The sequence below is a fragment of the Pedobacter sp. Bi126 genome (genome assembly GCF_918698245.1).
GTDB lineage: Bacteria > Bacteroidota > Bacteroidia > Sphingobacteriales > Sphingobacteriaceae > Pedobacter.
In genome coordinates this window covers 346029-403699 of sequence record NZ_CAKKMS010000001.1, presented here as the reverse complement: position 1 = coordinate 403699, position 57671 = coordinate 346029, and the positions used below count along the sequence as shown (strand labels likewise).

General features: G+C 38.3%; 54 protein-coding genes and 1 pseudogene (2 of these 55 cut by a window edge). 35 read left to right on the top strand and 20 right to left on the bottom strand.

What is annotated here, in order from left to right:
* Positions 1 to 390: the 3' portion of a response regulator transcription factor gene (locus LQ201_RS01475; RefSeq protein WP_230144018.1), read on the top strand. 234 nt of this gene lie to the left of the window's left edge; the window shows 390 of its 624 coding nt (coding positions 235-624); its start codon lies beyond the left edge, outside the window; its stop codon occupies positions 388 to 390.
* 70 nt (positions 391 to 460) lie between these two features.
* On the opposite strand, the gene LQ201_RS01470 is transcribed toward LQ201_RS01475, so the two are convergent.
* Complete coding sequence (locus LQ201_RS01470; protein ID WP_230144019.1) at positions 461 to 2452, bottom strand: sensor histidine kinase; 1992 nt, start codon at positions 2450 to 2452, stop codon at positions 461 to 463.
* Positions 2453 to 2885: 433 nt separating this feature from the next.
* Here LQ201_RS01470 and LQ201_RS01465 point away from each other — a divergent pair, with 433 nt between their 5' ends.
* The 5 genes from LQ201_RS01465 (at position 2886) to LQ201_RS01445 (ending at position 11188) form a co-directional block, all read left to right on the top strand.
* Positions 2886 to 3494: a hypothetical protein gene (locus tag LQ201_RS01465; RefSeq protein WP_230144020.1), complete on the top strand. Its 609-nt coding sequence runs from the start codon at positions 2886 to 2888 to the stop codon at positions 3492 to 3494.
* Positions 3495 to 3507: 13 nt separating this feature from the next.
* A complete protein-coding gene (locus LQ201_RS01460) occupies positions 3508 to 4269 on the top strand; it encodes a leucine-rich repeat domain-containing protein (RefSeq protein WP_230144021.1) in 762 nt (253 codons plus the stop codon).
* Positions 4270 to 4663: 394 nt separating this feature from the next.
* The gene (locus LQ201_RS01455; RefSeq protein WP_230144022.1) at positions 4664 to 6193 is read left to right on the top strand and encodes a reverse transcriptase family protein; all 1530 of its coding nucleotides are present in this window, start codon (positions 4664 to 4666) and stop codon (positions 6191 to 6193) included.
* 11 nt (positions 6194 to 6204) lie between these two features.
* Complete coding sequence (locus LQ201_RS01450; RefSeq protein ID WP_230144023.1) at positions 6205 to 9546, top strand: hypothetical protein; 3342 nt, start codon at positions 6205 to 6207, stop codon at positions 9544 to 9546.
* Positions 9530 to 11188: a hypothetical protein gene (locus LQ201_RS01445; protein ID WP_230144024.1), complete on the top strand. Its 1659-nt coding sequence runs from the start codon at positions 9530 to 9532 to the stop codon at positions 11186 to 11188. Before LQ201_RS01450 ends, LQ201_RS01445 begins: the two co-directional genes overlap by 17 nt.
* Before the next feature lie 212 nt (positions 11189 to 11400).
* Here the strand turns inward: LQ201_RS01445 and LQ201_RS01440 are convergent, their stop codons facing one another.
* Complete coding sequence (locus LQ201_RS01440; RefSeq protein WP_230144025.1) at positions 11401 to 12303, bottom strand: DMT family transporter; 903 nt, start codon at positions 12301 to 12303, stop codon at positions 11401 to 11403.
* Complete coding sequence (locus LQ201_RS01435; RefSeq protein WP_230144026.1) at positions 12303 to 12848, bottom strand: GNAT family N-acetyltransferase; 546 nt, start codon at positions 12846 to 12848, stop codon at positions 12303 to 12305. Before LQ201_RS01435 ends, LQ201_RS01440 begins: the two co-directional genes overlap by 1 nt.
* Before the next feature lie 72 nt (positions 12849 to 12920).
* On the opposite strand from LQ201_RS01435, the gene LQ201_RS01430 reads away from it, so the two are divergent.
* The 9 genes from LQ201_RS01430 to LQ201_RS01390 all read left to right on the top strand — a co-directional run bounded on the left by LQ201_RS01430 (position 12921) and on the right by LQ201_RS01390 (position 21783).
* The gene (locus LQ201_RS01430; RefSeq protein WP_230144027.1) at positions 12921 to 13781 is read left to right on the top strand and encodes a LysR family transcriptional regulator; all 861 of its coding nucleotides are present in this window, start codon (positions 12921 to 12923) and stop codon (positions 13779 to 13781) included.
* A gap of 376 nt (positions 13782 to 14157) precedes the next feature.
* The gene (locus LQ201_RS01425; protein ID WP_230144028.1) at positions 14158 to 14691 is read left to right on the top strand and encodes a hypothetical protein; all 534 of its coding nucleotides are present in this window, start codon (positions 14158 to 14160) and stop codon (positions 14689 to 14691) included.
* Positions 14692 to 14867: 176 nt separating this feature from the next.
* Positions 14868 to 15248 carry a transmembrane 220 family protein gene (locus tag LQ201_RS01420; RefSeq protein WP_230144029.1) on the top strand — a complete coding sequence of 127 codons (381 nt, stop codon included), beginning with the start codon at positions 14868 to 14870 and terminating at the stop codon, positions 15246 to 15248.
* Between the two features lie 16 nt (positions 15249 to 15264).
* Positions 15265 to 16122, top strand: coding sequence for an EboA domain-containing protein (locus LQ201_RS01415; RefSeq protein WP_230144030.1), 858 nt, complete (start codon positions 15265 to 15267; stop codon positions 16120 to 16122).
* A 26-nt stretch (positions 16123 to 16148) separates the two neighbouring features.
* Positions 16149 to 17135, top strand: a complete 987-nt coding sequence (locus LQ201_RS01410; protein ID WP_230144031.1) for a TatD family hydrolase — start codon at positions 16149 to 16151, stop codon at positions 17133 to 17135.
* Between the two features lie 4 nt (positions 17136 to 17139).
* Positions 17140 to 18024 carry a UbiA-like protein EboC gene (eboC, locus tag LQ201_RS01405; protein WP_230144032.1) on the top strand — a complete coding sequence of 295 codons (885 nt, stop codon included), beginning with the start codon at positions 17140 to 17142 and terminating at the stop codon, positions 18022 to 18024.
* 27 nt (positions 18025 to 18051) lie between these two features.
* A complete protein-coding gene (locus LQ201_RS01400) occupies positions 18052 to 19215 on the top strand; it encodes a 3-dehydroquinate synthase (protein ID WP_230144033.1) in 1164 nt (387 codons plus the stop codon).
* A 3-nt stretch (positions 19216 to 19218) separates the two neighbouring features.
* Entirely contained in the window at positions 19219 to 20430 is a 1212-nt protein-coding gene (eboE, locus tag LQ201_RS01395; RefSeq protein WP_230144034.1) for a metabolite traffic protein EboE, read from the top strand.
* Between the two features lie 3 nt (positions 20431 to 20433).
* Entirely contained in the window at positions 20434 to 21783 is a 1350-nt protein-coding gene (locus LQ201_RS01390) for an alkaline phosphatase family protein (RefSeq protein ID WP_230144035.1), read from the top strand.
* A 120-nt stretch (positions 21784 to 21903) separates the two neighbouring features.
* Here LQ201_RS01390 and LQ201_RS01385 read toward each other — a convergent pair whose 3' ends face one another.
* The 6 genes from LQ201_RS01385 to fucP all read right to left on the bottom strand — a co-directional run bounded on the left by LQ201_RS01385 (position 21904) and on the right by fucP (position 28266).
* Complete coding sequence (locus tag LQ201_RS01385) at positions 21904 to 22302, bottom strand: hypothetical protein (RefSeq protein ID WP_230144036.1); 399 nt, start codon at positions 22300 to 22302, stop codon at positions 21904 to 21906.
* 64 nt (positions 22303 to 22366) lie between these two features.
* A complete protein-coding gene (locus LQ201_RS01380; RefSeq protein WP_230144037.1) occupies positions 22367 to 23290 on the bottom strand; it encodes an AraC family transcriptional regulator in 924 nt (307 codons plus the stop codon).
* A 66-nt stretch (positions 23291 to 23356) separates the two neighbouring features.
* Positions 23357 to 24217 (bottom strand): SDR family NAD(P)-dependent oxidoreductase, encoded by an 861-nt coding sequence (locus tag LQ201_RS01375; protein ID WP_230144038.1) that lies wholly within the window; start codon positions 24215 to 24217, stop codon positions 23357 to 23359.
* A gap of 155 nt (positions 24218 to 24372) precedes the next feature.
* Entirely contained in the window at positions 24373 to 25155 is a 783-nt protein-coding gene (locus tag LQ201_RS01370) for an SDR family oxidoreductase (RefSeq protein WP_230144039.1), read from the bottom strand.
* A 154-nt stretch (positions 25156 to 25309) separates the two neighbouring features.
* Entirely contained in the window at positions 25310 to 26947 is a 1638-nt protein-coding gene (locus tag LQ201_RS01365) for a UxaA family hydrolase (RefSeq protein ID WP_230144040.1), read from the bottom strand.
* An 8-nt stretch (positions 26948 to 26955) separates the two neighbouring features.
* Positions 26956 to 28266, bottom strand: a complete 1311-nt coding sequence (gene fucP, locus LQ201_RS01360; RefSeq protein ID WP_230144041.1) for an L-fucose:H+ symporter permease — start codon at positions 28264 to 28266, stop codon at positions 26956 to 26958.
* Positions 28267 to 28442: 176 nt separating this feature from the next.
* Between fucP and LQ201_RS01355 the strand changes: the two genes are divergently transcribed.
* Both LQ201_RS01355 and LQ201_RS01350 read left to right on the top strand, forming a co-directional pair.
* Positions 28443 to 29312 (top strand): AraC family transcriptional regulator, encoded by an 870-nt coding sequence (locus LQ201_RS01355; protein WP_230144042.1) that lies wholly within the window; start codon positions 28443 to 28445, stop codon positions 29310 to 29312.
* A gap of 220 nt (positions 29313 to 29532) precedes the next feature.
* Positions 29533 to 29745 (top strand): hypothetical protein, encoded by a 213-nt coding sequence (locus tag LQ201_RS01350; protein ID WP_230144043.1) that lies wholly within the window; start codon positions 29533 to 29535, stop codon positions 29743 to 29745.
* A 393-nt stretch (positions 29746 to 30138) separates the two neighbouring features.
* Here the strand turns inward: LQ201_RS01350 and LQ201_RS01345 are convergent, their stop codons facing one another.
* Positions 30139 to 31098 (bottom strand): GlxA family transcriptional regulator, encoded by a 960-nt coding sequence (locus tag LQ201_RS01345; RefSeq protein ID WP_230144044.1) that lies wholly within the window; start codon positions 31096 to 31098, stop codon positions 30139 to 30141.
* Positions 31099 to 31232: 134 nt separating this feature from the next.
* Between LQ201_RS01345 and LQ201_RS01340 the strand changes: the two genes are divergently transcribed.
* The 14 genes from LQ201_RS01340 (at position 31233) to LQ201_RS01275 (ending at position 41207) form a co-directional block, all read left to right on the top strand.
* A complete protein-coding gene (locus tag LQ201_RS01340; RefSeq protein WP_230144045.1) occupies positions 31233 to 31727 on the top strand; it encodes a DinB family protein in 495 nt (164 codons plus the stop codon).
* A gap of 3 nt (positions 31728 to 31730) precedes the next feature.
* The gene (locus LQ201_RS01335; protein ID WP_230144046.1) at positions 31731 to 32237 is read left to right on the top strand and encodes a DinB family protein; all 507 of its coding nucleotides are present in this window, start codon (positions 31731 to 31733) and stop codon (positions 32235 to 32237) included.
* Positions 32238 to 32252: 15 nt separating this feature from the next.
* Positions 32253 to 32672: a hypothetical protein gene (locus LQ201_RS01330; RefSeq protein ID WP_230144047.1), complete on the top strand. Its 420-nt coding sequence runs from the start codon at positions 32253 to 32255 to the stop codon at positions 32670 to 32672.
* Positions 32662 to 33051, top strand: coding sequence for a DUF1801 domain-containing protein (locus LQ201_RS01325; RefSeq protein ID WP_230144048.1), 390 nt, complete (start codon positions 32662 to 32664; stop codon positions 33049 to 33051). The genes LQ201_RS01330 and LQ201_RS01325 overlap by 11 nt, the downstream gene beginning before the upstream one ends.
* A gap of 347 nt (positions 33052 to 33398) precedes the next feature.
* Positions 33399 to 33779, top strand: a complete 381-nt coding sequence (locus tag LQ201_RS01320; RefSeq protein WP_230144049.1) for a DoxX family membrane protein — start codon at positions 33399 to 33401, stop codon at positions 33777 to 33779.
* A 100-nt stretch (positions 33780 to 33879) separates the two neighbouring features.
* Complete coding sequence (locus LQ201_RS01315) at positions 33880 to 34311, top strand: DUF2147 domain-containing protein (RefSeq protein WP_230144050.1); 432 nt, start codon at positions 33880 to 33882, stop codon at positions 34309 to 34311.
* Between the two features lie 7 nt (positions 34312 to 34318).
* Positions 34319 to 35338, top strand: coding sequence for a YCF48-related protein (locus LQ201_RS01310; protein WP_230144051.1), 1020 nt, complete (start codon positions 34319 to 34321; stop codon positions 35336 to 35338).
* A gap of 153 nt (positions 35339 to 35491) precedes the next feature.
* On the top strand, positions 35492 to 36310 hold the full coding sequence (locus LQ201_RS01305) for a DUF475 domain-containing protein (RefSeq protein ID WP_230144052.1): 819 nt from the start codon (positions 35492 to 35494) through the stop codon (positions 36308 to 36310).
* Positions 36311 to 36413: 103 nt separating this feature from the next.
* Positions 36414 to 37118: an HAD family hydrolase gene (locus LQ201_RS01300; RefSeq protein ID WP_230144053.1), complete on the top strand. Its 705-nt coding sequence runs from the start codon at positions 36414 to 36416 to the stop codon at positions 37116 to 37118.
* Positions 37105 to 37941 carry a phosphoribosyltransferase family protein gene (locus LQ201_RS01295; protein ID WP_230144054.1) on the top strand — a complete coding sequence of 279 codons (837 nt, stop codon included), beginning with the start codon at positions 37105 to 37107 and terminating at the stop codon, positions 37939 to 37941. The genes LQ201_RS01300 and LQ201_RS01295 overlap by 14 nt, the downstream gene beginning before the upstream one ends.
* Positions 37942 to 37943: 2 nt before the next feature.
* A complete protein-coding gene (locus tag LQ201_RS01290; RefSeq protein ID WP_131531209.1) occupies positions 37944 to 38498 on the top strand; it encodes a TerD family protein in 555 nt (184 codons plus the stop codon).
* 4 nt (positions 38499 to 38502) lie between these two features.
* Positions 38503 to 39117, top strand: coding sequence for a TerD family protein (locus tag LQ201_RS01285; RefSeq protein ID WP_230144055.1), 615 nt, complete (start codon positions 38503 to 38505; stop codon positions 39115 to 39117).
* A gap of 22 nt (positions 39118 to 39139) precedes the next feature.
* Entirely contained in the window at positions 39140 to 40237 is a 1098-nt protein-coding gene (locus tag LQ201_RS01280; protein ID WP_230144056.1) for a toxic anion resistance protein, read from the top strand.
* A gap of 7 nt (positions 40238 to 40244) precedes the next feature.
* A complete protein-coding gene (locus LQ201_RS01275; protein ID WP_230144057.1) occupies positions 40245 to 41207 on the top strand; it encodes a hypothetical protein in 963 nt (320 codons plus the stop codon).
* 522 nt (positions 41208 to 41729) lie between these two features.
* Here LQ201_RS01275 and LQ201_RS01270 read toward each other — a convergent pair.
* Complete coding sequence (locus tag LQ201_RS01270; protein WP_230144058.1) at positions 41730 to 42593, bottom strand: dienelactone hydrolase family protein; 864 nt, start codon at positions 42591 to 42593, stop codon at positions 41730 to 41732.
* A 62-nt stretch (positions 42594 to 42655) separates the two neighbouring features.
* Positions 42656 to 43660, bottom strand: coding sequence for a phosphotransferase enzyme family protein (locus tag LQ201_RS01265; RefSeq protein ID WP_230144059.1), 1005 nt, complete (start codon positions 43658 to 43660; stop codon positions 42656 to 42658).
* Positions 43661 to 43769: 109 nt separating this feature from the next.
* On the opposite strand from LQ201_RS01265, the gene LQ201_RS01260 reads away from it, so the two are divergent.
* Together LQ201_RS01260 and LQ201_RS01255 are read left to right on the top strand one after the other, a co-directional pair.
* Positions 43770 to 44081: a hypothetical protein gene (locus LQ201_RS01260; protein WP_230144060.1), complete on the top strand. Its 312-nt coding sequence runs from the start codon at positions 43770 to 43772 to the stop codon at positions 44079 to 44081.
* Positions 44082 to 44099: 18 nt separating this feature from the next.
* A pseudogene (locus LQ201_RS01255) lies at positions 44100 to 44363 on the top strand (2OG-Fe(II) oxygenase); the annotation flags it as partial.
* 414 nt (positions 44364 to 44777) lie between these two features.
* On the opposite strand, the gene LQ201_RS01250 reads toward LQ201_RS01255, so the two are convergent.
* The 7 genes from LQ201_RS01250 to LQ201_RS01220 all read right to left on the bottom strand — a co-directional run bounded on the left by LQ201_RS01250 (position 44778) and on the right by LQ201_RS01220 (position 54888).
* Complete coding sequence (locus tag LQ201_RS01250) at positions 44778 to 45719, bottom strand: AraC family transcriptional regulator (protein ID WP_215131852.1); 942 nt, start codon at positions 45717 to 45719, stop codon at positions 44778 to 44780.
* Between the two features lie 26 nt (positions 45720 to 45745).
* Positions 45746 to 46846 carry an efflux RND transporter periplasmic adaptor subunit gene (locus tag LQ201_RS01245; RefSeq protein ID WP_230144061.1) on the bottom strand — a complete coding sequence of 367 codons (1101 nt, stop codon included), beginning with the start codon at positions 46844 to 46846 and terminating at the stop codon, positions 45746 to 45748.
* 13 nt (positions 46847 to 46859) lie between these two features.
* Positions 46860 to 50144 carry an efflux RND transporter permease subunit gene (locus LQ201_RS01240; protein ID WP_230144062.1) on the bottom strand — a complete coding sequence of 1095 codons (3285 nt, stop codon included), beginning with the start codon at positions 50142 to 50144 and terminating at the stop codon, positions 46860 to 46862.
* 13 nt (positions 50145 to 50157) lie between these two features.
* Complete coding sequence (locus LQ201_RS01235) at positions 50158 to 51549, bottom strand: TolC family protein (protein WP_230144063.1); 1392 nt, start codon at positions 51547 to 51549, stop codon at positions 50158 to 50160.
* A 673-nt stretch (positions 51550 to 52222) separates the two neighbouring features.
* Positions 52223 to 52642, bottom strand: coding sequence for an SRPBCC family protein (locus LQ201_RS01230; protein WP_230144064.1), 420 nt, complete (start codon positions 52640 to 52642; stop codon positions 52223 to 52225).
* Positions 52643 to 52899: 257 nt separating this feature from the next.
* Positions 52900 to 53418 (bottom strand): protease, encoded by a 519-nt coding sequence (locus tag LQ201_RS01225; RefSeq protein ID WP_230144065.1) that lies wholly within the window; start codon positions 53416 to 53418, stop codon positions 52900 to 52902.
* 276 nt (positions 53419 to 53694) lie between these two features.
* Positions 53695 to 54888: an SGNH/GDSL hydrolase family protein gene (locus LQ201_RS01220; protein WP_230144066.1), complete on the bottom strand. Its 1194-nt coding sequence runs from the start codon at positions 54886 to 54888 to the stop codon at positions 53695 to 53697.
* A 145-nt stretch (positions 54889 to 55033) separates the two neighbouring features.
* On the opposite strand from LQ201_RS01220, the gene LQ201_RS01215 reads away from it, so the two are divergent.
* The gene (locus LQ201_RS01215; RefSeq protein ID WP_230144067.1) at positions 55034 to 55264 is read left to right on the top strand and encodes a hypothetical protein; all 231 of its coding nucleotides are present in this window, start codon (positions 55034 to 55036) and stop codon (positions 55262 to 55264) included.
* A gap of 498 nt (positions 55265 to 55762) precedes the next feature.
* Here the strand turns inward: LQ201_RS01215 and LQ201_RS01210 are convergent, their stop codons facing one another.
* The gene (locus tag LQ201_RS01210) at positions 55763 to 56857 is read right to left on the bottom strand and encodes an AI-2E family transporter (RefSeq protein ID WP_230144068.1); all 1095 of its coding nucleotides are present in this window, start codon (positions 56855 to 56857) and stop codon (positions 55763 to 55765) included.
* Between the two features lie 184 nt (positions 56858 to 57041).
* On the opposite strand from LQ201_RS01210, the gene LQ201_RS01205 reads away from it, so the two are divergent.
* On the top strand, positions 57042 to 57671 hold the 5' portion of the coding sequence (locus tag LQ201_RS01205; protein WP_230144069.1) for an alpha/beta hydrolase family protein. 189 nt of this gene lie beyond the right edge of the window; the window shows 630 of its 819 coding nt (coding positions 1-630); its start codon is at positions 57042 to 57044; its stop codon lies beyond the right edge, outside the window.

Sequence of the window (57671 nt, the reverse complement as noted above, 5' to 3'; positions counted from 1 at the left end):
ATTGCGCTGAGTATGCATAACGAACGGCCTGTAATTAAAAGCGTTTTACAAAGTGGTGCAAATGGTTATGTTCTTAAAAATTCTGTAGGTCAAGAGATCATATTGGCCATTCAGACCATTTTAAGTGGCCAGAAATACCTGTGCGCCAAATCGAAAGAGATTATGTACAGCCCCCAAAAAGGCAATCTGGTAGAAATACCACACATTACCCGTAGAGAAAAAGAAGTACTGGAGCTGGTAGGCAAAGGGCTAACCACAGGGCAAATAGCCACACACTTGTTTATCAGTCCTCATACGGTAGAGAGCCACCGTAAAAATCTGATCGAAAAATTTGAAGTGGCCAGTATGTCGGCAGTGGTAAACCGAGCTATAAAGTATGGATTGATATAATGAAAAAACTTTTTATAAGATAGATAACGACTAGAAAATTGTTTATGTTAAAGATCTAAGCAAATAGCCGTTAAGTAGTAACATTCAATTCTATGTTAATAGAAGTACCTGGTTTATTTTCAGCTGATAAAATTTCCATTTCACCATCTAAATAGGCTACCCTGTTTTTTATATTCTGAATGCCCATACCTTTAGTTAAATAGTTGGGATCAAAACCTTTGCCATCATCTTCTATGGTAATATAAAATATATTATCGTTTTGAGAGCACTGCAACAAAATGTGTTTTGCCTCTGCGTGCTTAATAGCATTATGCATTGCTTCTTGTATAATGCGGTATATACTAATTTGCTGTTGTGGCAAAAATGCACGTTTAGCGCCCAGGTATTTAAAATCAATGTTCAGTTTTTCAGAAGCTAACGATGCGCACAAGTCCCTTAATGACTCCTCCAGCCCAAATTTGAGCAACATTTCTGGCATCATGTCGTGCGCTATCCTGCGCAGTTCATTTATCGAACCTTCCATCTGATCCATGATCTGGTACAGTTCAGGATCATCGTTGTTTTTCTTTTTTGTGGCGTAATGCGAAAGATTGATCTTGATTCCCGCAAGCGTTCCGCCCAATCCATCGTGCAAATCGCGGGCAACCCTGTTCTGTTCCTCTTCTTTGGCATTTAACATGGCCTGAACAATTTTAATTTTTTGCCTGCGGTTAAAATCTTCTATTTGTTGCTGGTGGTTTAAATCTTTTTGTATCGTTAATTTTTTACTGCTCCTATAAAAAAGCCACCCCAAAATGGCAACGATCAATAAAAACAAACAAGCTATACCAAATAACCAGCTTAACAACTTGCTGTTTTTTGCTGATAGGTTTGCTTTTTCATTTTCGGCATTAAGGGCAATTATTTTTTTCTCTTTTTCTGCTGTTTTAAATTTCACTTCAAGTGCACTTATTTTGTGTTCAACCTCCCGGGTATTTATACTATCCTTTAATTTACTATATTTTTTAAGCCAGGCATAGGCCATTTTACTGTTGCCTATTCGATTATATGTTTCTGATAGCCCTAGGTAATAAGTCAAGTAATCTTTTGAAAATTTATAGGTAGGCTTATTTTTTACAAGACCTTGCATGACTGTTAAAGCTTTTTCATACGCTCCCGTAGCCATAAATACCTCGTATATCCGCAAAGAAAAATTCCGCTCCAGGTAATTTTCTTTTTCTTTCGAAGCAAGCGATTTGCCCTTTGTGAGCGATTGTAATGCTTTTGTATATACTTTGGTTATGGTATAGTACATTCCCTCTACTTCGTAATAATCCATATAATTTCTAGGGTTTCGCGTTTTAGGTAATAGCGCTGTAGCTTTGTTTAATAACTTCTTTGCGAGTGTTATTTTATTTTGATACAAACAATTTTTGGTGTAGCTTATATATTCCTGATATTGATCTTCGATGTTTAAAAGACGGTTTTTCTCTAGCAGTGAAATTGCCAATCGGTGATATTTTTCTGCTTTTTCATATTGCCCCCATTCCATAAATATCATCGCTATATTGTGATAATTTACAGCTAGATATCTGGTGTCGTCTACTCTTTTTAACAAAGGAATAATTTCATTTATGAGAATATTAATAGAAGATATTGAATTGTCTTTTATGTCTATTTCTAAAATGGAAAGATGTGTCCAGCATCGGCTTCTGAACAGAAATGCATCTTGATTATCGAATTTCGATAATTGTTTCTCAGCCTCAATATAGTATGGTTCACTTTTTTGCGGATTAATGGCAAAATAATATCCGGCTAAATAATAATGGTAAAGTGCTTTAACATAAGGATATTTATCTCCATATTTTGAACCTTTTGCAAGGAAGTTTTTAGATTTTAAGGTATCCCTGTCTGACCAATAATCTGATAAAAGGAATAGTGAACGCGCTTTTACGCTATCAGATTTGGTGTTTGCCGAAAGTTTTAACAAACTATCCGGGTAGCGTACATCGGTTATGGGCAATTGCGCAAATGATAGGTGAACGCAAACCATAAACAAACAGTATAGAGCGGTTTTTTTCATTAAAAGCACATAGATGATGAGTATCAAACATAGCTAAAACTATACAATTCAGCTATAATACCTGATAAACTTTTCTACTGTGCATTTCAAAACAAACATGGCAATAAAATCAAATATCCCCGAAATCAGGGATAAATACAGACAATGTTCCAGTTTAACTTTGGGTATTATATTGGAAGATTATAAATTAAAAAAATGCCTGTAAAACCGTTGATTTAACAAAAACAAAACGAGTTTATCTATAAACGGTAAGTAAAGTCTTAATTGAATAAAAAAGCATAAACAAAGTTAATAACCGTCTCTTAATCGCCCCCCGGTAAAACCTGGATAAATTTTTAGCAAGTTATCCGGGTTTTTCGCTTATCGAATCGAGATAATATATTATTATCAGCTACTGAAATTTACATAATGAGGCAAATAAAATTTTGAAAAAATGATGAACAAAAGAATACCAAAAATATTGCTGGTTGAAATGTTGCTTTTATGTTGTAGCATGATGGGCTATGCACAGAAAACCCCGGAATGGGTACTTCCTGCTACTCCTTTTAATGAAGCAGAAACGGCCAGATTGATGGAAAAAGGAACGTCTACCATACAGGGAACAGCCACATTGAAGAAAAAAGGAAAAGATAATTTTGGTGTTAAAGGGAGCCAGATCTTGCTATTCCCGGTAACACCTTATTTTACTGAATTTTTGGAGCTGAAGAAAAAATTTAATAGCCGTAGAAAACAGGCCACTATGAGTCCTGTTGCATTTACTTACCGGGTAGAAGGCAGATTTTTGGATGATAAGGGAACGTTTCAGTTTACCAACCTGAAACCAGGAAAGTATTATGCAATTAGCTGGATAGCCTTTGCCAGGCAAAAAACAGTTGCTGTTCAAACCGGCACAAGCACTTCTTATAATGTTTATGGATATGCTTTAGGCTCGTCGCCAATTTATGAAGATCAGCATTACGACGTTTTTATTGAAAATGAAGTACGTGGCTTTGTTGAGGTTAAAGAAGCTGGCGCAGTGGTAAATGTAATAGTGAGCAATTAAATTGAGAAAAATAATGAAGAAAAAATATGTGTATTGTTACCTCATCATTATAGGGGTGATCATACCTTTTGGTGCTTTTGCCCAAACGATAAAAATTCCGGATCCGAATTTTAAGAAGAAATTAATTGTTCAGGGTATAGATCTTAATGGAGACGGCGAAATTCAGCTTAATGAAGCACTAAAAGCAACTAAGCTCAGTTTAGACCAGGCAGGTATCAGTTCATTGGTAGGCATTAAAAGTTTCACAAACCTAAAAGAGCTAAGCTTTTGGAATAACCAGGTACAGATACTGGATCTGGAAGGAATGAAAAACCTGGAAAATATTTTTGGCTACAACAACCAGATTCAGCGCGTTAACCTTAAGGGATTGATAAACCTCAAAAATTTATACATCCATCAGAATCAAATCAGTGTAATAGATTTTACAGGACTGCAAAAGCTCGAAGATATAAACATGCTACAAAATGCACTTAGTAAAGTGAGCATTTCAAATCTTCCAAAACTTGTGCATATTGAGTTTCAAAAAAACAGGCTAACCGAGTTTAAAGTAACAGGGTGTCCTGCGGTAAAACTGATCAGGTTAGCTGAAAATCAATTGACAAAATTAGATTTTAGTAAGTTTAAAGATCTTGAAGAATTGTCCCTAAGAGATAACCCTCTGGTTGAGCTCGATATATACGGCTTAAGAAAACTTAAAGAGTTAGATTGTTCATACACCCTTTTAACCAATGTTAATATGAGTGGAACCGTAAGTTTAGGCAGAATGGAATGGTAAAATTTCTCGCATCAAATCTGATTTCTTCCCTTAAAAACACCTCCTTATCGTAAAAATAAAATTTGAGATTAACTTATAAATTAGTTTCAAAATCGAAATATTTATTTCTATATTGCCCGTGGATTTAAAAAATACCTTGCTTTTTCTGAATAAGAAAATGGTGATGTTTCGTCATCGATGAACTAATATTTGACACTCGGCACTACCTGCAATCTTTATGGGGAGAACACGTACTATACGTACGGTTTCGGTTCCATACTCCACGAGTTTAACCGTACGTATAGTACATGTTCTCTGGAGTTGATTGATATAGTCCTATGAAAATACGAAGGATTTTAAATTCGGGCCCTGTTTTATAAAAAAGACAGGGCTTTTTAACTAAATCAAGCTCCAAATGGCAGAAAAACTGAGCCGACAACAAATCTACGACCGTATTCGGGCTACCTCTAAAGAAAGTTATATCCTTGAAGAAATGCAGCGCCTTGGTTTTTGGGAATCTTCTAATACGCCAAGTTTACCAGAAGTTTTAATTAAACGGGAACTTGTTGCAAACCAAGAGCTGAACAATCTTTTGGCGCAGGATCGTAAATACCAGAATCAAGAGGCCATGCTAAAAGAAATGCGTAAAGCACGCATGAAATTGGCAAAGGATAAACGAGCATTAACCAAGCAAAAAAACAAACAAAAGAAAGATGATAAGGCTGCAAACTGGCTGAATATTCAGCAACAGCAGATTATTTATTTGGGCGATGGGGTTTCAGGTGGCTTAAACCAAACGGAATCTGATGTAGAAACTTTACAGAAATTTAATCTGCCGGTTTTTAATCAAATTGTCGATTTTGCATCAGCCATTGGTGCAGATTTATCCACTTTACGATACTTGCTCTATCAAAGAAAAGTTTCCCGGATCAATCATTACCATACTTTCGAAATTCCTAAAAAAACAGGTGGGAAAAGGCTGATATCAGCACCAAAATCCAGATTAAAAGCTTTGCAACTCTGGGTATTGGAGCACATTTTGAACCGTATTGAAATTAATGATCATGTTCATGGCTTTATCAAAGAACGCTCCATCATCAGCAATGCGCAGCCACATCTCGAAAAAGACATTGTTATTAATGTCGATTTAAAAGATTTCTTTCCAAGCATTAGTTACAAACGCGTAAAGGGGTTATTCCATAAATTGGGCTACTCAGAACAACTTGCTACTGTGTTTGGCCTAATTTGTACCCATGCAGAAACAGAACATGTAGAAATGGATGGCGTATCTTATTACGTGCAAAAAGGAGATCGCGTGCTACCGCAAGGTTCTCCTGCGAGTCCGGCAATTAGCAATTTAATCGCATTTAAACTTGATAAGAAAATTACAGGATTAGCATCGAAATTCAACTTTGTTTATACCCGATATGCTGATGATTTAAGTTTTTCAACAACAAAAGAGAACGAAAAAAATATTGCCAGTTTATTGTTTTTTCTCAAAAAGATCATAGAATCAGAAGGTTTTACCATGCACCCTGCCAAAACGCATATCATGCGAAAAGGCAATCTGCAAAAGGTTACCGGAATTGTTGTAAATGAAAAATTAAATGTTCAGCGGGATCAACTGCGCAAATTTAGAGCGCTTTTGCACAACATAGAATCACATGGCTGGAACGGACAGAAATGGGGTAATGCTAAAAACCTGATTAATGCTGTAGAGGGTTACATCAATTTCGTGAAAATGGTAAATAAGAGCAAGGCTGCTGCTTTTAAAGTTCAGCTCGAAAATATTGTTGCTAAACATGGTTATCCGGCTATCGAGAAAGAGCTTGTTGAAGTTGAAATTGAAACTATTGTAGCTGAAATAGTGACTGAAGTTAAATTAGAAACTCCCATAAAACCATCAAATGATGCCAAACAGTACGATTGGTGGAATATTCTTTAAACGTTTTGTATATGAAACTCATTAAACAAAGTAAATTATTTTTTAAAGAAGGGAAATCTGATAAGGTATATGAGATTGATCTTTGCGAGCTTTCTGCAAACGAATGCTTAGTGAATTTTAGATACGGTAGAAGAGGAAGTACACTTAAAGAAGGAACTAAAACACCTGCTGCATTACCTTTAGCTAATGCTGAAGTACTTTTTGCAGAATTGGAAAACGAAAAACGCAAAAAAGGTTATCAGACCGAAACGGAAGTATTTATGGAACTCCCATCCTTAGATGCGGTTGAGCCTGATACTTTAAATGGTACAATTTTGCAGCGCCTGCAAGATGCTGTAGTTGGTAGAAACAGTTTCAGAACCGAATGGAAAACCAGTCGGGTAATTTGGAAAGCCGGCATGTTAAACGTGCAAGAGGCTATTCCGTTTATCATCAAGCTGGCAACAAGAGGGAACGAAATGCAAACTTACGCGGCCTTATATGCGTTAACAAAATTAAATGCGGTTACAGCCGGGCCACTGTTTATAGCTTTGGCTAATAATATTAAGCAAAAAAGTCATATTGTAAACATGGCTTTTGAGGGGCTCCTGACGATTACTAGGGATGCTGAGCAGCAAAAGATTATTAATCTGCTATTAGAGAAGCTACCTGCAGAAATAAGATATGCTGTAGAAACAGATGATTTAGATTTGCTTAAGGCTACTTTAGATCAAAATTTAAAAGATAAAGAGGTAGATTATTTTACCACTCTTTATTTATTATGCAAAGTGCAGCCAACTTTATTGCCCATACTTAATAGTATATTGAAAGCCTGCCCGTACAAACCACCGTTTTTTAAACACCTAAGGGCAATTTATAAGCTGGCGCAATTAAGAAACGATGTAACAACTTTGGCTATTTTATTTTATGGCTTCGAGAAACAACCCGCTATGTTTAGGCGAACATATTCGCTTGATTCTAATTACAGGCAATATTTAACAGCTATAGACCTCACAGTTAAGGTAGGTGCAGAGCTTAAAAATAAAGATAGTAAGCTCGCATTTTCGCAATACACTAAAACCTATTTTCAGAAAAATGCAGTCGAATTTCTTAAAAATACTGGGGCAACTAATGATGCATCTGCATATTTAAAACTTGCAGTTAATACTTTACTGCAGTATAAAGAAAAAGATTATTCTATTGCTGAAGAGAAGCCATTAAGCGAATATGGGCGGTATAATTATAAAACGAAACAATACGCTTATGTAATTGTCAATTATCCCGAATGTTCGGAATCATTACTGCTTTCTACCATCCTTTTTGGGAATGATCCGAAGCGCCAATTGCAATCTAATTTAAGGTTTATAATCAACAGTAGAACGGTAACCAGCCCTGATTATTATTACAACGCGGCCAATGTTCGAGCGGTAGCTGCCAGATCAAATACAGGTTTTAACAGTGACAACGGTGTTTCAGTAATTGATGCGGCTAAGAATATTTTTAAAAGCTTATTTGGTAAGAAAAATGTAATACCACCACCTTTGCCAGTGGTTGAGCAAGATACTACTCCAAAAACAGAGGTGAAAAGTGTGCCCCGTTTGGAGCTGTACCCCGAGCTTTGGGATGCTATGCCTCAAGCTTATATACAATTGTTGATGCAAGCTGAGATGGATAGAATACATCTTTTTGCTTACGAAAGGTTAACTGCTCATCCACAATACGAAGAGATTATTCAGCGTTTTGATGAACGTTCGATTTTGCAATTACTAAATAGTAAATTCGATTTGCCAAATCAGTTCGGATTTGAAATACTGAAAAACGGAGAAAGCAAGCTTGCTCAAAACCCTGTTTTTGTTGCCGAAATATTGGCTTGCAATAGTAGAAACGCCAGGCTTTGGGCGCAAGAATTGGTTAGCCGAAATATCGAACTGTATTTTAATGATATTGAATTTTTGTTGATTGTGCTATTCAACGCCCAAGAGGAAAGCAAAAATTGGATCAATGAAACATTGCAGAAATACCTGTTTTCTGAGGATAGGAAACAGGCTGTTTTAGGTAAAGTAATTACCGAACTGCTTCATTTTGAAAATACAGACGACAACAATCTTCAAGCTAAAAATGCTATTGATCGTTTAGCTTTGTTTGCTGAAACGCAAATGGAAAGATTGAGCTGGAATATTGTAGAGCAGTTAATATCATCGGGATTAAATGCCAATAAAATTTTGGCGACGAAAATATTACTGCATAAGGTTAAAAAGGTTTCTCCAACGGAAATTCCGATCTCTTTAACAAAAATGTTATTGCTTAGTGAATTTCCTGAAGTTCGCGATGGTGGTATCGAGCTGTTAAATCAATACCCTGAGCATTTTATTGTTGAAAATATCCAATTGTTACTCAGTCTCATTGATAGTAGCGATGAGAAAGTTTTGGATGCTGTATTTAAAATTATCGGGAAGCTATTTGCTCATCAATCCGAAATTGGGAATGCTATTGTGCCACATTTTGCTTATGCTTTGATGCGTAAAGAGAAGTTTGAAGGTGCACATACGAGGTTAAGCGAATTTTTACTGCAAAATTTAAAGCAATATTGGAGCAGTGGCTTACAACCGAAAGATATTACAAAACTGATTCATGCCCAGTACCGGATTAGTCAGTTGGCAGGGTATGAAATCCTGAAAGCTTATGGTAACCCGGATCGTTTTTCTTTGCGGCAGATTATTTCTTTTGGTAGTCATGAAATCCTTGCCATCCGCCAATGGAGCTGGAATTATTTCAAGCAACATGTATCACGAATCAGAGCGGAAAGGAATCAGTCACTTTACCTGTTAGATTCGAAATGGGACGATACCAGGGCTTTTGCATTTCATTTTTTTAAAACTGAGTTTATTGAAGCAGATTGGGACCCGGATACTTTAATTGGAATTGTAGATTCGATCAGGCCAGATGTTGAAAGCTTTGGCAAGGAAATGATTACCCGGTTTTTCAATGTAGAACATGCCTTAGATTATTTAACGAAATTAAGCGAGCATCCAAGTGTAAATGTTCAGGCTTTTGTAAGTAGCTACCTATCCATGTACGCTAAAGATAAACCTGATTTGCTGCGGGAGTTAACGTTTTATTTCCGTTCGGCACTTACCCGTGTTAACAAAGGTAGGGTTGCTAAGGATCGTATTTTTAACTTTCTACATCAGGAATCGATAAAGGATGTGGAAACTGCAATTTGGGCAATAAGTATTTTGGATGATGTTTCAGCCCAATCAACCATTCAGGATAAGGCTGTTTGCATCGATATTTTAACAAAAATTAAAACGCAATATCCTGATTTGGATATGCATCTCATCATCAAAAACGAAGCGCATGTTATTCAATTATAAATATAACGGAAATACTTCCATCAGTAATGATACGAATGAAACAGCAATGCGTTTTGCGCCTGATGCACTGCGTGATCCAACTTTTTTTGTTGGAAAATTAAATAAAAAGATTGCGTTTCGCGAGGCAATATCTGCATTGCATGATGTAGTTGTTTCCGACCTTCGTTACAAACCAAAAGATAAAGCTGAATATAAAGCCTGGGCAGAAGAACAGGAAAAACTTTGGTTAGGCGAATACATGGCTGGTTTCCAGATTGAACAGGTGAGAAATCGCATTGAAGAAATTAGAAATGATTTAAAGCAGATTTATCGGGAAAAAGATCGGGTACTAGGGCCATTTAACAAAGCAAAGAGTAGGTACTTCGATTACTTGTATAAAAATGATCGCGATGCATGGGTTGTTCTTGATCCTGTGATCACTGTCCATCCTGATGAGTTGTTTTTCGAATGTTTTAGTCAAGATGAGTCTTCATATGGCAAGCTAAGCTGTAACTATAATGTGTTTACAGAAATTAATGAATTTAAATGTGGTACGACCAATATTGATTACTCGGCAGAATTATATGGCGAATTTCAAAAAATAAGGGGTTATAAGGATACATCATTTAAAATTGATCCTTCGGGATTTGAGGCGAAAACCACTAACGAAGAGGTTTATAAAGAGGTTAAAATAGATTTACCAGATTCGTGGGTGAGGGGCTTTTTGCAGGTGAGTGCAGCAATGACTTTGCCCGCAACTGCATTCGAATTGCATCCGATGGATGTTTTTAGTCTTTGCCAATACTTACGCCGTTTTAAAGAAACTGCTGGGCCACGTGCTTTACGGTTTATTTTAGCGCCAGGCCAACCAGTACGCCTGGTTATTGAGCCTTGGTATGAAACCTTAACTTTCCATCGCTCTATTTACACCGGTTCGGAGGAAAAGACAATTAGAATTTGGGGCAGAAGAAGGTTGATGATTCTGGAACGTTTAATTCCGATTGCAAAAAGTTTTAAAGTTGTTTTATTGGGTTCTGGTTTGCCTTCTTTTTTTATGGCCGATTTAGGCGATATGACTTTTACGCTTGGATTATCAGGCTGGACAAATAACGATTGGAGCAGGGCCGGTAATTTCGACTTAATGGCACCTCGTGGAAATGTAGATATATTAACCAAACAACAGGTTTTTACTACTTTAAAAGAAACCTGGTTTGCATCGACAGCAGAAATAACAACAAAAACCGGACTAAGCGCTGCTGTGGTTTCGTCGGCGTTAACAGCTTACACGCAGGCGGGGCGTGTAATTTACGATTTGAAACAGGGTGTTTATCGTGTAAGAGAGCTAAGCCAGGAACCGCTTGATTTTACTGCTTTACGTTTTGGTAGCGAGCAAGAAAAAATTGCGAACGAATTTATAACGAAAGATCATGTGAAAATAGCCACCAAAATAGAAAATGATGTACTTGAAATAAAGGGTAAAGTGAAAACTAAAAACGAAACTTTTAGTACGCTGGCTTTGATTGATAAAGATCAGCGCTTAATTGAAGGTACCTGCGAATGCGCTTTTTATCTGAGCAATAAACTTAAGAAAGGACCTTGTGAGCACATTTTGGCAACCAGAATGATGTTGCAGAACAATGCGGTTAAAGTTGCAGCGAACTAAAAAGACAATTTTCCTTAAGGTGTATCTATAAGCTAGCAATAACAATTCCTAAAATCAGGTACCGCCTCTACAGATGCTCAATGATGTTAAGTTAGGCGTTTTTAACCACAGATGCACACAGATAAACACGGATTTTCATATCTGTGTGCATCCTTCCTATCTGTGGTTAAATTATTATTCTTGTGCCGAACTCCTAGCTTAATAAAATAAGCCTAATATTTTTTCTCCTTCGATACCTTAAGCATTGCAAATGGATTTGGCATTCGCCACTTCAGTTCGGAGATCAGTGTTGCCAGAAATATCATTCCGCCTCCAATCAATAACCTTGACGTAATTTCTTCTCCCAAAATAAAGTGTGCTGCGAAAGCGCCGAAAATAGGTTCGAAAAGATAGATGATGGATACCCTTTCGGCGCTAATGTACTTTTGAGAAATATTCGATATGGTGTACATATATGCCGTTGAAAATAGCGCACAAAAAATGATTCCAATCCAAAATGTTTCTTGCTGAGGAATCCAGGTGGCGTTTCCTTGAATAAATGTTAATAGAAAAGTTAATATGGCGCAAGTGGCAAACATAGGTACAATGGTAGGGATAATGTCGCCTGCTATCGATTCTTTTTCAATCTGGATTAAATATATGGCGAAACAAAAAGCGCCGACGATAGTGTATAAATCTCCGGTTCCAATGTTGAATTTATCAGTAACCGATATTACAAAAAGCCCAATTAGCGCTGTAAATGCCGCAATCCATATTTTTAGTGCTGCAGGTTTTCGATAAATAACAAGTTTAATCACCGGAATCATTACAACGGTTATTCCGGCTACAAATGAACATTGCGATGCCGATGTATGTGTGATACCCAGTGTTTGCAAATAAATGCCAAGTACCAGCGGAATAGCCAAACTTGCGCCAGTTTTAATAGCGGTCGAATCAAGCTTTTTTACATATTTCCAAAAAATAACCGATAGAACCATTGTGGCGAGTAAAAAACGGTAGAACAAAAACAAAACAGGTTGGTGCTGTCCGATAGCAAGCTTGGTAACAGAAAATGAAATTCCCCAGAACGCAGTACCCAGTATCAATAAAATCAAAAAGAGGTTTCTTTTTTCCATTAGGATACTTTTAATTCATGATCGTTAACCAATTCTTTTTTCATCATCAGATCTGTTTGTTCATCATCTCCAAGCCAAAACTTATGCTTGCCGAAAGGTGTAAAGCCATTTTTTTCATAAAATCTTAATGCCCTGTAATTTTCTTCCCATACGCCCAGCCATACATAACTGGCTTGCATTTCAAGCGCAATATCAATGGCCTTTTGATACAGTAGCTGGCCAACTCTCTGACCATAAAATGCTTTTAGAAGGTAAATACGCTCAATTTCAAGTGCATCAGGATCCAGTTTTTCGGTTTGTGCCTGCCCAATGTTGATCTTTAAATAGCCAATAACTTTTCCATCAAGCTGTGCAAAATAAAACTGAGAATCCTGATTACTCAGTTCCGCTTTCAGTTTTTCTTCCGAAAAGCCTTTTTCGAGGTAATCTTTCATGTTTTCCTCAGTGTTTACCTCCGCGAAAGCTTCAGAAAATGTTGTTCTCCCGATCTCCTGTAATTTGTTGATATCAGCCAGGGTTGCCCTTTCGATTATAATCTGCTCCATGGCACGAATGTAACAACTCTTTAAATGTAATAAAATGCTATTTTTTCATTTATTAATGCGTATTTTGCATTAATGGATCTTCAGCGAATCAAGTATTTTTTGGCCCTGGCAGAACAGCTTCATTATTGGAAAACAGCTGAAAAGGTAAATATCACGCAGTCAGCCCTAACCCGCCAAATTCAGTCGCTCGAAAATGAATTGGGTCTGCAGCTCTTCGAACGTAATAAGCGTAATGTGAAGCTCACTCCGGCGGGTAAATTCTTAAAAGAAAAATGGGAAGTCGAGTTAAGTGAGCTCGAATATATCCATCAGTTTGCAAAACAGATCTATTTAGGCGAGCGCGGGACCATTACCATTGCACATCCTGATTCAATATCGGCTTCTATCATGCCCGATATTTTGGCTAAGATAACGCAGGCATTTCCACAGCTTCAAATTAAGTTGGTACAGGTTTTATATGAAAATCAGCTGGATTTTCTAAAGAACTATAAAATTGATCTGGCCATTACGAGGGATATTACCAGTGAGCAGGGGATTAAATCAAAAAAAATCTACTCTGATCATCTGGCGCTGGTGGTTCCGTTAGCACATTCTTTTAAAAGATTTGAAGATTTATCTACGGAGCGCCTTAAAGCACAAAAATTTATCCTGCCCACTAAGGATGAGGGGAGTAGCTATAGCGAGATTATTCAGGCACTTTTCAAATCTTACGATTTTGTTCCTGATGTATTTCTACATTCAGAATTTGGATCTACAATTATTGCACTCGTACGCAAGGGATTGGGAATAGCCATTTTGCCTGATTCTTATATGCACCATCAAAGTCCTGGCTTACGGTTTATTCCCTTGCCTTTTAAAACCGATATATTGATTAATTGGCGTGCCGATGACCATAATCCTGTGCTTGCGAATATTTTAAAGCTTGTATTTTAGTGCTAAATAGATATTCTACATAATTTTTTGATAAAGTTTTGATACATATTTATTTACAATTATAGGGAAAAAGAATATTTATTGAAATATGATGAAAATACTTTAACTTTGATGAAAATTAGTCACTCTCAATAAGTAAGTAGAAATGAATAATAACAATTTAAATTGATCGTTGTTATTATTTTACACTTAAAAGAATTATCATGGGTAGCAATAACAATTCATACGGACAAAATAAAGCACCTTATAACAGTGCAGTTTCGGCCAAAAATTCTTGTGTTAAAATCAACTCTACATCAAAATCAAATCTTGTACGTGTGACTTCCAGTCAAATCAATAATGGACGTTCACAAGCATACAAGCACTTGATACCTTAATGTTTGATCATTCATATCCATTTACAAAACATTTTACCAATAAATTTCAAGGAGCTCAGTACTTAAAAGAGCGAACAACTTATATTTTTAAAACTCAGAAAGAAAAATATCATATAGAGGTTGAAGAGTATCTTTTCAATATTTATGTGTTGAAATTTTTTCCTGCACGTTTAAAAAAACATCCAAGGAAATTCAATGTCCTCACTGGTGAAAATAAGATGGGTAAAATTGTGGCAACCTGTATACAGCTTATATTACAGATATTGAAAAAGAATCCTATAGCAAGCTTTGGTTTTTTAGGATCGCATACCTTTGATCCAAAAAGGTCTTACGAGGAAAGTAAGGATTGTACAAAACGTTTTAAAATATATCGTTATGCTGTTTATAATCTTATTGGTGAAGCATATTTTAGCCATTTCATGGAAGAAAAAAACAGCACCTATTTATTGGTTAATAATAAACATGAAGATATTGATTTAATTAAGGGACAGGCCAATATTATGTTCGATGCTATTTTTCCTTCGCTAAGCTAGGATATATATTATTCGCATTTAACGTTTTATTATTCATTTTTAATCAAAAAAAACTTTTATAGCAGTATATAATTTACAATTTTTAAGCAAAAAAAGCATTCAGTTTAAATAACTTTGTTTTTCAATGAAAAAAATCAAGAAATCGATTTAGCTTGTTTTAAACCAAATAATTTAAAATGCTTTTAATTATTCTCAACATTATTTTTTGCATCTCGTTTTTAGGCTTTGCCTATGTAAATTTAAATGATAACGATGCTTTTCTTTGGGTATCTATCTATTTAAGTGCCGCAATATGCTGCGGATTGGCTGCGGCGGGTAAATTTTATCCTTTCGTGTATCTGTTTTTAACTGCTTTCTACTTAATTTATGCTGCTATCCTGTTCTTCGCAAAAGATGGTGTGCGAGATTGGATTACCAAATACAGACGCGAGAGCCTTGTGCAGAGCATGCAGGCCACAAAACCTTACATCGAGCAAACAAGAGAGTTTTTTGGCCTGTTGATTATTGCGGGGGCGTTATTGATTAATTATTTTGTTTCGGCGGGTATCACCAGCTAATAGATTTAGATACTTTATGAAAGGTGATGATACGATGGCTATCCAAAAAGCTTTATCAGCTATAGTAAAAAGCAATGTAACAGCAGATGGCCAAAATTGGTTGGAAAGTATAACACAATCCGCTGATCAAAGCAATAAGATCAGTCAGGCATTTGTGATGGTGCCGCGCAAAACCGGGAAAATGCTAATTCAACTTAACGAAGGGCAAAAGGTTTTAATAGAAGAGGCTGGGATCAGTTATATTAGCAACTGGACTATCGATAGGCTTTGTCGCGTTTGGTTGCTGAGCACATTAAATTCAATAGACCAGGAAAAACTTTACACAACCGTGGATCGGTTATTCCTGTCGGCAGAAATGAATGAGGCGGTGGCTTTGTATTCGGCCTTGCCGTTTTTGGCGCATCCTGAAATTTGGGTAAAACGTTGTGCTGAAGGGATCAGGAGTAATATCGGGTCGGTTTTGGAAGCGATAATGGAAAACAATCCCTATCCTTCAGGAAATCTGGATGAAGCTGCCTGGAACCAATTGGTGCTGAAGGCATTCTTTACCGAAAAAAATATTAAGTTCATCGTTGGTTTAGATCAACGTGCCAATCTGGATCTTGCATTAACTTTGATTGATTATGCAAAAGAACGTTGGGCTGCCAAACGAGAGGTAAACCCACAGCTTTGGCGCCTGGTTGGTAAATTTATCAATGCCGAGATTTTTGAGACCCTTAAAGTCGGTTTACAGCATTACGACCAAATTGAACAACGTGCTATTGCACTTGCTGTTGCGCAGTCTGAATATCAGCCGGCAAAAGATTATATTAACACTTTTCCTGAACTTAAGTTGGCCCTCACAGAAGGGAACTTAAACTGGGATTCATTTTAACCATTAGAAATTCAAAATAGAAATATATGTGTTGCAGTAGTTCAATTGAAAGAGATAAAGCATTGATGGGGGAGCCTGAAGCGTTCGATATCAGTGCGGTAAAGGGAATGAAATTCTTCGACCCACATGTTCACATGACTTCGAGAACGACCGACGATTACCAGGCGATGGCTGATGCAGGAGTTGTTGCTTTGATAGAACCCGCATTTTGGCTGGGGCAGCCACGTACCGGATTGGATAGTTTTAGAGATTATTACAGTAGCCTGATCGGCTGGGAGCGCTTCCGCTCTTCTCAATTTGGCATTAAACATTATTGCACCATTGGGCTTAACTCAAGAGAAGCCAATAACGAAAGACTGGCAGAGCAGGTAATGGAAATATTGCCCTTGTTTATCTATAAAGAAGGTGTAGTTGGCATAGGCGAAATCGGTTTCGACGATCAGACTGCAGCCGAAGAAAAATATTATAGATTACAACTTCAGCTTGCTAAAGAAGCAGGTTTGCCAGTACAGGTACATACACCGCACCGCGATAAGAAAAAAGGCACACAACGCAGTATGGATATTGCTTTGGAGCATGGCCTTGATCCTTATAGCATAATTATCGATCACAATAACGAAGAGACAGTAAAAGAGGTTTTAGATAGAGGCTTTTGGGCTGCTTTTACCATTTATCCGTTTACTAAAATGGGTAACGAGCGCATGGTAGAAATTGTAAAACAATATGGTCCAGAGCGGATTATGGTAAATTCTGCTGCTGATTGGGGCATCAGCGATCCTTTAGCCGTACCAAAAACCGCTGCTTTAATGAAAATACGTGGTTTAAGCGATGAGGCTATTGAGCTGGTTACTTACAATAATGCGATTACCGCATTTGCACAGAGCGGACAGCTGGATGAAGCCGATTTTAATGCGCAAAAAAATGTAGACCTTACCGAGAAATTCGAAGGCAATACCATTTTGCGTGGCGGACAACAGCCAAGAACGGATAAATCATCTATCATCATCAGCTAAAGTATTGAAAAAAATAATTGTCTATCTGCGCATGATGCGCCCTGCCAATATTGTTACATCAGTAGCCGATATTTTAGCAGGAATTGCCATCTCAGGTGCCTTAAGCAGTGGGCTCTCCATTCCGTGGTTATCCATTGTGTTTTTGGCCGCATCAACAGCCTGTTTGTATGGAGGAGGAATCGTTTTTAACGATGTTTTTGATGCCGATCTGGATAAAATAGAACGTCCGGAGCGGGCCATTCCCAGCGGGCTGATCAGCTTAAAAAATGCAACCATTTTAGGTAGCCTGTTACTTTTGGGCGGTATTGCATTAGCTGCATTAAATAGTTTAACATCGGGATTATTGGCCCTTTTGGTGGCCGTTTTCGCTTTGCTTTATAATAAATTTGGTAAACACCATTCTTTTTTCGGCCCCTTGAATATGGGCTTATGCCGCGGATTTAACTTGCTACTGGGTTTGAGTATTGTGCCAGCAATGCTGTGCAGTCATTATTATTTGGCCATTATTCCAGTAATCTATATTTTCTCGATCACCATGACCAGCCGTGGCGAAGTTCACGGAGGCCATGCTAAAAATTTATATTTAGCCGCTTTTCTGTATGCAATCGTGATCTGCGCTATTGCTTATTTTGCTTTTGTTAACGATAGGTTGCTGTGGTCGTTGCTGTTTCTGGTTCCATTTAGCTTTATGATTTTCAGGCCACTTTTAAAAGCAATAAAGGAGCCTATCGGTAAAAATATTGGCGGGGCGGTAAAAGCTGGCGTAATTTCACTTATTTTGATGGATGCAGCCTGGGCCGTAACTTTCGATGCCCTGATTTTGGCATTTATAATTGCAGCTTTATTGCCATTATCCATGTGGCTCTCTAAATTATTCGCCGTTACTTAACCATCAAACACACATTCTCAAATTGATATGGAACATTTACATCAATCCTTTACCGTACAATATAATTATAATGTTTTCTTTACTTCATCGCTTTTTCTGCCTGAAAACGAACTGTTGAACAGTTTTTTGGTTAACCTAAATCCGGCTGTTGCAGTAAAGAAAATCTTGTTTGTAATAGATGAAGGTGTAGCAAATGCACACAAAGACCTTAACACCCAGATTAAAACCTATTTTTCAAAATACCCTCAAACGCAACTGGTTCAGGATATCCTGATCATTCCAGGAGGAGAGCAGGTGAAAAACGATACCAGATATTTCGATCAGGTGTTGGAAGCCATCAATGTTCATGGTATCGACAGGCATTCTTTTGTTGCTGCCATTGGTGGTGGTGCTGTGCTCGATATGGTGGGCTATGCGGCTACTGTTGCACACCGTGGTATTAAACACATCAGGATTCCAAGTACTGTGCTTTCGCAGAACGATTCGGGTGTTGGGGTTAAAAACGGCATTAATTATTTCAATAAAAAGAACTTTTTAGGCACTTTTTCGCCGCCTGTTGCAGTTTTTAATGATGAGGTGTTTTTAAGCACTTTATCCGATCGCGATTGGCGTTCGGGTATTGCCGAAGCAATTAAAGTGGCATTGATTAAAGACCCTGAGTTTTTTGAGTGGCTGGAAGCAAATGTCACGGCGCTTGCGCAGCGGGATATGACAGCTATGAACTACCAGATCTGGAAATGTGCAAAACTCCATATGGAGCATATCCGCAGTGCCGATCCTTTTGAAAACGGTTCGGCCCGTCCATTAGATTTTGGTCATTGGAGCGCCCATAAACTAGAATATCTGACTAATTTTGAAGTGCGGCATGGTGAAGCCGTTGCCATGGGGATTGCCTTAGATGCTGTGTATTCCAATTTATCTGGCAGGATCAGTACCGAGGATGCACAAAGGATAATCACCCTGATTCAGCATCTTGGTTTCGAATTAACGCATCCTTTGTTACAGGTTACCGAAGGTAATAGCCCAATTTTGCAGGGACTGGAAGAATTTAGGGAGCATCTTGGTGGAGAGCTGACCATTACCTTACTTACAGGCCTGGGTAGTGGAGAAGAAGTTCACGAAATTGATGCCGACATTTTAAAACGAGCTGCCGAAATTTTAAACAGCCAAACCGCTATTATTCAACATTAAGCTATGAAATTAACTTCCGGACATTTAACCTTTTGTACCAACATTTATGCAGGAGAAAACTGGATGGCACATTTTGCCGTGTTGAAAGATAGTTTTCCTGTATTGAAAGCGCAATTGTCGCCAGAGGCACCGATGGGTATAGGTTTACGCCTTTCCAATCTCGCCAGTATCGAATTGCTGGAAGAAAATCACCTGGAAACATTTAAGCAGTGGCTCGAGCAGGAAGGTGGATATGTTTTTACCATGAACGGATTTCCATATGGCGGTTTTCATCATACCAGGGTTAAAGATCAGGTACATGCCCCCGATTGGACGACGAGAGATCGCGTTGAATATACACTCCGTTTAGCAGAAATTCTTTCACAGTTAATCCCGGAAGGTATGGATGGAGGCATTTCGACATCGCCATTAAGCTACAAACCTTGGTTTAAGGATGTTTTGGAAAGAGAAAAAGCTACAGTTACTGCAAGTACACATGTTTTGGAAGTTGCCGGAGGTTTAGCAAAAATCTTTAAAAAGACAGATAAAATCATCCATCTCGATATCGAACCGGAACCCGATGGTTTTCTCGAATCTGGTCCCGAATTTATCAACTGGTTTGAAAACGAACTTTTACCAACTGGAAAAAAATATTTTTCGGATGGATCGGGTTTAAACGCCAATGAAGCAGAAAATCTGATCAAAATGCACATCCGTTTGTGTTATGATGTTTGTCATTTCGCAATCGGTTACGAGCCCCATACAGCCATCATCAATGAACTGCAGGAGAAAGGCATTCAGATTGGGAAAATCCAGATCAGTGCCGCATTGAAAGCTAAATTACCTGCAGCTGTATCGGAGAGAACAGCCGTATTGGCTCAATTGGGCCGTTTTGATGAGCCTACTTACCTCCATCAGGTAATTGCCCGAAAAAATGATGGTTCACTATTGCGTTATCCCGACCTTGCTGATGCACTGGCAGCGGGAGAAAATCCTGAAGTAGAGGAGTGGCGGGCACACTTTCATGTACCTATTTTTGTTGAGGACATGGGGCTGATCCAATCTACACAATCGGATATTACCGAGGTATTAAACTTGCAAAAAAATAACCCTTTTACCGCTCATTTAGAAGTAGAAACCTATACCTGGGAAGTTTTGCCTACAGCTTTAAAAGCACCTTTAAACGATTCAATTATCAGGGAACTGGCTTGGGTTAAAAATTTATTAGAAAAATAGAACATGCATAAAACCGTTGTTATCGATATCGTAGCTTTATCTGCTTCCGTAATTGGGGCGCATACGCCATTTCTTCAGAAATATATTGCTGAGAACCATTTAACTACCATAGAACCTTTATTGCCTGCAGTTACAACGGCTGTGCAGTCGAGTTATCTCACTGGTAAATACCCTTCAGAGAATGGTATTGTGGGCAATGGATGGTACGATCATGCAGATGCAGAAATTAAATTCTGGAAACAATCTAATAAACTGGTGAATGCTGAAAAAATATGGGATCAGGCTAAAAAAGAAGATCCGAATTTTACCTGTGCCAATATGTTCTGGTGGTACAACATGTATTCAACAGCCGATTTTTCGGTAACACCACGGCCAAATTACCTTGCCGATGGCCGTAAGTTACCAGATTGTTATTCGCAACCTGCCGAATTACGCGACCATTTACAGGCTAAACTGGGGCAATTCCCCTTGTTTCAGTTCTGGGGCCCTGGTGCGAATATTAAATCAACAAAATGGATTGCAGATGCTTCGATGGAAACTGAAAAGCTGCACAATCCTACGCTTACTTTAATTTATTTACCCCATTTAGATTACTGCCTGCAAAAGTTTGGCCCTGAACAGGATAAAATCAGTACAGAACTAAAAGAAATCGATCAGGTGGTAGAAGAATTGGTGCGTTTTTATGAAAGCAGGGGGGCGCGCATTATTTTACTTTCCGAATATGGCATTGCGCCTGTAAATAAACCGATCCACCTTAACCGTTTGTTTAGGGAAAACGGTTTGATCCAGATCCGTGAAGAGAGAGGGCTGGAATTGCTTGATGCGGGCGCTTCCAAAGCTTTTGTAGTGGCCGACCATCAGGTAGCGCATGTTTACATCAACGATAAAAGTGTAACCGAGCAGGTAAAAGCCTTATTGAAAAATGTACCTGATATTGAATTGGTGCTTGATAAGGCAGAACAGGAGAAACACCATATTAATCACGAACGTTCTGGAGATCTGGTTCTTACCGCAAAAGAAAACAGCTGGTTTACCTATTATTTCTGGCTGGATGATACCAAAGCCCCAGATTATGCTAGGGTGGTTGATATCCATAAAAAACCAGGCTACGATCCTGTCGAAATGTTCATGACCTCTAAATTGAGGGCGGGGTATAAACTTTTAAGGAAAAAAGCCGGCTTCCGTTATGTAATGGATGTAATTCCGCTTGATGCCACTTTAGTTAAAGGATCGCATGGCAGCATTAATGTAGCTGATCAATTTAAACCTGTTCTGGTTACTTCAAAGGCAATGGATAAAACCTTATGCGCACCAGATGTTTATCAGGTGATATGGGATAGTTTAACTGTTTAAATAAGAATGATGTTCTGCTGATCTGATCGCTATCCAATTAGCAGAACGATCGTATTTAAGAAGGATCTTGTTGAGTCCAATAAATTAAGCTTTTTAAGAACCTTAGCTACAAGATTATTATTATTCCCTTACGAAACGGTATCCACAACCCTCAATACAGGGCGGATTAAGTTGAAGCGATTTTGCCGAAACTTTGTAATAATAAGTCAATGGCATTTTGTAAGTGTTGCTGTAAACTTCCATTTTTACACTGTCCAAAATCCTGAATGAAAATAAATCTGGAAGGGCATCACCTTCAAATTTACCGGCTTTATCTGCCGATTTGCTTAGAATAAGGTATTTGGCCTGGCCGCTTACCTTTTTATATCTGCCACTTCCATCACCGGGATCCTGCATTGTTTCGGTGAGTTTCCACTTACCATAAACTTCGCCCGGCCCATCATTGTTGTTGTCTGATTTTTTGCATGATACATACAAAAGGCATGCTATAGCCAGGAGGAGTAATAATCTCTTTTTCATTAAGCTTTAATTTACAGCTTATACGGTGTAGAGAACCAAAACGCTACTTAAGAATTTTCTTTTGTTAATTAAACATTTTTCTAAATGCCAATGGTGAAACCTTGGTTTTTGCCTTGAAGAGTTTGTTAAAAGATTGCGAATGTTCAAAGCCCAGTTCGTAAGCTACTTCGCTCACCGATAAACTGGTGCCCGATAGTTTTTCCTTTGCTTTCTCGATCAGTTTTTGATGGATATGCTGTTGTGCGTTCTGTCCTGTTAGCGAACGGAGCAGATCGCTTAAATAACTTGGCGAAATATTTAAATGATCGGAAAGATACTGCACGGTTGGTAAACCCTTTAGTATTGGCGTTCGATCATTAAAATAAGCTTCCAATAGTTCTTCCAATTTTTGCAAAAGATCGTTGTTAAGCACCTTGCGTGTAATAAACTGGCGTTTGTAAAAACGGTTGCTGTAGTTCAACAGCAATTCGATCTGTGTAATAATCACATCCTGACTAAAATCGTCAATTCTGCTGTTCAATTCTTCTTCAATACTCTGAAAAATAGCAATAATGGTTGCCTTTTCCTTTTCTGACAGGTGTAATGCTTCGTTAGTTGAATAAGAAAAGAAACCGTAACTTTTGATTTTTTTGGCGATAGGGTACGACAATAAAAAATCAGGATGGACCAATAAGGTATATAATGAGCAAACACTTGATTCTAAATCCTGCTCATGGCCGATAATCTGGTTCGGAGCAGCAAACAACAAACCACCTTCATCAAAATCATAATAACTCTGCCCGTATTTTAGCCTGCCGCTTAATTTTGGCTTGTAAGAGATTTTATAAAAGTTAAGGATGTGCGAATTTGGCTGGCCGCTCATTTCAACCGGGTGATTTTCATTATTGATCAGGCTGATCAGCGGGTGTTTAGGTTGTGGCAGCCCCATTATCCGGTGTGCTTCCGATAAGGAATTGAATTTATAAGGGCTGTTATCTTCCTTTTTCATATTGATATGATACAAATATAACCGATAAGCCTTGTTTATCGGTTATAGATAAGTTTTTCTATTTAATTATCCTTGTGCAGCGTTTGATATTGGTTCCCATTCTTCCCAAGTGGCCATCCGTTCTGCATAAGCGGTACGTACCCAAGGCAAGTTATGGCTGCCGAGAAAGAAACGTAAAGGTGGGTTTTCAGTATCAACAATTTTAAAAATCGCATCTGGTGTAGCCTCCGGATTACCTCTTTCCATACGCTGTAAACCTTCAAAAAACTGAGCTTTAAAGTCGGTGTATACCTCCATACCATCAGCGAACTTTAGAGAAGCCTGACTTCCAAATTCAGTGGCATAGGCACCGGGTTCGATAATGGTTACTTTAATCCCAAAAGATTTTACCTCTGCTGCCAGGCTTTCGTGGATGGCCTCAAATGCCCATTTAGATGAACTATAATAACCGATAACGGGTAAAACAACATGACCAAGGTTGCTCGAAGTACCTAAAATATGTCCGTAATTTTGTTTGCGCAATATAGGCAGGGCGGCTTTTATAACAGCCACCGCTCCAAAAAGGTTGGTATCGTACATGGCCTTAACCTGATCAATGGTGGCTTCTTCAATAGTGCCAACAAGCGAATAACCAGCATTATTTAATACAATATCCAATCTTCCAAAATGCTTGTAGGCCTGTTGAACGGTTTTTTCTACCTGCTCATAATTGGTCACATCCAGTTCCAGTGTCAATACATTTTCTTTGTATTTTTCCTGAAGGTCGGCAATACTGGAGAGCGTCCGTGCTGTTGCAGCCACCTTATCGCCACGTTCCAGGGCAGCAGTTGCCCACACACGCCCAAATCCACGCGATGCGCCTGTAATAAACCAAACCTTATTGGTTATTGGGGTATTTGTACCTTGATTTTCTTGTTGATGTCCCATAATTTTTATTTAAATAAATGATGGATCAAATGTGGGCAAGGTCTGCGTGTTATTTGTAGCCTAATCGGGTACTTTTGTAGCTAAAACGAGAAATACAATATAATGACAATTGATTGAAACAGATTTTTCAGTGCAGCATAACAAAGTCCCTTTGGTTACAACAAAGCCCTATCCAAGTGTACATAACCACCATCCACATGGATCAGTTGGCCTGTAGTATGACTCGATTTATCTGATAATAAGAATACCGCCATGCTGGCAATCTCATCCACGCTGGTCATTCTGTTTTCGAAAGGGATTTTATCAGTAATGTTCTTCAATTTTTCGTCACGGTCTTCAAAAGTGTTGATCCATTTCTCGTATAAGGGCGTCCAGGCTTCGGCAACAATAATCGCATTAACACGGATGCTGAAAGGCAATAATTCTACTGCCCACTCTCGTGTTAAGGCATTTCTGGCACCGTTAGATGCGGCATAACCAGATGTTCCACCTTGTCCGGTTTCTGCAGTTTTGCTACCGATATTTAATATAGATCCCTTGCTCTGTTTAAGTGCTGGTAGGGCATGTTTGGCCAAAAGGTAATAATGCACCACGTTTTTATGCAGCGATTCCATAAAACCTTCATAAGTGCCATTTTCGAGACCAACACCATCGTTAACACCCGCATTGTTCACTAGGCCGTCTATTCTGCCATATTTTGCCAATATCGCATCAACAATGGTTTTACAGCTTTCGGGTGCGGTGAGTTCTGCAGTAAAATAATCTGCTTTTAAGCCTAAATCTTTTATTTCCTGAAGCATTTTCAGGTTATCATCTTCGTTACGGCCAATAATAATCGGAAAAGCCTTTTCAATGGCCAATGCTTTAACAATTGCCGCGCCGATGCCTTTGGCACCACCACTTACCAGGATTATTTTGCCGTCTAAATTTAAATTCATATTTGGTTGTATTTTTGTTTTTTTACCACAGAGGACGCAGCGTTTTCACAGAGAACGCAGAGGGTTCTTTAGCCTTGCTTATATAGATTTCTCTCCCGAAAATCGGGACTGCGCTTCAGTCGAAATGACGGATCGATTATCCATCTTCCATGGGTTAAAGGCTTACACCTCTTTTCCAGGGGATAAAATCATCCTGATTAAGCTGTACAGCTTTAGGGATTTCTTCGCCGCTGGCTACTTTAATACAGTATTCTAATATATCTTCGCCCATTTCGTTAATGGTTTTTTCGCCATTAATCACTGCTCCTGTATCGATATCGATAATATCACTCATGCGTTTCGCCAGGATCGAGTTGGTAGCCACTTTAATGGTGGGGCAAACCGGATTTCCTGTTGGCGTACCTAAACCGGTTGTAAACAGAATTAAGGTTGCTCCTGCAGCAGCTTTACCTGTGGTTGCTTCTACATCATTCCCAGGGGTACATACCAAGCTTAAGCCGGGTTTAGTAGCTGGTTCGGTATAATCTAAAACATCTACAACAGGAGAGGAGCCGGCTTTACGTGCAGCACCTGCCGACTTAATCGCATCGGTAATTAAACCGTCTTTAATATTGCCTGGAGAAGGATTCATGTAAAAGCCAGAGCCAACTTTATGCGCCAGATCATCATATTCAGTCATTAGGCGGATAAATTTTTCGGCAGTAGGTCGATCAACAGATCTGTCGATCATTTCCTGTTCTACGCCGCAAAGTTCGGGGAACTCGGCCAATAAAACCTTGGCGCCTAAGGCCACCAATAAATCTGCACAATAACCAACAGCCGGATTAGCTGAGATGCCGCTAAAACCATCGCTACCACCACATTTTACACCCACACACATTTTGCTTAGCGGGGCTGCTGCGCGTTCTTGTTTATTAATGAACATCAATCCTTCAAAAGTACTGCGGATTGAATTTTGGATCAATTGCTCTTCGCTTTGTGCTTTTTGCTGCTCGAAAATTAAAAGTGGTTTGTCAAAATCAGGATCAAGTGCAAACAGGTCGCGTTTAAAATCTTCTACCTGCAAATGCTGGCAACCCAAACTTAAAACAGTTATACCGGCCACATTGGGGTGATGGGCATAAGCCGCCAATAATTTGCTTAAAGTATCCGAATCCTGACGTGTTCCGCCACAACCTCCATTATGTGTGAGGAATTTAATACCATCTACATTTTTAAAAGTGCGGCTGGCTTTATCTACTTTAGGTTCAAAACTAATGTGATTAATGTCCTCTCCCTTTTCGAAGGCCTGAACCAGTTTGTGGGTGTAGGATTTATATTTATCATCCACCGCATAACCCAGCTCACTATAAAGCGATTCTTTAATAATATCCAGATTTCTGTTCTCGCAAAATACAGTCGGGATAAACAACCAATAGTTTGCGGTGCCCACTGCGCCGTTTTTACGGTGATAACCATTAAAACTGCGGTTGACATATTTACTTACATCGGGCGCTTCCCATTTGTAATTAACATTGCGATAAGCAAATGGCTCTGCAGCATGTTTGGTGTTCTCTACATTCATCCGCATACCGGCCTTTACATCAAACTGCACCTTTCCAACCAAAACGCCGTACATCATTACCTCATCGCCTGCTTTCATATCCTGCATAAAAAATTTATGCTTGGCAGGAATTTCATCAACAGTAACGTAGGTATCCCCTTCATGCACTATTTTGGTATCCTTAGGTAAATCTTGTAACGCAACCAAAACATTATCAGCATTGTTAATCTTGATGACTAAATTTTTCATTGTCAATTTTATACTTCTAAACTAATTTCTTTTTCAATGTGATTGGGTTTCCATCCTTTCCATCCGAAGTAGAAAACCACTAAAAAGCATATAAATGGTACCAAATACCCATATTGTATATTGTGCGTAGCATCTGAAATCAAACCTAATATTGGCGGTAAAAAGGCACCACCAACAATAGACATCACAATTAACGATGAGCCCAGTTTTGTATCTTTACCCAAACCTGCTATGCCCAATGAGAATATGGTTGGGAACATGATCGACATAAAGAAAGAGACACCGATTAAAGCATAAACAGTAATCATGCCGCTTGCAAAAATAGATACAAGGGTAAGTACAGCACTAATTAAGGCGTAAAGCATTAATAATTTATGTGGTGCAACATATCTCATAAAAAAGGTTCCTGCAAATCTACCCGACAAAAAAGCAATTCCTGCAGCAGCTTGATACCATTTAGCTTCATCCTGACCTATCCCTGCTGATGAAGTGATGAAACTGATAAATAAACTCAATACGCAAACCTGTGCACCAACATAAAAAAACTGCCCGATAATTGCCCAGCGCAAATGGCTATGACTCAACACATGCCCAAAACTGCTTTTTTCTTTGGCATTTTCTTCTTCCTTAATATCAGGTAGTTTGGTGAAAATAAATAGAATAGCGACTACAATAATCAGAATCCCTAAAATTAAATAAGGTGCTTTTACCGTCGACGCCTCTTCAAGCATGTAAGCCTGTTTTTCTAAAGGCAACATTTTCGCCAATTGGGCATCAGTATATTTTACTTCGGTAAAAATAAATTTACCGCCAAGTAACGGCGCTAAAAATGCAGCTAAACCATTAAAAGACTGAGAGAAATTTAAACGCTGTGTAGCGGTTTCTGGCGGTCCTAGCACGGTAACATAAGGATTTGCAGCTGTTTCTAAAAAAGTTAAACCACAGGAGATAATAAAAAGTGCACCTAAGAAAAATATATATTGTGCGGTATTGGCTGCGGGTATAAATAATAAACAGCCGATGGCGAATAAAACGAGGCCCAATATGATACCGCTTTTATAGCCATACTTGCGCATAATGTAGCCTGCAGGTAGTGCCAATAAAAAATAAGCGATAAAAACCGAAGAATCGACCAGGGTAGATTCGAAAACATTTAGTTGAAAAGCTTTGCGTAAATGCGGAATTAATATAGGATCGAGATTATGGACAAAACCCCAGAAGAAAAATAGGCTGGTGACCAAAATTAATGGAAATAAATATCCCTTACCATTTTTTGGTGTATCGGATACCTGAAAGTTCGATGATGAAGTGTGGCTCATGTTTTGTTTGGTTATAATGGTTTAAGCAGGTTCTTTTTGGTTAGTTGTTGTATTACAAATTAAACCCTTAAGCATTAATAAAAATTTAACTTTATGATCTAATTATTAAATGATATTGTCTCAATTTTCTGATATGCAAAATAATTTTGCATATTAGATTGATTTTTTAAGATTTTATGAAACCGCATTTACTTAATGTATCTACTAATTCGGTAGATTCTTTTAGCGCTCGGAGAGACATTATGCCCGATATAAACAATCGTTGGCATTACCACTCTGCATTAGAATTAATCTACGTAAAAAAGGGCAGAGGAACGCAATTTATTGGCGATAGCATTAAAAATTTTAAGGATGGCGATGTAGTTTTACTCGGAAGCAATTTGCCACACTATTGGCGCTTTGACCCCGAGTTTTTTGATGAATTGGGTGGAGAAACAGTTGAAGTTTATGCGATCCATTTTAAGGAAGATTTTTTAGGCAAGGATTTTCTCGATCTTCCCGAAAACCAGGAGATGAAAAAAGTGTTGCTGCAATCGCGGCAGGGAATTCAGCTGCAAGGCATCTCAAAAGAGAAAATAGCTTGTTTAATGCCACAGATTATTGAGGCAACAGGCACCATGCGGATTATAAAAATACTGGAAGTATTAACTGAAATAGCCAATTGCGAAGAGAAAAACATTTTGGTTTCGCTAGGCTTTAAGCCAAATTTTTTGGAGAATGAAAAAGATAGAATTCAATCTATTTATAACTATACCATCAGCAATTACAAAAATAAAATAGAACTAAAGGAAATTGCTGCGGTAGCTAAAATCAGCCCCAATTCTTTCTGTAAATTCTTTAAAACTAAAAGCAGGAAAACCTATACACAGTTTCTGAACGAAATTAGGGTAGGACAGGCTTGTAAACTATTGATTGAAAATGATTTAACCGTTAAAGAAATCTGCTACGACTGCGGTTTTTATAATTTTACCAGTTTCCACAAATATTTTAGGGAAATAACAGGTAAAACCCCGTTAAAATATCAACAAGCCTTTTCTAAACAGTAGTTATAGCTAATGAAGTCTGTTTTTTTAAATATGACTTCCTAATTCTACAATATTTGCCGTTTTATTCAAGTTTTTCTGCTTAGTTTTGTTTAAACCAAATATGAATAGCTGAAGATTTAACGACTTTTATCTTTTATCGATTTTAAAATACAAGAATGTTAAAACTAATTTTTGATTTATAGGTTTATAGCGTAAGTTTGTATTTCTAACTGAATATTTTATGAGCAATATCTCTAATCCGAAACCGGCGAAAAATGGCGATAGGATAGACAATGACCATAATAACCTTAATGAATCTTACACTCCTGTTTCAAAACACAAATTTGAAGGATGGCCGATTTTATGGATATTGATCGCTATATTTTTAATCTCTGCAGTTTTATGGTATACAGGAGCCGCTCCTTACTTAATCAAGTGGATCGCTAATAAATAAGATGTTTTTAAAGAGGTCAGTTTGGTCACAGCATTGATTGTCTTTCTGTGAGAAAGTTCAATGTATTGACTTAAAGGGAGACGTTAATTTTGATGACGGGAAAAGAACTGATTAAAATTTTTCATCATCGCTGGGAATCTGCTCAGCGGAGAAATAGCAGTACAACATTAATCCAAAAGAAATAATATAAAATACCGCTGTGATTAAAAGGAATGTGCTCATATAAATAGTTATTTGGTTAGTGTAATTATAACGTTAAGTTATCTTAAATTATATAGGGTGATGCATTTATTTTATATTAATTATTAACATAATTAATTTTAATGTTGAAAACTATTTATTTAGTTTATTGTCTGATGTCAATCTGCTATTCCGCTTTTCGCCGTTGTCTGCTTACCTCGCTTGAAATTTATCGCGGTATTGGGTTGGCGTCATCCCGACTGATTTTCTGAACACTTTCCTAAATGCTTTTGGATCATTGTAGCCAGAGTTATAAATTACCTCTGTCATTTGCTGGGCAGTTTGCTCTAATAACTTTTTAGCTGCTTCGATACGGGTTTGTTGAAGATACTCGATAGGGGTAATACCGATCACCTGTTTAAAGCGACGCACAATATTTCTTCTACTGGAAGGAATATCTTTAATCATCTCTTCAATGGTAGCCACGTCCTGATAATTATTTTCAATTTTTTCCTGGGCAGAAGCAACAATATCATCATTGTGATGACGGATAGGCTGGAAGGTGCTAAAGTACGATTGGTTTACACGGTCCATATCGATCGCAAAAATCTTGGCCACCTTAACAGCCATATCTTTTCCACAATGAAGCTGTAAAAGGTGCAATAATAAATGAAAAGTGGAGGTTGCACCACCACTTGTAAATAATTTTCCATCCTGTGTTACGGTTTTATCAGCCTTTAAATGAACGAGGGGAAATGCCGTAGAAAATGCCGAGCAAGCATCAACGTGTGTGGTAGCTGCTTTACCATCCAACAGTCCTGATGCTGCAAGTAAAAATGCACCAGTACAAAAAGTAGCAATTTCTGCGCCTGCTGCATGTTGTTTGTTTAACCAGGGGATATAGTTTCGGTTTGCTGCGATGGAGTCTTTAATATCGTTGGTTGCAAATGAAGGCACTAAAATAAGATCAAGATGTGCAGCTTTTTGTAGGAGCACACAAGGATGCGCACTAAAGTTATAATTTTTATCCTCCAGTGTAATCAAACTAATGTTAAATGGGATTTCGAGGTCATCTTTCCGATAAAATCCATTAACAGTATCAAATACATCTAAAATAGCCGCTATGCTTAATAATCTGAAATTTTGGGGCAGTAAAACACCTACTTGTATCATTTGGTTAAAAATTTAAGTATCGTAAATATATAAAAATTGTCTGAAATGCCCCTTAAGATTGACTTTTACGGCAACGGTGTTCGGCTAAATTAACAACTAACTTTATTTCAGTTAATCAACTAATCAGTAAACATATGAAAACCACCCCAACGAGTAGCAGAATGTATGGCTTTATCGTGCTGTACGAAATGCAAACAGATTTTTTAGTAAGGGCTTTAGATGGGATAGACCAAAAGGATGCACAGAAAAGATTGGATACAAAAGCAAACCACATTGCTTGGATTACCGGGAGTGTAGTGCATAGCCGTTATTTTCTGGCCAAATCATTCGGTATCGATCTTCCATCCATAACCGACGAACTTTTTGCCGATAACAAAGGAATTGTGGATGATGCCACTTACCCTTCACTTGCAGATTTCATTAAAGATTGGGCAGCAATTTCTCCTAAGTTACAGGAGGCTTTATCCCAGGCTACCGACGAGAAACTGGAAGAGAAACTCAGTATCCCCGGAATGGAGATCACATTGTTTGAAATGATCAGTTTCAACAGTTATCGGGAAGCCAATTGCATCGGGCAGATTGCCCTATGGCGCAGGTTGTTAAACTATCCTGGAATGAATTACATGTAAGCTATGGAAAAGATAATAAAAGAAGCCAACGAAACGCTGTCGGCGTTAGAAAACACTTTATCGAAATTTGATACTGCACAAATTAATGCAGTACCATTTAAGGGAAGCTGGACAGCCGGCCAACTGGCTGAACATATGATTTTATCAAATTCGGGCTTTCTACAAGTGATAAATGGCCCAGTAGATGAAACAGATAATCCAGCCGATTTTATGGTAGCACAAATTAGGAACGACTTTTTAAATTTCAATGTGAAGTATGATTCGCCTAAAGAGATTTATCCTGAAGACAGGACATATAATCAACCTGAATTATTAAAAAGCTTAAAACAGATCAGAGACGGGATTTCAACTTCTATAGCCAACCTGGATTTAACGAAGACCTGCAGCTCTTTTGAATTGCCCGGTTATGGTTTTCTAACCCGCTTAGAGGCTGTTTATTTTGTAATTTATCATACACAACGACACGTGCATCAGTTAAATAAAATTTATAGCGAGCTGGATAGCAATTGATTTTTAATTAAATTTATGAGAAACAACAGGCTTAATCTATTAAATCCCTATATCGGCAGATGGAAAACAGAAGGTTTAACAAAATCAGGTGATATTATTACCGGAACCGATACCTACGAGTGGGTTGATGGTGGTTTTTTCTTAATACATCAGGTAGATGTTATGTTAGGTGATAAAAAGATCCGATCATTAGAAATTACCCACTATGATGATATGGAGGATGTTTTTAGGTCGCAATCGTTCGATAATGAAGGCAATATCTCAATATCTACCCTCAAAATTTATGATGATATCATTTTAATATTTGCCGATACTGAAAGATTTAAAGGAAATTTCAAAGCCCATACGATTGAAGGGACATGGGAAAAATTTGATGGTAAAAACTGGGCACCATGGATGGATATCAAATTAACAAAACTTGCAAATGAGCAGTAAGTGGCACAAGCAGAAAGCAGATCAGGTTGATCATTACATGGAAAAACTCCAGCATCCTTTTAAACAGGAAGTCGAGCGGTTACGAAGTATCATGCTGAATGCAAATCCTAAACTACAGGAAAGAGTGAAGTGGAATTCACCAAGTTTTTTTTATGTAAAAGATCTGGCTGCTTTTAACCTTAGGGCAAGTGGATATGTGCAGATCATTTTTATTTTTTACGATGGAAATATGATTGAAGACTCATCTTTATTACAAGGCAACTGGAAAGATAGGCGCGAAGCAAGGTTTTACAGTATGGCCGATATTGAAGCAAAACAACCTGCGCTTGAGCAGTTTGTGAATAATTGGGTTAAACTAATAGCGCCAAATAATAATTAACCAACCCAAGGAAAAAAACAACAAAACAATGGCAACAATTAACACATGATGATAATGGAGATAGCCTTGAGTCCTAGTTCGTGGTCTGTTTTATTAATTAAGTGTACAACAATATAAATCGTGGGTGCGGTAATGTAAATCGCGGGTGCAATAATATAAAGAGCGAATTAGATAATAATGGTCAATGGCTCATGGTTAATGGACTATGAGTATTAAACATAAAACCATCAAACAAAACAGATTAACTTATTATTACATCCATGTACTAATGCCCAATGTACCAATGACTAATGAACTATAAATAACTTTTATTATTTTTAAACTTAGAAACCAAAAATCAAAACACTATGAAAATTGCAGTTATTATTGTACGCGTGCTTCTAGCCGCTATGTATCTTTTTGCTTCTGTAAGCTATTTTCTTAATATAATGCCTAAGGCACCAGAAATGACAGCGGCCCAAACCAGTTTTATGACAGGTATAATGGCCTCCGTTTATCTTTTTCCGTTAATTAAAATAACAGAACTGTTATGTGGTATAATGTTATTAATTGGTAGAACTGCACCACTAGCATCAATCATCATTTTTCCGGTTACCTTGAATATCTTTTTGTATACCGCATTTTTGGCCCAGCCTAAAGATCTTCCGATGTCAGCAGTAATGTTATTGTTTAATTTGTTCCTGCTTTATGCGTATCGTGCCAAGTATCTACCGATCGTTTCAAAGTAAATTTTAGGGTTTTCAAACTTTCTCATACTTTTTCTCTTTATTTAGTGTTTCGATATAAGGTGTAATTATTATCTTTAGAAACTAACTAGAAATAAAAAATATGAGAAAGTTACCGTTTTTAATGCTGCTTTTTGTTGCAGTATCGTTTTCTGCATTTGCACAGAACAAAGATGCTATTGTAGGTAAATGGCTTAATCCATCAGGCGAAGGGCAAATAGAAATTTATAAAAAAGGCGATAAATATTATGGAAAATTAGCTTGGATGAAGGAACCCAATTTAAATGGTAAACCTAAATTAGATGCTAAAAATCCTGATGAAAAACTACAGAAACGCGCTTTGTTAAATCTGGAAATATTAAAGGATTTTGTTTACGAAGATGGCAAGTGGACTGATGGAACAATTTACGATCCGAAAAGTGGTAAAACATACAGCTGTAACATGTCTTTAAAAAGTAACGATGTGTTAAACGTTCGCGGTTATGTAGGTATTTCTCTTTTAGGCCGATCAGAAACTTTTAGACGGGTAAAATAATTTATAGATGAAGAAAATTTTATGGTGCCTTTTAATGGCACCTTTTTTTTGCACCGCGCAGTCGTATTCCTTTAAACCCTTAAATGAGAATGCCAAAACCAGTTTACGGGGTTTAAGTGTCGTTTCAGATCGGGTTACCTGGGTAAGTGGTAGTAATGGATCGGTAGGTAAAACTACTGATGGTGGTATAACCTGGAAATGGTTAAAACCAAAAGGTTACGAAAAAATCGATTTCAGGGATATTGAAGCTTTCGACGATAAACAGGCCATTATAGTGGGCATTGCATCGCCGGCATATATTCTGAAAACCGTTGATGGCGGCGAAACCTGGACAGAAAATTATAAAAATGTAGATTCTGCCATATTTTTGGATGGGTTAAGTTTCTGGGATAAAAATAAAGGGCTCATTTTTGGCGATCCCATAAATGATAAAATGCAATTGCTTAAAACTGTAGACGCAGGTAAAAGCTGGCAAGATATTTCAGCAAATTTAAAAACCAATTTGGCTAAAGGTGAAGCGAGTTTTGCAGCCAGCGGCACAACCATTAAAACATTACCTGGTGGCAAAACCTGGATTGCAACAGGTGGAACGGTATCTAACATTTACTTTTCTCCAGATTATGGACAAAACTGGCAGGTATTTAAGTGCCCCATTTTGCAGGGCGAAAATAGTACGGGTCCTTTCTCGATCGATTTTTGGAATGAAAAAATGGGTGTAACTGTTGGCGGAAACTATGTAAAAGATAAAGAAAATACCAATAATATTCTTTTAACGAGCGATGGAGGCAAAACCTGGCAAAAGCCAGCTACCCCGGTTTTAGGCTTCAGATCGGGCGTAACCTATATTAATGCTAAAACCTTAATTGCTACAGGTACTTCAGGAACAGATATTTCTACTGATGGCGGCCAAAACTGGGAACATATTTCTGATAAAAGTTTTAATGCTGTTCAAAAAGCAAAAAAAGGTAAACAGATTATTCTGGCCGGAGAGAAAGGTAATGTCTATCAACTGGAGATCAGCAAATAAATTTCAGTCCTATTGCGTAACAGTTTTATTGATTAAGTATCTAATCAGTAAAACGATTCAATAAATAAAAAAGATTGAAGCATCGGATTGATAAAATTTTGTTTCTTTGCTGTCAACTAAAACTTTAATTAAAAACATACACACACTCGCTCAATGGATTTTTTGCACACAATTTTAGGTGACGATATACAGGCCGGACTATTAATTATTTTGAATTTAATTGTGATCGAAAGTTTGCTTTCGGTAGACAATGCTGCTGTTTTGGCTACTATGGTAATGGATTTACCAAAATCGCAAAGAGAAAAAGCTTTAAAATATGGCATTATTGGCGCTTATGTTTTTAGAGGGATCTGTTTGTTCCTGGCTGCATGGCTGGTTAAAATCTGGTGGTTGAAACCACTTGGTGGTTTATACCTATTGTACCTGGCTTTCGATTATTTTAGAAAAAAGAATAACAAAGGCAAGGAAGACGAAGAAGAGGAAGTAGACAAAAGCAAAAGCTGGATTTATAAATCTACTGTTGGTTTAATGGGGAATTTTTGGGCGACTGTCGCTTTAGTAGAGGTAATGGATCTGGCTTTCTCTATCGATAATGTTTTTGCTGCTGTGGCTTTTACCGATCATATCTGGTTAATCTATATTGGTGTTTTTATCGGGATTTTGGCTATGCGTTTTGTAGCACAGGCATTTGTTAAACTGATGGAGAAATTTACCTTTTTAGAAACGATAGCATTCATCGTAATTGCTGTTTTAGGCATTAAACTTACTTCATCGTTGGTAACGCATTTCTATCCCGAATCGCCAATTTCTCATGCTATCGAAGGTGAAAAAACAGACCTTTTTGTCTCTGTTTTTACAGTAGCCATTTTCATTATACCAGTATTAACATCCTTATTATTTAACTATCCCAAAAAACACAAAAGCGATATCATCATTTCGGACGATGCCGAAAAGGTATTGGATAAATCTTAAATTATAAGGCTTATCTGTGATAAATCTTACAATTAAACGTTGGTAATATTACAATCAAATTTGTAATATTAGAATTTATAAACAGATTAGGAAACAGGTTGCAATGGCTTTTTACAAACATTACTCATTCGATCTTTGGTTAACGTTGATTAAATCAAATCCAGCGTATAAACAGGAACGGACGCAATATTTTTACCGGAAATTTAATACTAAGCATAAAAATTTAGCAGAAATTGCTGTTATTTTCCGTCAGGTGGATTTAATGGTAAACGCCATTAATGAGCGGACAGGTAAAAATGTAGATGCTGATGAAATGTATTTAATGATCATCAGTATGATCAATGATTACGATTTCAATTTTCATGATGTGGATCTGCAGGAGATTGATCACGACATGGAACAACTGGTTTTTACCCACATGCCTTTGCTCTATAGCGAAAGCTCTTTAACCGTATTGGAACAGCTTAAATCAACAGGTTTAAGTTCGACCAATATTTTAAGCAATACTGGTTTTATAAAAGGGAAAACCTTAAAACAAGTAATCAGTCATTTGGGGATCGATCAGTTTATCGATTTTCAACTGTATTCTGATGAAGTAAGGATGTCTAAACCCAATACCGGATTTTTTCAGTTGATGTTAGATATCATCGATAGGGAAAAACATCCGGAATTAATGCTAAAAGATGTAATCCATGTTGGCGATAACCCGCATGCTGATGTTCGTGGGGCGGAAGCAATGGGAATTAACAGCATGCTCATCAATTCCAATCACCTATCTATCTCAAGCTTACTCTATGATACCGTATAATTTCTCACTCCATAAAATAGACAATACAGTCGATTTTGGCTTTAGTGCCGACGATTACAGTCGCTTTAAGTTTGGCGATGACCTGGTGGCCCGATCTTTTGGAAAAGAACTTGCCGATGGTTTTATCCGCTATTATCTGGCGGATAATGTGATTACCGATCAGATTGTGGTTATTTCTAGTCCTTATAGTTTTATTCCAACGGCAACCTTTGCCATGAAAAACTATTTCGTTTGCCAGCTTAACCGTTGGCTGGTCGAAAATGGTGGTTTGTCGGTACAGGAAACCAAAGTGCACAGAACCATTACTTATAAAGAAGATTATGGTGAGTTAAGTGCCGAAGAAAGGCTTTTACTGATTGGAAACGATTCATTCCATATTGACAAAGATTTTCTCACGGGTAAAACACTTTTATTTCTGGACGATATCAGAATTACCGGAAGCCATGAGCGGATGATCTTAAAAATGGCTAAAGAATACGGTTTAAAGAACGAAATGCATATGCTTTATTTCGCCGAACTGGTCAATAAAAATATCCATCCCAATGTAGAGAATTTTCTGAATTACCATCAGATCAAATCTATTTTTGATCTGGAAGAAATTATTGATAGCGGCAATTTCAGGTTTAATACCCGTATTGTAAAATACATTTTAAATACTACTTCGAGCAGTTTTAATCTGTTTTTAGAACGTAGAAGTACCGATTTTATCAATCAGCTTTACGATCTATCCCTGGGGAATAATTACCATACCATAGAAGCGTATGCTAAAAATTTACATCTTATAAAAGATTATATCAAAAACAACAATTATAAATTAATTTAAATATGGCTATTAATTTGCAAAAGGGGCAAAGAGAAAATATCGATGCTCCTAAATTTACAATAGGTTTAGGTTGGGACACCAACAGCTCTTCAACAGGTTCTGCGTTCGATTTAGATGCTTCAATTTTTTTACTAAACGACCAGAAAAAACTGATTTCAGACGAAAACTTTGTATTCTACAATAATTTGGTTTCTCCAGATGGTTCGGTAGAGCATACAGGTGATAACTTAACCGGTGATGGTGATGGCGACGATGAGCAGATCAAAATTGATTTGACCAAAGCTGATGCTAAAGTAAACGAGATCTGTATTGTGGTAACCATCCACGATGCTGACAACAGAAGACAAAATTTTGGTCAGGTTAGAAATTCTTTCATCCGTATTTTCGATGCCGTAACCAATGAGGTGATCTTAAAATACGAATTAGAAGAAGATTTCTCTATCGAAACGGCAGTAGAATTTGGAAGAATTTATAAACGCGAAGGTAAATGGAAATTTGAAGCCGTTGGCGTAGGTATGAAAGGTGGTTTACAGGATTATATAAACAAATATCAATAATATTATGGCAATCAATCTTCAAAAAGGACAGCGCATCAGTCTAGAAAAAAGTAATGGTAGCAAACTTCAGAATGTTTGTGTAGGCATTAACTGGGGTGCCATCGAAAAGAAAGGCCTTTTCGGTTTCGGATCATCAAAAGAAGCGGTAGATTTAGATGGAAGCTGTGCATTATACAACGAAAACAAACAGCTTTTAGAGGTAGTTTATTTCGGTAACCTAAAATCTAAAAATGGTTCTGTAAAACATAGCGGCGATGATTTAACTGGCGATATGGGTGGCGATGATGGCTTAGATAACGAGGTCATCACGCTTGATTTTTCTCAGTTGGATGCCAATGTAAACTATGTTGCCTTTGTATTGAATAGTTTTAGGGGACATGATTTTGGTACAATCCCTTTTGCTTCAATCCGCATTTATGAGGGCACAACTAAACGTGTTAACGAAGTTTTTGCTAAATTCGATATTGCTAACGGAGCCAACTTTGCTGGTCACGTATCGATGGTAATGGGCGTTTTTTACAAGAAAAACGGCGAATGGAAATTTAATGCCATTGGCGAACCAACCAAAGATAAAAAACTCGAAGATACCGTTAAAACTGTAACACAAAGCTATTTATAAGCCGCTGGTAATTAATCAAACTATGGAAACCAACCCAAACGTTACCCAAGCCCTTACTCCGGTTAAACTGGACAAAGATGGCAATGTGGATCTTGAGAAAATAACCTCAGAGGAAACGCTTAAATACAATGAGATTGGAAAATCGTTAGAACCATCAGATGTAAATTCTATCCTGAATTACGGAAGCGATGCCCAAAACTCAATGGAAAAATACAGTAACGAGTTTTTATCGTCTGTGCGGACCTATAACAGTGGCGAAGTTGGTGGTTTAATTAACGAACTGCTTACCGAACTAAATTATATCGATGTTTCAGAATTGGAGCAAAGTGCATTTAAGAACTTTATTTCTAAAATCCCGTTTTTAAAGAGCCTTGTTGTTGATGTGAAAAAACTTTTCCAGAAGTATGATGTAGTGGTGAATAATATTGATAAAATCACCAACAAAATTAAAGCTGGAAGGTTAAATTCGATTAAAGATAACAGTTCGCTGCAAACCATGTTCGATAGCAATGTTGGTTACATCCACCAAATGGAAGAATTGATTATTGCCGGGCAGATGAAATACAACGAGCTGAATATCAAACTTGCTGAGATGGAAGGCCGGCCTGCCGATTACCAGGATTATGAAATTGCAGATTTAAGGGATTTTATAAGCCGTTTGGATAAAAGACTGGCTGACATGAAGATTGTTCGTTTCATTATGTTGCAATCTTTGGCGCAGATCCGTGTGGTGCAGAACAATAATACTTCAATTGCAGAAAAAGCACAGTCGATAGTATCTACAACCATTCCGGTGTGGAAAAACCAATTGACCATTGCTGTTGCTTTACAAAGGCAAAAAGCCAACGTAGAGATGCAGAAGAAAATTTCGGATACCACGAATACCATTTTGCAGAAAAATGCAGAGATGCTGAAACAAAACAGTATCGATGTAGCCAAAGAGAATGAAAAAACAGTAGTATCTTTGGAAACCTTGAAACAAACCACTTCATCGTTGATTGAAACGCTTAATGAGGTTAAACAGATCCATGAAGCGGGTGCACAGAGTAGAAGAGTGTTAGATGGCGAACTTAAAACTTTGGAAACAGAGTTGAAAAAGAACGTTACGAGGGTGAGTTGATTAAAATATGGATGAATACCGTTTAAATATTATCAAAAAATCAAGCGCAGAGATCAACCGTTTACAGTTGCTCTCTGTGTTTTTTGATGATGAGGTGATTTATAAAATTTATTTAAGAAGCCAGGTTATTCATCAACTTTTTGCCAACAACGAAGAATTAGAGATCGAAAAATTAGATCTTTTCCATCTTCAGTTTACCGATAGCGTGATCGAACTGCTCAAAAAGATTAAAAAGAGCAATGAGAAAAACGTATCGCTCATTTACGATGAAATTGACCTGAATGAAGAGCTGATCGACCGCATGGCAGGTGCGCTTATTGATCAGAAAAGTTTTCAGCAGGATAAACAGAAGCAATCGTTAAAAGTGAACCTATCGCTGCGGAAACTATTCAGTGTGCTTTCTGAGCTCAGTTCCGATTTTCCCTTTTCTAAAAATATCAATGTTTTTGGTTCCAGATACGCCAACGATTTTTATTTCGATCTTAAACCGGATCAATTTGCTAAACTGATTGATTTTCAAAGTAAACAGGTGTATACCAATGTTTATGCGACCATCGAGAAAAAATTGATGGGCAAATTGTGTAAGTACGATTTTCGGACCGAATTTTATATTGGTTTAAAATCGGGCGAATTGGTAATTGAAGTGTATAAATTTTTGGATATAGAGAGTTATTACCTGTTTTTTCCTAGCAGAAACCTGTTCTTGTTCTGCGATTTAACCATTTTGAAAGATTTGGATATGTCTAATAATCTTTCAGAACGGGAACGGATTGTACAGGAACTGCAATATAAAAACGATAAGTTAAAAAGTAACGCAGCGGTTTTAAAGACGGCAATTCCGAATGAGGTTGTTAATTTGTTAGAAGATAGTTACAGTAAGATATCTGACATCAATTTCTTGAACCACCTCAATAATTTCGATGTACAATCGAATATTTTGAAGACCATGCTGAAGACGGATTTGTTTTAGTTGGTTTTTACCACCTAAGACACCTGAGCGCAGCTAAGAAGTATCGTGCCGATAAACTATCACTATCGCAAGAAATCGTCATTGCGGGGAGGAACAACCAAGCATTCTTACAACTAAGGCTTTATGCTAGCTTAGTTAAGTTTTGGAAATCAATTATAGCACTTTTCGGTATTGGCAGTCCCGCTTTTTATTCCAAGTCCTTGCTCGTGCCTCGCTGTGGGCTTTACATTGCAATCGGGTTTAAGGGGTAGAGTTAGTTGTACTATTAAGGTATTCTACCTGCCAACATTGTTAAATAAACCCGACAGAGCGGAATAGCCCGCAGCGCAGCGAGGACTATAAGCGATGGCGGGACCACAGCACCTATGAAACACCGAACGCACGTTTTCAAATAGAGAAGCCGGCATTGTGGAGAGGAACGACGAAGCAATCTTAAAACGTTTGTTAATCATCCTTTCGCATTAAGATTGCTTTGTCGGCCGAAAAAGCCTTCTCGCAATGACGATTTTGTGATAGGAATTACTAACGCGTCAACACAGCCAGTTTCTGTTTAAACAGATCAATAGTTCTGCTCCAGGCTAATTTTGCTGCCGTTTCGTTATATCTGGTAGGTGAGGTATTGTTGTTAAAGGCATGGTTTACGCCATCGTAGATGTAAATTTTGTAATCAATTTTATTGTCTTTTAAAGCCTGCTCATAAGCTGGAATCCCGGCATTAATGCGTTCATCCAGGCCGCCATAATGCAACATTAAACTCGCTTTAATTTTAGGAACATCCGCCACATTGGCCTGCGCACCATAATAAGCAACAGCTGCCTGCAATTTAGGATCGTTAACTGCTAATTTATTGGCCATTGCACCGCCCCAGCAAAAGCCAACACAGCCTACTTTACCATTGCCGTCTTTTCTATTGCGTAAATAGTCCAATCCTTTTAAATAATTCTGTAAGTTCTTTTCAGGATCTAATTTACCGATCAACTCGCGTCCCTTATCTTCATCTGTCGGGGTTCCACCAAGCGGCGAAAGGGCATCAACACCAAGGGCCAGGAAACCTTCGGCGGCAACACGTTTGGTTACATCAATAATGTGTGGATTTAAGCCCCTGTTTTCATGAATAACCAGTACGCAGCCTAAGTTCTTTTTGCCTTTTGGTTTGGCCAGTACAGCTTTCATTTCACCATCAACTCCAGCGTAGGTAATATTTTCAACTTCGATATCATCACTGTTAAAATCTGCTGCGGCGGCATAATTATTCTCTAGCATCGGCAGAATAGTCATGGCCAATGCTGAGCTACCCGCCAGGATAGCCAGCTTTCTCATAAAATCTTTTCTGCTTACCTGACTATGGGTATATTCATCGTACAGGTTGATTATTTTCTGATCCATCTTATTGGTTTTGAATTACCATACAAGATAAACAAGGATGGCGAGATTTGAGGTAGCATTGCCTAAAAGTTACAATACATTTCTTCCCATTTTTTAACCAGCGTTACACGGTGTTTCGTATAACGAGGGGTTAAGAAGGCATTCGACCAATCATCGTAATTATCATAAAAGAATTTAAGGAAGAAAATATGAAAGGTGATCCCGAGATATGGAATGGCTTTTAATTCATCATCAGTTAACGCCCTAACTTGCTGGTAAGCATTTAAAAAGGTATCGAAATCCTTTTCTGCCTGCTCTTTGGAGATTAGGTTATTCAATTGATGGAAGAAATAATGGTTAAGGAACGACATTAAATCATTAATCAGGTAGCCCTCACCTGCAAAATCGAAATCAAAAAAGGTAATTTTTCCCACTTCATCAAAATGGAAATTCTTTGGAAAAAAATCATAATGGCAATAGCCATAGCTGAACTTTGAAATATCAAATCCTTCGAACTTTTTAACCACTTTATCGGCAATATTGGTCAGGTAGTCAAATTCCTCAGGCATTTCTGTAAAATGAGATTTTAAATCGCGCAAAGGCTCAAACAAGGTCGTTTCAAAGTTGAATACCGGTCTTGCATTATTCAGCTTTATTGAAGAAGCACTTTGGTGCAAGGTGGCAATGTCTTGCCCCAATTGAACAAGATGTGTATTTTCCAGGTTCAAAATTACCTTTCCTTCAGCAAAAGAAAACAGTACGCCGTTTCTTAAGCCTTCTATGGCGTTAAACTGTTGAATTTGTTTCCCATTTACATCGGTTATGGGGTAGGAAACTGAGTTTCCATTTGCTTTTAAAATATTGAGCAGTTCTACTTCAGCTTCGATTTCATTGCGTTTGCGGTGTGCATCGCGGTAGATTTTGAAGATGTATTTCTGACTTAGGTTTTCCAGGATATAAGTGTCGCTTACATTTCTGATGAGTAGCCGGCAGGTTGTAGATGGATCTAACCGGTAAGCTTCAATTAAATGATCCTTTAAGGCAGCGGCTGATAAGGTGGAGTATTGTGCGGGGAAAGTGTTTTGCATAAGTAGCGCTTTGGGGGTTCAAATATAAATTTTAGAAATGACATCTTAGCCATTAAATAAGAGTACCTTACACGCCTTAGGGATATCGTTTTAAGATTAATACAATCTGTTGGAAAAAATATTTGATTGCCTTATCGATGGTTTTATCGAGGATAAAGTGGGCATTGCCGAAAACTTTTTAAGTGTTTCTTTAGCAGCCCATCTTAAAGATAACCTGATCGGGTTATTTGAAAATAAAAAACTTTTAAATGCTGGCCTGGGTAACGATACGGTTGTGAATCAAAACAAGTTGATCAGAAGCGACGTGATTTACTGGTTAGACAGAAAGCATAATAACCAATACGAAAATGATTTCTTCGATCTGATGGACGAATTTGTGGTTTATTTAAACCGTACCTGTTATACGGGGATCACCGGATAAGAATTTCATTATACACTTTACGAATCGGGTACTTTCTACAAAAAACATATCGATCAGTTTCAAAACAACGGAAGCAGACAATATTCGATGATTATGTATCTGAATAGCGATTGGAAAATAGAAGATGGGGGAGAGCTACGTATTTATCATGTTGATGAGGAACAGCATATCTCGCCCAATAACGGTAAAAGTGTTTTCTTTAAAAGTTCAGACCTGGCACACGAGGTATTGCTTACGAATAAGCAAAGGATGAGTATTACAGGCTGGTTAAAGGTCGGTTAATTTTAATCCTTACTATCAAAAAAAAAATGCTAATACAGGCGATTCTCATTCAAAGGTGTGTCCTGCTGTCCCGATTCTATTACATCGGGATCAGCATCTTTTTTTGAAACATTATTAATAAGACCCTGAAACAAGTTCAGGGTGATGACTCCCTCCGTAGATTCCAGGGTTCGTGACACTCCGTTGCCATAGGTAGATTTTAGTAAAAGGGTCGTCATTGCGAGGAACGAAGCAATCCTAAAGCGTTCGCTACTAGCGATCGTTGTAGGATTGCTTCGTCGGCAGAAAAAGCCTTCTCGCAATGACAATCCTTCGTTGCTTATGACACTAAAGATGATAAATAAAAAAGCGCCGTTTCCTCATTTGAGGATTGGCGCTTCACTTGTTAAACGACTAGGTTTAATACGGTTATGATCAATTTGCTCTAAAGCCCTTTGGGGTACATTGCATCTGACGTTTAAAAAAAATATTAAAATTTGCGGGGTATTCGAAACCTAAACAATAAGCGATCTGTGCGATATTCCATTCGGTATGTTTCAGCAAAGCCACGGCTTCGGTTGCTATCCTTCTCGAAATGTGCTCAGAAGTGGTTTTGCCCGTTACTTCTTTTACCGCATGGTTTAAGTGATTTACATGCACCAATAAACGGAAGGCGAAATCGTGGGCTGTTTTCAATTCTAAAATATGCTCTGTAGAACCAATGGGGAACTGCCTCTCTAATAATTCGATAAACAATGAAGTTAAGCGCGCCGATGCATTATTCTGTTTAAAGATAACATCCTGAGGTTTTACCTTTAGTGCTTCGTGAACAATAAGTTGTACATAGTTTCTTAACAGATCGTATTTATGGATGTAATCGCCATCCATTTCTTTCATCATTTTAGTAAAGATATCTGTTAAGATAACTTCCTGCTCTTCGTTAATATGAATTACCGGGCTATCATTAATGCGCCATAATAAAGAATCGCGAAGGGTTTCGTTACGGTTATGGATAAAATTCTCGGTAAATAAACAGAAGAAACCAGCAGGTTTTGGTGAAGTACTTTCCCATGAATATGGAATATTCGGATTGGTAAACAGTAATGCCCGTCCTTTAATTTCAATCTGCGCATCAGGGTAATGCAAAATCCCATTGCCTATGATCAGCGAAATCTTATAAAAATCTCTGCGGCTAAAAACAGATGGAACGTTACTGCAAACAGTAGTTCTGTTAAAAACATTAAAGTGCCCGATATCATTGATCATTCCTAAACTTGGCGTAGGAATTTCAGGCCTTGTGATTTTTAATTTATTGTAAAAATCCTCTAATGTTTCCTTTTTTTGAAGGGTAGAAAGCTCTTGATTTTTTGATAACATATTTTAAGTGCTTAATACAGGTAAAGTTATGGTTTAATCGTCATTCCTTCATGCATTTCCTCGGTCGGTTCTGCCACTAATTTGTCACCTTCTGCTAAATCGCCGAAAACTTCTACCTTATCATCGGTTTCACGGCCTTTTTTTACACCCACTTTAACCGCTTTATTATCGGCTACTTTTAACACGAATAATCCTTCGCTGGTATCCAATAAAGCTTTTTTGGAAATGATAAAGGTGCTGGCATTGGCCGGAAGCGGAATGTTCACTTCAGCAACCATGCCCGGTAATAAAATCTTCGAAGCATTTGGTACATCCATTTCAATGCGTTCAGCACGTAAGCGCAAATCTAAAGCGCCTGATAAACGTTTCACTTTAGCCTTAAAGGTCTGGCTAGGCAAAGATTTAACGGTAAAACTAATCTCATCGCCAGCTTTTAAATATCCGGTATAAACTTCTGGAATGGAAACGGTCAAACGCAGGTTTTTCTGATCCTGTAAAGTAAATAGTGGTAAATCAGAGCCTTTACCTGTTGGACCAACATAGGCTCCTAAATTCACATTTCTGGCTGAAATAATTCCGCTGAAAGGTGCCCTGATGGTTAAATAATCCTGAATTGAACCCACTTCTTTGTAAGCCGCTTTTGCTGCCTCGAGTTGTGCAAGGTCTGCATTTTTTTTTGCCATTGCCTGGTCCAGGTCGTTTGTAGAGATCGTTCCAGGGGTTTTACTGGTTTCGTACAAACGGTTATAATTTGCTTTGCTCGCCGTATAAATGGCCTCCTGTGCTTTTATCCGCGACTGTGTTGCAGCCAGTTGGGAAGTCATTTCAGGTGCTTCCAAAGTCATCAATAATTGGCCTTTGCTTACTTCTGAGCCGATATCAACTTTTAGGGTTTTTACAAAGCTGCTTACTTTCGCATATAGATCAACCTGTTGCAAAGCAATTAATTCGCCTGGTAAACTCAGTTTGGTGGATAGCTTCTCTTTTTTTAGATCGAAGGTGGCTATAACTGCTTCTTTTTCTTTTTTGGGTGTTACTTTCGATTCGGAGCGCCCGCAGCCATACATGGCCGTTAACACTAAAAATCCTGTACTTAATAATCCTGTTGAAAATATCTTCGTATTCATTTATAATGATGATTTATTCTTTTTCTTGTAAACCTTTAATGTAATGGATGCTTTCTTCGTCTTCCGGATCAAGCGACATCGAATTGGTAGTCTGTTTTCCCTGAACCCATGCAAATACCAACGGCAGTATAATGAGTACGGCGAATGTTGAGGCCAGTAAACCACCAATAACGGCTCTGCCTAGTGGAGAAACCGCTCCACCACCTTCACCATGACCGATGGCCATTGGCAACATACCCGCGATCATCGCAATACTCGTCATGATAATTGGGCGCAAACGTAATGCTGCAGCTTCGCGTGCCGATTCGAGCGCATTGCCATTATGCTTTCTTAGTTGCTCGGCATTGGTGATGAGCAATACCGCATTGGCGATAGATACCCCGACCGACATGATAATCCCCATATAAGATTGCAGGTTTAAGGTTGATCCGGTAATGGTTAATAACAATAGTGAACCTAAAATAACTGCTGGTACAGTGGCTAAAATAACCAATGGAACTTTAAAAGATTGGAAATTAGCGGCCAGCATCAAGAAAATTACCACAATGGCCACAAATAAGCCAGATTGTAAACTGTCTAAAGTATCTGTTAGTACTTTGCTTAAACCTATTGCGGTAACATTTAATCCCCTTGGCAGTTCGCCGACGTCTTTGATGGCTTTTTCTACATCTTTTGATGCTGCTCCCAGATCCATATGGTAAAGGTTTGCCGTTACCGATAGGAAAGGCATAGCACCAATGTTATCGTTTTCGCCAGCCGTTGTATCAGGAGTAATTTTTGCCACATCACTTAAAACCGGTCGCGCCGAATTTTTCAATAGCGGAATTTCTCCAATATCATCTTTACTGGTCATTTGGTTAAGTGGTACCTGAACCTGAACACTATAAGGCAAAGCCGATTTTTCATCTAACCAGATATTTTTGTCCGTATAACGTGATGATGAAGTTGAGGCAATCAATGATCTAGAAATATCGGCCATATCTACCCCGATCTGTGCCGCACGGGTCCTGTCGATATCGATATTCAACGATGGATATTTAATGGGCTGTGCGAGCTGAACATCGCGCATGTAAGGTATTTCCTTCAGTTCTGCGAGGATTTTATTGGCATACTTTTCATTCAGCTTTTTGTTTTTGCCTGCAATACGCACTTCAACAGGAGTAGGAGAGCCTTGGCTCAAAACCTTATCCGTTAGCTCTATCGGTTCGAAAGAAAGTTTAACATCAGGCAGAACTTTTTTGATTTTCTCCCTGAACTGATCTTTAAAATCGTCCATATCTTCCTCGAAATCTTTTAAACTCACCTGGAAAACAGCTTCGTGTGGGCCTGCCATAAACTGATAGATGGGGTTTACCGAAAACTGGGCAGGGTGTTGGCCAACAAAAACAGAAGAGATGGCCATATGCTCTTCGCCGACCATTTTTTTCAGCTCAGATAAAACCACATTCGCTTTTTCTTCGGTACGTTCTAAACGTGTTCCATCGGGTGCACGTAAACGCAACTGAAACTGACTTGAATTAACTCTCGGCAAAACATCGCGACCAATATTGGCCAGTAACAGGGCAGCTAAACCGATAATTACCACCAAATAAACCAAAACGACAGATTTTCGGTAAGGCAGTATCCGATCAAGGAAACGCATAAAACGGTTCCGGAACCGATCAAAAAAACCAATTTTGCCATTGCCACTAAAATCTTCACGTTCAACCAGTACTCTTTTTTGGTTCAAGGTATCTTTTTCCGATTCGAGTGTAATGCCAGTTGCGGCAAAATCAGCTTCATCCTGTGTAATGCCCGGGTGATGTTCACTGCCTTTTTTAGGGTGTGCAACCATTAGCCAGTTGGCCATAATTGGTACGAAAGTTTGTGATAACAGGAACGAAACCACCATCGAAAAGCCGATTGCCAATGCCAAGGGTAAGAATAATGCCCCTGGAATCCCTGTCATGGTAAAGGCAGGTGCAAATACGGCAAGGATACAAAACAGGATTAACAATTTAGGGAAAGCGATTTCCTTACAGGCATCCCAAATGGCCAGGGCCTTGGGTTTGCCCATATCAAAATGCTGGTGGATGTTTTCTATCGTTACAGTCGATTCATCTACCAGAATACCAATGGCTAAAGCCAATCCGCTCAGCGTCATGATATTGATTGTTTGTCCGAACAATTTTAGAAACAAAACACCAGCAATAATAGAGGTTGGAATGGTGAGGATTACAATCAATGCCGCACGTTTATCGCCCAGGAAAAGCAAAACCATCAAACCTGTTAATATCGCACCGATTGCGCCCTCACTGATCAGACTTTTTACAGCGTTGATTACATAAACAGATTGGTCGAACTCATAAGAAAGCTTAACATCTTCTGGTAAGGTATTTTGGATGTTCGGTAGATTTTTCTTTAAGTTTTTAACCACATCCCAGGTAGAGGCATCCCCAGATTTAGCGATACTTAAGTATACGGAGCGCTTGCCGTTGATTAAAGCATAACCGGCCACTAAATCGGCTCCATCTTTAACGGTTGCTACATCGCGGAGCTGCAAATTTTGCACACTACCTTTAAATAAGGGAATGTTCTCAAAATCTTTGACCTTTCTAATGGTGTAATTGGTTGGTGTGATATAGTTTTTATCGCCTATCCTCACATTTCCTGAAGGTGCGGTCTGGTTATTTAGCCTGATGGCTTCTACTACTTGATCTACCGTTAGGTTATGGGAGCGCAAAAGTGACGGATTTACATTGATTTCTATCGTTCTTGGACTACCTCCAAAAGGGGCAGGGGAGAGCAAACCTGGTATAGCTGAAAAACTAGGACGCACATAAGTATTGGCCAGATCCTGTAATTCGTTGTTGGTGCGGATAGGGCTGCTTAATACCAATTGTCCAACAGGAAGCGATGAAGCATCAAAACGGATCACGAACGGCGGTTGCGAACCTGGCGGGAAAATAGCTTGCGCTCTTGTAGATAGCGCACTTAGTTCTGCAGCTGCCTGGGCCATGTTGGTGCCCTCGTAATAGGTTAGCTTCATTAACATTAAACCTTGCGTATTTTTGGTTTCGATGCTTTTAATACCGTTTGCAAAAAGCAGGATGTTAACGTACTGTTTACCAAAATAAGCCTCCATCTGGTCGGGAGTATAACCACCAAAAGGGTGCGCAATATAAATTACCGGAAGGTTCATCTGCGGAAGAATATCAACCTTGATCTGATTGATGGCCCCAATACCGAAAAAGAACAATCCAGCTACTAAAACTAAGATGGATATGGGCTTGCGGAGTGCGAAACGGATTAAATTCATTTATGTAGCCAGATTAAAATTCGTTGATAAATATGTCGTAATTGCCGAGTGCTGCCGATTTTAGCAATAAGGCTTGCCAAACATTGGTAAAGGCAATATCCCGATCGGTTTCGGCTCTGTTTAACGTAAACAGGGCCTGTGTAAGATCTACTAACGTGGTAAGTCCGTTTTTGTAGAGCGTATTTTTCTGCAGATAAGCATCAGATGCTGCTTTTACCTGAACAGGTGCTTCTCGGTAATTGGCCAAAGCGTTGGTCAGTTTAGTTTCTGCAAGTGCCAATTGTGCTTTAAGTTGCTGATCAAGCAGATTATATTCTTCCTTTAAGCCCTGGCTAATGTATTCCTGTGCACGTACCTGTGGGCGGTTTTTAAGTAAGGTTGACAGGTTCCAGGTCATTCCTATGCCAATCAAATAGTTTCCGCGGGTAGGGTTTATACCATCAGCATAACTGGTAGAATAAGCAGTCTGATCTAAGGCATAACCCGGACTAAAACCTGAACCACGGCCCTGCATTACTCCGAATAAGCTAAACGTAGGGTAGTATAGTTTTTTGAAATAATTAACCTGTTGCTGGCTAACATCAACACGGTTTTGGTAAAACTTTAATAGTGGATGTGCGCTTTTGATCACTGTATCTTCCAGCAGGTTGCCAGGGATACGTGTAATCGAGGCGGTATCTAACTCGTATGAGGTTGAAGTTAATCCCATTAACACACCCAAACGGTTGGCCTGTTCCTGCTCTAAATCTTTAGCTTTTGTTAGTGCAATTTTGGCATTAGAAACTTCGGCTTTTGCGAAAGAAGAATCTACGCCTGCAATTAAACCGTTTTTAGCCCTGATGATGGCCGTATTTTTAAACGTAACAGCACGATCGAGATTTTTCTGTTGTGATTTGCTTAACCTTTGTGCAGCCAGCAGGTTTAAATAGGCGGCAGAAACACGGATCTCCTGCTGGAATTTTTCCTGTTCCAGGTCATTTTTGTCTCTTTGATAAGCGGCATCGGCAATTTTAATGCGTTCCCTGATTTTTCCAAAAGTGAAGAAATCCCAGTTTACATTGGCCAGATAGAGCCCGCCAAATGCAGCATTCCAGTTTTGTTTATCTAGAGCAGGACCAGATGAGGCCGTTCCCAAACCACCAAGTCCGTATTGCGGTCCGTTTTGGCCGTTAATGGTACCATAATCCTGTTGGGCACTTAAACTGAAGTTCGGTAAATACTCTCTTTTGGCCTGTTGGATAGAAGATTTTGATGCATTGGCATAATTATCTTTGGCCTTAATGGTGCCATAATTGTTTAATGCAGTGTTAACAGCTTGTTTAAGGCTAAGCGTTTGCGCACTTACGCCGATGGATAAACTGATAAAGAATAATAATGAAAAATAAAATAAAGATGTACGAGACATAGTGTATAATTTACACGACAAATGTAAATTATGATCACTATATCAAAGTATTCGGTTCAAATCAAAAATTATGCGAATCAAATAATAATCGAATTGTTACTTAAGGCGTAAAAAGGGACAGTTTCTGCTGCTAAAAACCTGAGTTCGATTATTAAATTATAAAAATAACTATAACACAAGGTTTATTCCTAACCTCATCGTCATGCTGAACTTGTCTTACAAGTAGAATAGTGTTTTCAATTGTCTTGTAGCTACTACGTGGTCAGCATCTTTTTTGGCAGGAAAGACCCTGAAATAAATTCAGGGTGACGACCGACTTAACCCAAACCTGAGTTTAGATAATCAAATCAGTATTTAATTATCGAACTCAGGTTAAAAATAACAAGAGGCTGCATCATAAAAATGAATATTAATGCCAGCGGATTTTTAGTGCTATGTGGCGATGAGGAATCGTCATTGCGAGGAGGCTTTTTCAGCCGACAAAGCAATCTTACAACTATCGCTAGTAGTGAGCGCTTTAAGATTATTCATTTGTGCCGTTGTTTTTAAAGGCATTCATGAGCTCACTCCGTTCGGTTATCTTCGTACCTCGCAATGACGGATTTTCTATTGGAATCTGCAATGATAGCCTGTCTATAACCTGTTATCTTGCAAGACGTTATTAACAACGTGTTTATGATTGTTCTGTATAACTTTTAAAATTATCCAGAATGGCCTGCCAGCCACCACGTTGCATTTCGATCGGATTGGTAGCTTCGGCATCGAAAGTTTCGGTTACCCTGGTTTGTTCGCTCAGTGCGTCAAAAATAATGCTTACGGTTCTGCCATCTTCCATGGTATATTCGATTTTTTTATGCTGATCAACCGTGGTATAGGTTCCGCCGAAATCAAAACTCATGCTGCCATCTTTTGCCGCCATAGTGCTTTTAAATTTACCACCAACTTTTAAATCGTTTTCTGAATAAGGGGTATGCCAATCTGGTGAGGCAAAGGCCCATTTGGTAATGTGATCCGGGTTATTCCAAAATTCCCAAACTTTTTCTACAGGTGCATTTACTGTCGTTTCTACGGTGATTGATGTTTTATTTTCCATGTTTTAAGGTGTTTAATTTTTTAATAAAGTTATAGGAACTTTAACAACTCGGAAAGTGTAAATGCGACAAATTAAGGGGTAATATGCACTATTGTATTGTTTAGCGAAGCTTTACAATTAGGGAAATGGTTAGCTATTGATAAAAAGAATGCACACAGGTAATTAATTTAAAATACCTGTGTGCATCCCCATACGGCCAACTAAGCCTAAATGACTAAAAATTATCGAATATTTTATTCTTTAATCCGAGTTGAATGCTAGTGCAGTTCCGTATAAATAAAGGTTACCGTGTCTTTGGATACTAAGCCGCTCATATTTCCGCCTGTGTAAACTGCCTTATAGCTTGATCCTTTTTTAAGGTCGTAGGCTTTAAGCAAATCGGCATTCGCAACCAAGCTATCACCCGGGTTTACCTTCGAATAACTCGATGCAGGAGGTGGCATTACTCTTTTAGCCATTGCACCTTTATACTGTGCTTCTTCTCCTTTTTCGTTGGTAATGCTTAAATAACTGCTCATTAAAGGCTCGAAAGGTGTATGCCAGATACAGAAAGTTTTTATACTATCGGTATTGTTGTACACTACAAACCTTAGCAATAGTGGATCGCCGGCAGCTACATTGCCATTTATTTTCATTTTAACCTCAAGCGAGTCGGTTTTATTAGCAGTAGTTTGAGACATGCTTTCGCTTTTACTGTTTGCGGTGTTTCTGGTGGCCTCGCTGCAGGCAGACAATAATACTAAAAGTGCTGGGATGATTAATTTGATGTTTTTCATGAGGATTTTGTTTATATAAGCAAATGAGAATTGATATTGTTTGGTTAAACTAAATCGATTTTCTATGTACAGCGCAAATATATAACAACTTATTTGCAGATCAGAAATCTGTTTTCGATAGGTCGTATCAGACATCGTCCCCGTTTGCAACGGGGATTAGCGAGACTCGCATTTATAATGCGAGATAGGAAATATAAAGGCGATAAAATCGCTACGCTCATCCATCCCCGTTACAAACGGGGACGATATATTGATAAACGCTTGTTTTAAAAAATCTTAATTCGAGTTCACTAAAAAGTAAGCAATTCTACAGGCATAACCTGTAGAATTTGAGTTGTGCTGATCGCTGATCCGTACACTTAATTTATGCGTTCGATTAGCCAGTTGATCGCCCAGTAGCAGGTACCATGGCAAATGCAGGCTTGAACTCCATTGGGTGTAAAGATCGATCATTTTTTCTTCTCCGTCATCTATGCGGTAATGAAGTGTACCCGCATCCGGACCTGATAAAATAGCAATCCCCACAGCGTTGCCTTTAAAAATCAGATCGAAGGTACTGTTCCTGGTATTGCTTTCGAGCACTGGAATATTAACAAAACCAGGTCTTCCTTCCAGCCCGTCAGTTGGCTTCCAGTTTTTATTGATGCTAAAAGTATTTAAGTTTTCTGCGCTATTAATGCTAAGGTATTGCCCTTTGGTATAAGCAAATTTATCAATGATTTTAGGAAGGCCTGCAGAAGCTTTCTTGTCGATATTTTTCTGATTTTCATCCAGATAAGTTTTAATGGTATTGAAATAAAGTTGTTGACCAAAGGGTGATGGATGCAGGTCTTTAAAATCGTTCTTCCAGGTAAATTCGCCATTGGCAATACGTTTGTCAACTTCTAAAGCCAGGTTAATAAATGGCAAGTGATAATACTCAGCCAAATCGCTGTGTACTTTTACTTCTGTTGGGATTTTACCTTTATTAAAATCATCATTTTTATCTTCATCTGCAAAAGCCATCATTACGATATCCGTTTTCGGATTTTTAGCTAAGGTGTGTCTGATAATGCCTTCTAAAGCACGGCGCTGTGTTTGTTCAGCGGTTTTGTTGACATGGTCGTTAACGGCCGATTCTAGAAACAGGAGATCAATTTTTCCACTGTCGAGTACATCGCGCTGAAGGCGGAACGCGTGTGGTAAACTGCCCAATGATGGAATACCCGCATTAATGAATCTGAATTTTGTTTGCGGATAAGTTTTGGTTAAATAGTTACTTACCAATCCACGCCAGCCTTCCATATTGGTAATCGACCCGCCTAAAAAGGCAACGGTTACCGCTTCGCTTTTTCTAAATTTTTCTGCTACGGTATGGCTGTAACCGTTAAAAGTGATAAACGATGATGATTGTAACTTGTTTTGCGCAAAGCTTTTGGAAAATAGTGACGTAAACAGTAATGTCAGGCAAAGAAAAGAGGTTAGTTTCATGTTGATTAGAAGAAACCAAAAGTAATAAAATTTATAATTGATCGGACGGCTTAAAGAAATTTGCGTAAACAGAATTGATTTTATTTTTGAGTATGGTTTTAAGGGATTGTCACCCTGAGGGGTAATTTATTGTATAAAAATCAATATGAATGACGTATATATTTGGTTATTGCCCCTTGGCTCAACCTTGCCTCGGCTCGCCGCCGCCGATTGGCTCTTTCTTTTTGCTGTCAAAAAGAAACAAAAAACACCGGCTGAAAATTTTTCTTTCGAAGCAAGTGGGGTGGCTGGTTCAGTGGAACCCGAAAAATTTATTAGGCCGGATTTAAGTAGAACGAAGATATGGTGCTATGGCCTAGTTGGGTGGAATGAATAAATAATAAAACCCTGATTAATAAATAATTACCAAATAACGTCAATGGTAGCGGAGTCGAAGGGTAGTTTAAGGATATTACGAGTTCAATATTAATTAGGAGCGCAATTTGGTGCAACTATTAGGTTTGTTCCCGCTTTCCGTTTTATCCCGATGAATTATCGGGATGCTCATTTCAATCGGGTCTAGGTGGCTCGTTAGGTGGTACTATTTTAGGTTGGGTGCTTACTTGCAGGAGCCTTTGTTTCTAAACCCGGTAGCAGCGGCAGCCTCCGATCCTTTATCGGAGCTATAGCGAATAACGGGGCTGCTGTTCCCGATTATTACTAAACGCTCATTTTCAGAAAAAAAACATAGTTAGTAGGAGAGCAGTGCCAGTACAACATATCTAGGTTTCCTCCCGCTTTCCGTTTTATCCCGATGAACTATCGGGCTGCTCACTTCAATCGGGTCTAGGTGGCATGGCCTGTATTCAGATGATCGGCTGGGCGTTGAAAAAAGCTAATTGTCTGTAGCTAATTTTTTCTTTCTTCTAAACCTTTTCACCTGCCCCATGTGTTCAGTCGGGATATTATCGCCAAGCAATTTCCCCCAGGGTTTAAGTCCATCAATCCGATCAAAGATGATTTTCAGTACTGCAATAAATGGAATGGAAAGGAACATTCCGGGGATGCCCCAAAGTGCAGCACCCATTAATACAATTACGATAGAAATAAGTGCGTTGATCTGCACCTTGCTCGAAACGATGCGCGGTACAAGGATGTTGTTATCGATAAACTGAATGAGTGCATAGGCACCTATAATTAATAATTGAGTCGTAAAACCATCCATGGTTAAAGTCGCCATTAACACCGGTAAGGCTATGGCAATAATACCGCCGATATAGGGTAGCAGATTCAGTATTGCCCCTATAACACCAATTAAAATGGCATTTTGTACACCGAGGATCAGCAGGGCAGCGGAGTTCATTACCGCAACAATTGAAGTTTCGATCAATAAACCGATAATATAACTTTGTATTGCTGCTTTCGTTTCGCCTAAAATCTCGGCAACTTTTTGTTTGTTCTCCTCCGAAAACACTTCATAAATAAAATTAAGGATCAATGTTTTGTACAGCAAGATCAGAAAAGTATAAACGGGGATCAAAAAAACAACACTGAGCACGCCCATTAAGCCACTTAAGGTTTGGCCAATTAAAGCTTTACTTCCGTTTGCAGCATCGTTAACCATTTGCATCTGTTTTTGCGAGGAAATACCAAAGGTAGTTTGTAACCAGGTTCTGATTTCTTCTAACAGTTGCGATAATTTGTGTTTAATGCTTTCCAGATCGTCGAAAAAGTGGGCAACCTGTGAGGATAGAAAATAGAGTATGGCAATTACGACAACAATCCCGATAATCATAGCGAGCATAATGCTTACTATTTTAGGCATTTTTCTTTCAAAACGATTGGTAAGCGGGTTGAGTAATATCGCAATCAGGGCTGCGAAAGCAAGTGGCACAAGAATATCTCTCAACACACTCATTATAAATACTGTAATTACTAATCCTAAAAGAATTACAGGAGCTTTGATGTAAAAAGGGTAGGTTTTAAGCATTTTTAGATGGGTTCACCGTTCAACAACCAAAAGGTATTAAAATTGTTTTAAAGTTTTTTAGCTGTTTAAGGAATGGATGAACAGGGCATGGTTATTTTTTTGTGTCAATTCACAGAAATAGCAAACAATATCCGGTTATTTTATAAATTTAGCATCATATTATAATAATAATTAAAAACTCCCCATGAAAAATAGCTTTTTAATCGCCATCTGTTTGTTTTTGTTTAGCCATGTTTTAAGTGCTGCGGAAGTAGATACTGCGTTAACCTTTAGCAAATCGATGAACAAAAATATTAAAGCAGTGGTAATTAAGCCTGATAGCTATAAAACTGGAAAAACTTTTCCGGTGGTTTACCTGCTCCATGGTGCTGGTGGTAACTATGCCGAATGGGCCAAAAAAGTGCCGGGAATTAAAAATCTGGCCGATCAGTACCAGTTTATTATTGTGTGCCCTGATGGTAATGTAACCAGTTGGTATTTCGATAGTCCGGTAGATCCTGCATGGAAATATGAAACCTACGTGGCTAAAGAGCTGGTAAGTTATATTGATGAACATTATAAAACCATAGCCGAAAAAAAGGGTAGGGCCATTACCGGTTTGAGCATGGGGGGCCATGGCGCACTATACCTGGCCATTAAACATCAGGATGTTTATGGTGCCGTGGGCAGTATGAGTGGGGGTGTAGATATTAAACCTTTTCCAAATGGGTGGAATATCTCGAAAAGATTGGGAACACAGGATGAATTTCCAGAACATTGGAAAGAGAACAGTGTGATTGATATGATTTATCGCATTAAGCCAGGATCACTTGCT

Bases quoted from the DNA above. Each gene is read 5' to 3' on its own strand.
- LQ201_RS01470 (WP_230144019.1), bottom strand. From the start codon at position 2,452: ATGAAAAAAACCGCTCTATACTGTTTGTTTATGGTTTGCGTTCACCTA.
- LQ201_RS01465 (WP_230144020.1), top strand. From the start codon at position 2,886: ATGATGAACAAAAGAATACCAAAAATATTGCTGGTTGAAATGTTGCTT.
- LQ201_RS01460 (WP_230144021.1), top strand. From the start codon at position 3,508: ATGAAGAAAAAATATGTGTATTGTTACCTCATCATTATAGGGGTGATC.
- LQ201_RS01455 (WP_230144022.1), top strand. From the start codon at position 4,664: ATGGCAGAAAAACTGAGCCGACAACAAATCTACGACCGTATTCGGGCT.
- LQ201_RS01450 (WP_230144023.1), top strand. From the start codon at position 6,205: ATGAAACTCATTAAACAAAGTAAATTATTTTTTAAAGAAGGGAAATCT.
- LQ201_RS01445 (WP_230144024.1), top strand. From the start codon at position 9,530: ATGTTATTCAATTATAAATATAACGGAAATACTTCCATCAGTAATGAT.
- LQ201_RS01440 (WP_230144025.1), bottom strand. From the start codon at position 12,303: ATGGAAAAAAGAAACCTCTTTTTGATTTTATTGATACTGGGTACTGCG.
- LQ201_RS01435 (WP_230144026.1), bottom strand. From the start codon at position 12,848: ATGGAGCAGATTATAATCGAAAGGGCAACCCTGGCTGATATCAACAAA.
- LQ201_RS01430 (WP_230144027.1), top strand. From the start codon at position 12,921: ATGGATCTTCAGCGAATCAAGTATTTTTTGGCCCTGGCAGAACAGCTT.
- LQ201_RS01425 (WP_230144028.1), top strand. From the start codon at position 14,158: ATGTTTGATCATTCATATCCATTTACAAAACATTTTACCAATAAATTT.
- LQ201_RS01420 (WP_230144029.1), top strand. From the start codon at position 14,868: ATGCTTTTAATTATTCTCAACATTATTTTTTGCATCTCGTTTTTAGGC.
- LQ201_RS01415 (WP_230144030.1), top strand. From the start codon at position 15,265: ATGAAAGGTGATGATACGATGGCTATCCAAAAAGCTTTATCAGCTATA.
- LQ201_RS01410 (WP_230144031.1), top strand. From the start codon at position 16,149: ATGTGTTGCAGTAGTTCAATTGAAAGAGATAAAGCATTGATGGGGGAG.
- LQ201_RS01400 (WP_230144033.1), top strand. From the start codon at position 18,052: ATGGAACATTTACATCAATCCTTTACCGTACAATATAATTATAATGTT.
- eboE (WP_230144034.1), top strand. From the start codon at position 19,219: ATGAAATTAACTTCCGGACATTTAACCTTTTGTACCAACATTTATGCA.
- LQ201_RS01390 (WP_230144035.1), top strand. From the start codon at position 20,434: ATGCATAAAACCGTTGTTATCGATATCGTAGCTTTATCTGCTTCCGTA.
- LQ201_RS01385 (WP_230144036.1), bottom strand. From the start codon at position 22,302: ATGAAAAAGAGATTATTACTCCTCCTGGCTATAGCATGCCTTTTGTAT.
- LQ201_RS01380 (WP_230144037.1), bottom strand. From the start codon at position 23,290: ATGAAAAAGGAAGATAACAGCCCTTATAAATTCAATTCCTTATCGGAA.
- LQ201_RS01375 (WP_230144038.1), bottom strand. From the start codon at position 24,217: ATGGGACATCAACAAGAAAATCAAGGTACAAATACCCCAATAACCAAT.
- LQ201_RS01370 (WP_230144039.1), bottom strand. From the start codon at position 25,155: ATGAATTTAAATTTAGACGGCAAAATAATCCTGGTAAGTGGTGGTGCC.
- LQ201_RS01365 (WP_230144040.1), bottom strand. From the start codon at position 26,947: ATGAAAAATTTAGTCATCAAGATTAACAATGCTGATAATGTTTTGGTT.
- fucP (WP_230144041.1), bottom strand. From the start codon at position 28,266: ATGAGCCACACTTCATCATCGAACTTTCAGGTATCCGATACACCAAAA.
- LQ201_RS01355 (WP_230144042.1), top strand. From the start codon at position 28,443: ATGAAACCGCATTTACTTAATGTATCTACTAATTCGGTAGATTCTTTT.
- LQ201_RS01350 (WP_230144043.1), top strand. From the start codon at position 29,533: ATGAGCAATATCTCTAATCCGAAACCGGCGAAAAATGGCGATAGGATA.
- LQ201_RS01345 (WP_230144044.1), bottom strand. From the start codon at position 31,098: ATGATACAAGTAGGTGTTTTACTGCCCCAAAATTTCAGATTATTAAGC.
- LQ201_RS01340 (WP_230144045.1), top strand. From the start codon at position 31,233: ATGAAAACCACCCCAACGAGTAGCAGAATGTATGGCTTTATCGTGCTG.
- LQ201_RS01335 (WP_230144046.1), top strand. From the start codon at position 31,731: ATGGAAAAGATAATAAAAGAAGCCAACGAAACGCTGTCGGCGTTAGAA.
- LQ201_RS01330 (WP_230144047.1), top strand. From the start codon at position 32,253: ATGAGAAACAACAGGCTTAATCTATTAAATCCCTATATCGGCAGATGG.
- LQ201_RS01325 (WP_230144048.1), top strand. From the start codon at position 32,662: ATGAGCAGTAAGTGGCACAAGCAGAAAGCAGATCAGGTTGATCATTAC.
- LQ201_RS01320 (WP_230144049.1), top strand. From the start codon at position 33,399: ATGAAAATTGCAGTTATTATTGTACGCGTGCTTCTAGCCGCTATGTAT.
- LQ201_RS01315 (WP_230144050.1), top strand. From the start codon at position 33,880: ATGAGAAAGTTACCGTTTTTAATGCTGCTTTTTGTTGCAGTATCGTTT.
- LQ201_RS01310 (WP_230144051.1), top strand. From the start codon at position 34,319: ATGAAGAAAATTTTATGGTGCCTTTTAATGGCACCTTTTTTTTGCACC.
- LQ201_RS01305 (WP_230144052.1), top strand. From the start codon at position 35,492: ATGGATTTTTTGCACACAATTTTAGGTGACGATATACAGGCCGGACTA.
- LQ201_RS01300 (WP_230144053.1), top strand. From the start codon at position 36,414: ATGGCTTTTTACAAACATTACTCATTCGATCTTTGGTTAACGTTGATT.
- LQ201_RS01295 (WP_230144054.1), top strand. From the start codon at position 37,105: ATGATACCGTATAATTTCTCACTCCATAAAATAGACAATACAGTCGAT.
- LQ201_RS01290 (WP_131531209.1), top strand. From the start codon at position 37,944: ATGGCTATTAATTTGCAAAAGGGGCAAAGAGAAAATATCGATGCTCCT.
- LQ201_RS01285 (WP_230144055.1), top strand. From the start codon at position 38,503: ATGGCAATCAATCTTCAAAAAGGACAGCGCATCAGTCTAGAAAAAAGT.
- LQ201_RS01280 (WP_230144056.1), top strand. From the start codon at position 39,140: ATGGAAACCAACCCAAACGTTACCCAAGCCCTTACTCCGGTTAAACTG.
- LQ201_RS01275 (WP_230144057.1), top strand. From the start codon at position 40,245: ATGGATGAATACCGTTTAAATATTATCAAAAAATCAAGCGCAGAGATC.
- LQ201_RS01270 (WP_230144058.1), bottom strand. From the start codon at position 42,593: ATGGATCAGAAAATAATCAACCTGTACGATGAATATACCCATAGTCAG.
- LQ201_RS01265 (WP_230144059.1), bottom strand. From the start codon at position 43,660: ATGCAAAACACTTTCCCCGCACAATACTCCACCTTATCAGCCGCTGCC.
- LQ201_RS01250 (WP_215131852.1), bottom strand. From the start codon at position 45,719: ATGTTATCAAAAAATCAAGAGCTTTCTACCCTTCAAAAAAAGGAAACA.
- LQ201_RS01245 (WP_230144061.1), bottom strand. From the start codon at position 46,846: ATGAATACGAAGATATTTTCAACAGGATTATTAAGTACAGGATTTTTA.
- LQ201_RS01240 (WP_230144062.1), bottom strand. From the start codon at position 50,144: ATGAATTTAATCCGTTTCGCACTCCGCAAGCCCATATCCATCTTAGTT.
- LQ201_RS01235 (WP_230144063.1), bottom strand. From the start codon at position 51,549: ATGTCTCGTACATCTTTATTTTATTTTTCATTATTATTCTTTATCAGT.
- LQ201_RS01230 (WP_230144064.1), bottom strand. From the start codon at position 52,642: ATGGAAAATAAAACATCAATCACCGTAGAAACGACAGTAAATGCACCT.
- LQ201_RS01225 (WP_230144065.1), bottom strand. From the start codon at position 53,418: ATGAAAAACATCAAATTAATCATCCCAGCACTTTTAGTATTATTGTCT.
- LQ201_RS01220 (WP_230144066.1), bottom strand. From the start codon at position 54,888: ATGAAACTAACCTCTTTTCTTTGCCTGACATTACTGTTTACGTCACTA.
- LQ201_RS01215 (WP_230144067.1), top strand. From the start codon at position 55,034: ATGAATGACGTATATATTTGGTTATTGCCCCTTGGCTCAACCTTGCCT.
- LQ201_RS01210 (WP_230144068.1), bottom strand. From the start codon at position 56,857: ATGCTTAAAACCTACCCTTTTTACATCAAAGCTCCTGTAATTCTTTTA.